Source organism: Microbacterium sp. NPDC080220 (genome assembly GCF_040686395.1).
Classification (GTDB): Bacteria; Actinomycetota; Actinomycetes; order Actinomycetales; family Microbacteriaceae; genus Microbacterium; species Microbacterium gawkjiense.
Genome location: NZ_JBFBOP010000001.1, coordinates 554,628 through 608,507 on the forward strand (window position 1 = coordinate 554,628; position 53,880 = coordinate 608,507).

Genomic DNA, 53,880 nt, shown 5'->3' on the forward strand with positions numbered 1-53,880 from the left:
GCCGGGCACGACCTCCGTCACCGTGTACGGCACATCGCCGAAGTGGGTGACGTCGCCCGACTTCACGTCGCGAGCACGGATCGAGGTCAGCGTGCGGGTCGGCGCGCTCACGATGCGTCCCCCGGCCAGATCCGTCGACCCGACTCGATGGCGTCGTAGGTCAGCGGGAACTCGTAGCCGTCGTTGTAGTGGAACTGGTCGCCGTGCACCTGCACCGCGCGCTCCTCGCCAACGTTTCGGGTCACGATGACCCACACCTCACCCGGCTTCGCGTCGTGCCAGGGCTTCGGCTCCGGGTGGAACTCGTCGTACGCGCGAGCCGCTCCGACATAGCTGTCCAGGTAGGTCGTCATCACCTCGCGGTCGTGCAAGGAGACGTTCAGCGAGGCACCGTCCGACTCCCGAACCACGCGCCGGCTCGTCCCGTCCGGGTAGACGACGTAGTCGGGGTTCTCCGGCCACCGCCACCGCCCGAGGCGTGCATCCTCTTCCGTCCGGAAGAACTCGCGGAGCGCGTCGACGTGCTCACCTGCGGCGACCGTGGCCGGGTAGGTGTGGTCACTGTTCTCCACGATCAGCCGGCCGTCGTCGGTCAGGGTCACCGGGACGCCGTTCGATGCCAGGACCTGCGTGCTCATGCCTTCACCGCCGCAACCGGCCAGGACTCTGTCGTCTCCGGCGCTGTGGGGCTCGCAGGCGGCTCGGCGTCAGGCTCGGGACCCGCGGGCTCAGCTGACCCGATAGCGGTGTCAGGCGACTGCGAGAGCTCGTGCTTGCGAATGTCCTTCGCCTCGATCAGCTCGGTCTCCTTGGCGAGGCCGGCCCGCTGAAGCTCCCCCCAGACCCTCTGCAGCTCGGGGAGGTTCCGGGCGGCCTGGATCGCAGCGACGGCGTCCTCAAGACCCGAGTCCGCGACGATCGCGGAATGCACCCGCTCCCCCACCCCCTGCGCGAGGCCGAGCATGTCCCAGAACCAGGGCAGCGAGAACTCGGGGACCAGGCGCGGCTCCGGCAGCGCGATGCGAGCGGAGCGCACACCGGTGAGGAGGAAGTGGCCCCGCTCCCGCATCTCCACCACCGCAGAGGCGTCGAAGGGCAACGTCTTGTGCCCCTGGACCTTCCACTCCTTCTCGTTCGTGGGCTGCCCGTTCCGCATCACCATGACGTTGTCGAGCCGTGCGGTGATCACGACAGGTCCCTGGTGACGGAGAAGCGGGTTGATGATCCCGGCCCACTGCGCGGCGGCCGCGTTCCACAGGTCGGGCGTGACGGAGTAGTCGCCCGTCATCGGGTCCTGCCTGCCCTTCGCCTTCCGGTTTGCGACGGCCTGCGCGTTGTCCACGATCAGGTTCCACGCTCGGGTGGCGGAATCGAAGATGATCAGCGTCGGCTTACCGTCGACGGTCGGTGCGGAAACCGCGTCCTCCACGGCGCCGCGGATGCCGGCGTAGGTTCCGTCGTGCAGCACGATCTCGAAGCTCGCGCCGGGGATAGCGGCGTACTCGTCGGGGTCGTCCTCACCGACACCGATGTAGAGGGTTCGGCCGACGAGCGGAGACGCGGACCCCTGCAGGGCAGTCCACGATTTGCCGGCCTTCTCGCGGCCAGCCAGCAGGGTGACTGGCCACGACGGGAGGCCGGTCGGCTTGCGGGTGTTCAGGGTCACAGGTCCGTCTCCAGACGATCGACGGCGGGCAGGTACCACGCCGGGGGTTCAAGTTCGGTGATGGGGCCTTCGTCGTCATCGGCGCCCGGCCAGTGGCCGAACTCGACGCATCGGGCGTACAGGTCGATCGCGGCACGCATCTTGCGGCTGCCGCCCTCGACCCAGTCGGGGTGGGAGAGGCGCACGACGCGGACCTCGTGGGGTGCTTCCTTCTCGACGAAGATCAGGTGCATCGGTCCCGGGTCTTCCCCTATGACCAGGCGGACGAGCTCGCGGTAGACCGCTGCCGACAGGTCGTAGTGAAAGTCCGTCACGGCGGCGCGCAGCTTCTGGGGGCGCACGTCCGTCGTCGTCTTCAGGTCGATGAGCGAGTCCGCGAGACGGTCGATCCGACCCCGGAGCTTCACCCCGGTCTGCTCGTCCTCAGCGAAGAGGGACACTTCGGTGTAGCCGGGGGTCTCGAGCAGTGCCCGCGCCTTCGGGTTCGCTAGGACCGCCTCAGACCCGCGCTTCACCGCAGCGAACACCAGCGGCTTGAGCGGCACCTGCCCCTCAGCACGAGCCGCGTCGACCCACGCCTTCGCATCGTTCGAACGGATGCCACCGTCGGCGGAAAGCTTCGATGCCGGAATCTCGACCATCGGCGCGCCGATACCAAGCACTCGGGCGTGCACAGCGTGACCGATGTCGAACTCCGCCTTCGCCTTGTTCAGCGACCGCGCCGCCCGGAAGTGCTTCGGCGAACGCAGCAGGTTCTTCATTCCCGACGCGGACAGCGCGGGGTGCGAGTGGTACTCCTCCTCCGGCATCCCGAGGATGAACTTTCCCGAGACCACCTCGGGCAGCGCGGGCGCGTTCATCAGGCGGCCTCGTACTTCCGGTAGAGGTCGGCGCGACGGATCGAGCCGGTCTTCCCCTTGCGGTGCGGGTGGGCGTCGTTGCGGCGGATCCGGAAGTTCACCGGGCTCGACAGCGTCGGCGCGCCGGTGATCTCGATGACCCGTTTCTGCGTGCGGACCTTCCCGTCTGTGCCGCGACGCTGGACGGTCTGCGTCCACTTGTCGCCGACCTTGATCGGCTGGTCGAGGACCGCGCCCATCAGTCGTCCACCTCGGGCAGGTCGAGCGCGTTCTCGCCGGTGCGCTTCTTGTACGCCGCGTCGCGCAGCTTCAGCACGGATGCCTCGGCCTTCTCCTCGCGGATCGGCTCGATGTGCTTGATCTTCACGATCGGGTACCGGTCGCCGGTCAGCTCCTTGTGCACGATGTCGTCGACCTCGAACGTGACGACAGCGATCACCTGCTTCGCCGGGTTGGCCATGAGGTCCTCTTCGAGCCCGAAGAGCCCGTTCGACTGCTCGGCCGGGACCCCGGCCTTCAGGGTGGTGGGCTTGGTGTCGGTCATGCGGGGATTCCTTCCATCACGGGCCACGCGACCTTCGCGTGAGCCTCGGTTTGAGCGGCCGAGTACTCGGCTCGCAGTCCAAGGGCGACGGCGCCGGCGTGAGCCAGCGCGACGGCGTCGCCGACGTTGTGGTCCGGGACGTTCGCGTCCGGGACGAGGAGGCGCACAGCGTTCAGGACGAACGCCTTCGCCTGAGCAGCGGTCTCGTTCTTCCGACGGCGGACGCCGCGGCCAGATCCGAGTACTGCGCGCGTCTGGGGGTCGATCTTCACGACCTCGCCTCGAGCGCAGAGCTGGTCGATGAGCATCCAGCGCAGGCCGGACCGCTCGTCCGCCTTGCCGCTGAACTTCCCACCGGGCGCGGGACCCTCGATGACGGCCAGGTCGAACCGCTCGGGGACGAGCGCGAGGATCTCGCGCAGCATCTGCCGGATCCGGCGACGCTCCCCCAGCACCGAGTCGTCCGTCGGCCGCGAGGCGCGAGCGCGCCACGTTTCCCAGTGCAGGGCCTCGACCTGACCGGACTCGCCGACGCCGAGGTCGACGCGGGCGCAGCCGGACACGGTGAGCGACGTGTCGAAGCCGAGGACGATCACGACATCACCGCCATGCCGAGGACGAGCACGGCGAACGTCACGATCGCGGCGAAAGCGGTAGCGGTCGAGAGAGCGAAGTCGAGCGCGTTCATGCCCACCGCCGCCCCACCGATGCGGTGTGCAGGCCGACGTGCCCCGGAGGGAGCTCGCACTGCTTGCCCGTGTCCGAGTTGACCGAGCGGCACACGGTGACCACGTACGGGCTCGCGGCGCCCAGCCGCACGGAGTCGCCGGCGACCTGCGCGTGTCCCGGCTCGATCCCGATCACGGTGAAGTCGAGGCGCTCGGAAGAGACTTGCGCCTTGATGAACGACCGGACCTCGTCCAGCCCCCACGAGGTGCGGGCGACCAGCTCGAAGCCGGCGGCGTACTCGGGGTACAGGCCACGCAGCTTCTCGAAGTTCTCGGCATCCGCCGCGGAGAGGAGCAGCATGAGGCGGCTCACGAAGTGCCCGGGCTGGACACCGACGTTGGTGTCCCCGAAGTGCCACAGGATGTGCTGGGCGACCTCGACGCCGATCTTGGCGCCGGCGAGCTTCTGACCGGTGAGGCTCATCGGTTCGTCTCCTTGGAAGTAGAACCCGCCGGGTGAGCGACGAGGGGGGAGGTCGTCGCAGCGGTGGGGGGAACGGTGTCCCCGGCGGGAGGCATGAGTCGCGGCCAGAGCAGCGCGACGAAAGTGATGGGGCCGGCCATGACGATCAGGTCGGCGGAGTTGATGCCCGGCGCGAGCATCGGCTCGACGCAGAGGATGGTGACGGCAGCGACCGCGACTGCAGCGGCGGTGCGGCGCACGCTCATCGCTGCTCCCGAGTGGTGACGCGGGAGGACTCGATCCAGCGCACGACGTCGTGCTGCGCGTAGAGAGTCACACGACCGCGGTCACCGGTCGGCTTGAAGTAGGCCGGTCCCTTGCCCGACGCGCGGAGGTCCTTGAGGTTCGCGACGGTCATCCCGGGGACGAGCTCGCACACCTGCTCAGGCGACAGGTAGACCGGCGCTGCCGATCCCCCAGCCCGAAGCGGAGTGACGGGTGCGCTCACGACGCCACCGCCATCGCAGCGGGTGCGCTGACCAGTGCGCCGACCTCGATCTTGAGGAACGCCGCGATCTTCGCGATCTCCTCGACCTCGAAAGAACGCTCTCCACGCAGACGTGCGTAGACGGCGTTCTTACCGATGCCGAGGACAGGAATGAGAGCTTCGCCCGGGAGGTTGTGGCGGGCCAGTTCGGCCCTCACAGCACCTGCCACGCGGAGCGAGAAGGGGGTGAGTTCGCTTGCCATGCGGGAGACAGTACCGATATCCGTACTCATTCACAACCGAAATCGGTACTTATTGCCCAAAGTACCGAAATTGGGTAGCCTCTCCCCCGTGACCAACCGCACATTCAACTGGCGCGTGATCGAACAGATCGAGAAGCTCATCGACGAAAGTGGACTCACCCGCGCAGAGGTGATCACCCGCTCAGGACTCCGTCGCAACACGTTCTTCGTGAAGATGCGCGGGGAGACAGCCCTCACCACCGACGACATCGCGAAGCTCGCCGACGCGCTCGGCGTCGAGCCGGAGGTCATCTTCACTCGCGCCGCTGGGGAGAGCACGGCCCCCGTCACGCAGCTGCGTCCGCGAGGCGATGTCGGAACCTCCCGTCAGGATCTCCCTGCCGCGGCCCGTCAGGCCGACCCGGATCGCGGCGAGGACCAATGACACCTGACCAACAGATCCACGACGCCCTCACCGCGCTGGGCGTGCGCATCGAGCACGTCCGCGACCTGCCCGCTGATCGCGACGGCGAGTACATTCACGAGCGACGCCTCATCCGGCTCCGCGCTGGCATGGCGACCCGACTGCACCGATCGGTCCTCGCACACGAGTGCGCGCACGCGATCTTCGCCGACGAGCCGAGCATGTTCGGTCCCGTCAACGCGAAGCAGGAGCGACGAGCCGATGAGTGGGCAGCACTCCGCCTGATCCGGCGGGAGGACTACGTCACCGCCGAGGCGATCCACCACGGGCACGCTGGCGCGATCGCGCACGACCTCGGCGTGGTGCGCAGCATCGTCGAGGCGTATCAGCGCGTCCTCCTCCGCATCGGCGACACCGTCTACGTGCAGCCGAAGATGGGCGCGGGCATGTGGACGCACCGGGAGAACGTGGCCTGATGGCCGGGTCCATTACCCCGTACCAGACAGCGCAGGGCAAGAGGTGGCGCGTCCGGTACCGGAAGCCCGACAAGTCGCAGACCGACAAGCGCGGGTTCAAGACGAAGCGCGACGCCGAGCTGTTCCTGGCATCCGTGACCGTCTCGAAGGCGAAGGGCGACTACCTCGACCCGAGCGCCGGCCGTCGCACCGTCTCATCCTTCGCGGAGCAGTGGAAGCGCGGACGCCTCGCTCGACTCAAGCCGTCCTCGCAGAACACGCTCGAGACGACCTGGCGGGTTCACGTCGAACCCCGCTGGGGCGACCGCGGCGTCGCGACCATCCGCCCCTCCGAGGTTGAGGACTGGATCTCCGAGCTCTGCGAACGGCTCGGCGCCCAGTCCGTGCGGCGCGCGGTGTTCGTCCTTTCGGGAGTCCTCGCGATCGCTGAGCGCGACGGCATCATCTCGAAGGTCCCGTCCCGGGGCCTCGAGATGCCCGCGAAGCCGAAGAAAGAGCCCCGATTCCTGAGCCACGCACAGGTCGAGCTACTGGTCGCCAGCACTGTCGAGCAGCACAGGACCCTGGCCTACACGCTCGCATACTGCGGCCCGCGTTGGGGTGAGGCCGTGGCGCTGCGCGTCAGGCACCTCAACATGCTCCGCCGGCGGATCCGGATCGTCGACAACGCGGTCCTGGTGAAGGGCCAGTACGTCGTCGGGACGACGAAGAGCGGCCAGGCGCGCGACACGGCGATCCCGGCGTTCCTCCTCCCCCACCTCGCGAAGGCGTGTGAAGGCAAGGGTCCGGACGATCTCGTATTCGGCGACGGGCGGACGCACGTCCTCTACCCGCACCGGACCTCGGGGTGGTTCGCTCGAGCGGTGCGCGCAGCCCAGGCCGCGGATCCGTCGTTCCCTCGGATCACCGAGCACGACCTTCGGCACACTGCCGCGTCTCTCGCGATCCAGTCCGGCGCCAACGTGAAGGTGGTCCAGCAGATGCTCGGCCACGCCTCCGCATCCGTCACGCTCGACGTCTACGGGCACCTGTTCGACATCGACCTCGACGTCATCGCTGACCGCATGGACAGCGCACGGAAGGCCGCACTGGCCTGAGCAGGTGTGGGCAAAGCGTGGGCAGACACGACAAAAGGCCCCCGGAAGCCGCTCAAGAGAGCAGCCGCCGGGGGCCTTGTATCTGTCAGGCGATACGCCGCTGACCAGGGATTATCAGAAGTCCCAGTCGTCGTCCTCGGTGGCGACCGCCTTGCCGATGACGTACGACGAGCCCGATCCGCTGAAGAAGTCGTGGTTCTCGTCGGCGTTCGGCGACAGGGCCGACAGGATCGCCGGGTTCACGTTCGTGACCGTGGCGGGGAACATCGCCTCGTAGCCGAGGTTCATGAGCGCCTTGTTGGCGTTGTAGTGCAGGAACTTTTTGACGTCCTCGGTCTGGCCGATGCCGTCGTAGAGGTCCTGCGTGTACTGCACCTCGTTGTCGTAGAGCTCGTAGAGCAGCGAGAACGTGTAGTCCTTGAGCTCGTCGCGCTCGGCCTGGCCGAGGGTCTCGAGCCCGCGCTGGAACTTGTAGCCGATGTAGTAGCCGTGCACGGCCTCATCGCGGATGATGAGGCGGATGATGTCGGCCGTGTTCGTCAGCTTCGCCTTCGACGACCAGTACAGCGGCAGGTAGAACCCGGAGTAGAAGAGGAACGACTCGAGCAGGGTCGAGGCGACCTTGCGCTTGAGCGGCTCGTCGCCCCGGTAGTAGTCCATGACGATGCGGGCCTTCTTCTGAAGGTTCTCGTTCTCGACCGACCAGCGGAACGCGTCGTCGATCTCGGGCGTCGACGCGAGCGTCGAGAAGATCGACGAGTAGCTCTTCGCGTGCACCGACTCCATGAACGCGATGTTCGTGTAGACGGCCTCCTCGTGCGGGGTGATCGCGTCAGGGATCAGCGAGACGGCGCCGACGGTGCCCTGGATCGTGTCGAGCAGCGTCAGGCCGGTGAACACGCGCATCGTGGTCTGCTGCTCCTCGGGGGTGAGCGTCGCCCACGACTGGATGTCGTTGGACAGCGGCACCTTCTCGGGCAGCCAGAAGTTGTTCACGAGGCGGTTCCACACCTCGAGGTCCTTGTCGTCCTGGATGCGGTTCCAGTTGATCGCCTGGACCGAGCCGAGGAGCTTCAGGGGTTCGGGGGTCATGTCTTCTTCCTCTATCGAATCTCGGCCGGTCAGAGCATGCAGGAGACGCACTCGGTCATGTCGGTGCCCTCGAGCGCCATCTGACGGAGACGGATGTAGTAGATCGTCTTGATGCCCTTGCGCCAGGCGTAGATCTGCGCCTTGTTGATGTCGCGCGTAGTGGCGGTGTCCTTGAAGAACAGCGTCAGCGACAGGCCCTGGTCGACGTGCTGGGTGGCGGCGGCGTAGGTGTCGATGACCTTCTCGTAGCCGATCTCGTACGCGTCCTCGTAGTACTCGAGGTTGTCGTTCGTCATGAACGGCGCCGGGTAGTAGACGCGGCCGATCTTGCCTTCCTTGCGGATCTCGATCTTCGACGCGATCGGGTGGATCGAGCTCGTCGAGTTGTTGATGTACGAGATCGAGCCCGTCGGCGGGACGGCCTGCAGGTTCTGGTTGTAGATGCCGTGCTTCTGGATGGATGCCTTCAGCTCGAGCCAGTCCTGCTGGGTCGGGATGTGGATGCCCTCGAAGAGCTCCTCGACCCGGGCCGTCGCAGGCTTCCACTCCTGCTCGGTGTACTTGTCGAAGAACTCGCCCGAGGCGTACTTCGAGTCCCAGAAGCCGTCGAAGACCTGACCGCGCTCGATGGCGATCTTGTTCGAGGCCTGCAGCGCGTGGAACAGCACCGTGTAGAAGTAGATGTTCGTGAAGTCGACACCCTCCTCCGAGCCGTAGTGGACGTGCTCGCGGGCGAGGTAGCCGTGCAGGTTCATCTGGCCGAGGCCGATGGCGTGCGACTTGTCGTTGCCGTCCTCGATGGAGCGGACCGAGCGGATGTGGCTCTGGTCGCTGACCGCGCTGAGGGCACGGATGCTGGTCTCCACCGTTCCGGCGAGGTCGCGGCCGTCCATCGCGAGGGCGATGTTCATCGAGCCGAGGTTGCAGGAGATGTCCTTGCCGATCTGGTCGTACGAGAGGTCCTCGTTGAACGTCGTCGGCGTGTTGACCTGCAGGATCTCCGAGCAGAGGTTGGACATGTTGATCCGACCCTTGATCGGGTTGGCCTTGTTCACCGTGTCCTCGAACATGATGTACGGGTAGCCCGACTCGAACTGGATCTCGGCGAGGGTCTGGAAGAACTCGCGCGCCTTGATCTTGGTCTTCTTGATGCGCGCGTCGTCGACCATCTCGCGGTACTTCTCAGTGACCGAGATGTCGCCGAAGGGCACGCCGTAGACCCGCTCGACGTCGTACGGCGAGAAGAGGTACATGTCCTCGTCGTTCTTCGCGAGCTCGAACGTGATGTCGGGGACGACGACACCCAGCGACAGCGTCTTGATGCGGATCTTCTCGTCCGCGTTCTCGCGCTTGGTGTCGAGGAACTTCATGATGTCGGGGTGGTGGGCCGAGAGGTACACGGCACCGGCGCCCTGACGCGCACCCAGCTGGTTGGCGTAGCTGAAGCTGTCTTCGAGAAGCTTCATGACGGGGATGATGCCCGACGACTGGTTCTCGATCTGCTTGATCGGGGCGCCCGCCTCGCGGATGTTCGAGAGGAGCAGGGCCACGCCGCCGCCGCGCTTGGAGAGCTGCAGCGCGGAGTTGATGCCGCGGGCGATCGACTCCATGTTGTCCTCGATGCGCAGGAGGAAGCAGGAGACGAGTTCGCCGCGCTGCGCCTTGCCGGCGTTGAGGAAGGTGGGGGTGGCGGGCTGGAAGCGGCCCGACAGGATCTCGTCGACGAGCTTCGTGGCGAGGTCCTGGTCACCGGCGGCGAGGGCGAGAGCGGTCATCACGACGCGGTCCTCGAAGCGCTCGAGGTAGCGCTTGCCGTCGAAGGTCTTGAGCGTGTAGCTCGTGTAGTACTTGAACGCGCCGAGGAACGTGTCGAAACGGAACTTCTGCGCGTAGGCGTGGTCGTTGAGCCACTGGATGAACTCGAACGGGTACGCGTCGATGACGGCGCCCTCGTAGTACTCCTTCTCGACCAGGTAGTCGAGCTTCTCCTTCAGCGAGTGGAAGAAGACGGTGTTCTGGTTCACGTGCTGCAGGAAGTACTCCCGCGCCGCGCGCTTGTCGGCGTCGAACTGGATCTTCCCGTCCTCGCCGTAGAGGTTCAGCATCGCGTTCAGGGCGTGGTAGTCCATGCCCTCGAAGCGCGCCTCCGTCTTGAAGGCCATATCGGTCACTGCAGCTTCCACCAGTCTTCCAATCCGCCGCTCACGCGGTCGACGTCCTCGGGCGTGCCGAATACTTCCAGCCGGTACAAGTGCGGCACCTGACACTTGCGGCTGATGATGTCCCCGGCGAGGCAGAACGACTCGCCGAAATTGCTGTTTCCTGCGGAGATGACTCCGCGGAGCAGGCTCCGATTGCCCTCGTCGTTGAGGAAGCGGATGACCTGCTTGGGAACCGCGCCCTTCTCTTCTCCTCGGCCCTGGCCGCCCCCGTACGTGGGGGTGACCAGGACGTAGGGCTCCTCGACGCGGAGCACGGGTTCGGAGGAGTGGAGCGGGATGCGGCGTGCCGGCATCCCGAGCTTCTCGATGAAACGTGCGGTGTTGCCCGACAGGCTCGAGAAGTAGACGAGCAGCGGCACGTTCGTCACGACGGCCGCGCTCATCGCTCAGACCAGGCGCGAGGCGAGCTCGTCGATCTTGTCGGGACGGAAGCCCGACCAGTGGTCCTCGTCGGTCACGACGACGGGGGCCTGCAGGTAGCCGAGCGACTTGACGTGCTCGAGCGCCGCCGGGTCCTCGGAGAGGTCGAGGACCTCGTAGTCGATGCCCTTGGAGTCCAGCGCGCGGTACGTCGCGTTGCACTGCACGCAGGACGGCTTCGTGTACACAGTGATCGCCATTCGTCGAACCTCTCTCGTCCTCCGGAACCCGTCGCGCGGGGTCCATCTCGTGTGAAATCTGGGGGTGAATCCATTGGCCGGAAGGCTGGGAGCCCGCCGGGAGCTCAATACTACATATGGGTACGGACACCGGAAAGCACCACAAGGGGTAGTAGTTACATCCGTGTAGTTTTTCCGCCGTCCTCCACAGGTACAACACAAGTTCTCCACCGTTTCATCCCCAAACCGGCAGGTCCGGAAGGGGGTCGAAAAGGCCAGGATTCCGGCCGAAACCCTCCCGGGACCGGACGGTTGTCCACAGGTCGCACGCTAGAGCGGGCCACCGACATCCCATTCCGGGACCGGTCGGCGTGTCGGGCGTGTCGCGGCGTGTCGCGCCGGCCCCGCACCCCCGTCGGACGTCGTCGGCGGTCGGTACGATCAAGGGGTGGCGGGATACTCGGAACTCCTGCGCGTCCCGGGCGTCGCGCGCATCATCGCGGCACAGTTGACGGCACGGTTCCCGAGCGGGATGACGAGCCTCGCCGTCCTCCTCCACGTCGAGCAGTCGACCGGGTCGTACGGCGCCGCCGGCATCGTCCTCGCCGCACTGTCGATCGGCCAGGCGATCTCCGGCCCGGTGACCAGCCGGTGGATGGGTGTCTGGGGGATGCGGCGCGTCCTCACCCTCACCGCCGTCGTCTGCGCCGCCGCCGTGTTCGCCCTCGCCCTCAATCCGTTCGGGATGCCGGGGTTCATCGTGTTCGGCTTCATCGCCGGCATCGCCAACCCGCCCGTGCAGCCGGCCGTCCGCACGATCTACCCGAAGATCGTCACCTCGCGGCAGCTGACGCCCCTCTTCTCGCTGGATGCGAGCCTGCAGGAGATCATCTGGATCTTCGCGCCCGTCGTCATCACCCTCGTCGCGACCCAGATCGGCACCGTCCCCGCGCTCCTGCTGATCGTCGCCATCCTCATCGGCGGATGCGCCTGGTTCATCGCCTCGCCCGAGGTGGGGCGCGTCCGCATCCCCCGCAGCCGCCGCGGCTTCGGTCGCGTCCTCGGCAAGCCCGTCGTGCTGCTCTCGACCGTGACCGGCTTCCTCCTCGTGGGCGCGTGCGCCGCGGTCGAGGCGGGCGTCGTCGCGACCTTCGGGCACGAGGGCATCGAGGCGGGTCTCGTCCTCGCCGTCTTCGCCGTCGGCAGCCTCGCGGGCGGCCTCGGGTTCGGGCACATCCCGATCGGCCGCTGGGCGATGGCCCGCCGCCTCACGATCGTGGCCGTCGGGGTCACCCTCGTCATCATCAGCCTGAACGCCTGGTGGATGGGCGCCTCGCTCTTCGTCGCGGGCCTCGGCATCGCCCCGGCCCTCGCCGTCATGTTCGCCATCACGAGCGCGAGCGTCCGCTTCAGCGAGACCGCCGAGGCCTACGGCTGGATCGGCACCGGCCAGCTCATCGGCGCCGCGGCCGGCTCGGCCGTCGCGGGGTTCCTCATCGACGGCATGGGGGCGGTCGGCGCCTTCTTCGCCGCGTCGGCGTTCGCCGTCGCGGGCGCGCTCGTGGCGGCGGTCTTCGTGCGCGGGTTCCCCGACCTCCGCGGCCGCGACGCGAGCCCGATCCCCGACACCGAGCCGGTCCCCCTCATCACCTGAGCGCGGTCAGCGGATCCGCCCGAGCAGGAACAGCAGGGCCTGACCGTAGGCGTCGGCGGGTTCGGGATGCCGGAACCGGTGGGGCGCGGCATCCACTTCGATCTCGACCTCGTGCGTGTCGGGCAGGCGCCGCAACGCGCGGAACGTCCCCCGCAGCAGCTCGCGCAGCTGCGCCTCGGAGGGCAGCCACAGGGCGTCCTCGAGCGCGACCGAGTCGAGCGCCCACTCGGTCGTGCCGTTGAAGGCGAGCAGGTCGCCGGTCGGATAGCTGCGCGCCTCGACGGTCATCTCGCTGACGGTGTAGACGTCCGCCTCGAACTCGGGCTCGTCGAGCTGGAACCGGTCGCCGGAGCGGGGACGCCAGGTCAGGCCGCTCGCGCGCAGCTCGCGTGCCAGGTCGGTGGAGATCATGCCCCCATCCTGGCCCGGCACCGGGGCGCGGGGCCCGTCCTAGGCTGAGAGCATGCCGTCACCCGTCACCCTCCCCCGCCTCGGTTGGGGCGACCCGCGCGCGCCGCGGCACGCCCTCCTCGTCCACGGTCTGGGCTCGAACGGCGCGCTCATGTGGCGCTACGCCGTCGCCCTCGCCGACGCCGGCTGGCACGTCGAGGCCGTCGACCTGCGCGGGCACGGCACCGCCCCGCGCGCGCTCGACTACTCGATCGCGGCGTACGCGACCGACCTCGTCCACACCCGTCCCGCCGGCGACGGGACGTGGGACCTCGTCCTCGGCCACTCCCTCGGCGGCGCCGCCGCGACCGTCGCTGCGGCCGACGCGCCGACGTGGACCCGCCATCTCGTGCTCGTCGACCCCGCCATCCACCTCTCCGACGAGGACCGTGAGAGCGTCCGCGCGAGCCAGGAGCAGGCGTTCGCCGACACCTCGATCGCCGCCGTCCGCGCCGCCCACCCCGGGTGGCTCGACGTTGACGTCGAGCTGAAGGCGATCGCCGCCGCGCAGGCGAGTCGCTCGGCGGTCGAGGCGACGGGCACGCAGAACACCCCGTGGGATGTGCGGGAGGCGGCATCCCGTCTCACCGTGCCGACCCACGTCATCGCCGGCGATCCCGCGGTGTACTCCATCTTCAGGGGGGCGCTCGCGGCCGAGGTGCAGCAGAACCCGCTCGTGTCGATGGCCGTCGTGCCGGGCACGGGGCACTCGCCCCACCGCGATGCTCCGGATGCCGCCGCGCGGGCCCTGCTCGACGCGGTCGCCGCCTGGGGGCTGGGCGCATGAGCTTCGACGTCGCCACACACCTGCCCGACGATCTGCTCGCGCGCATCCGCTCGCGCGCGGCCGCCGTCGACGCCGAGAACGTGTTCCCCGAGGAGGACCTCACCGACCTCCGGGCGGCGGGTTACCTCGCAATCCTCGTGCCGACGGAGCTCGGCGGTGCGGGACTCGGCCTGCGCGAGGCATCCGTCCTGCAGCAGCGGCTCGCGGGCGCGGCCCCCGCCACGGCGCTCGCGATCAACATGCACCTCGTCTGGACCGGTGTCGCGAAGGTGATGTCCGACCGGGGCGACGACGCCCTGCGCTTTCTGCAGGAGGGCGCCGCCCGCGGCGAGGTGTTCGCCTTCGGCATCAGCGAGGCGGGCAACGACCTCGTCCTGTTCGGCAGCGACACGGATGCCGCGCCTCAGCCCGACGGCTCGTACGCCTTCACGGGCACCAAGATCTTCACGTCGCTCGCGCCGGTGTGGACGCACCTCGGGCTCCACGGCCTGGACGCGTCCGACCCCGACGACCCGCGGCTCGTGTTCGGCTTCGTCCCGCGCAGCGACGCCGTCGTCACGCGCGACGATTGGGACACGCTCGGGATGCGGGGCACCCAGTCGCGCACGACCGAGCTGCACGGTGCGGTCGCCCCCGCCGACCGGATCATCCGTCGGCTGCCGGTCGGGCCGAGTCCCGACCCGCTCGTCTTCGGCATCTTCAGCGCGTTCGAGATCCTGCTCGCCTCGGTGTACACCGGCATCGCGCGCCGTGCCCTCGACCTCGCGGTCGAGACGGCGCGCGCCCGGACCTCGAAGAAGACGGGCCGTGCCTACAGCCAGGACCCCGACATCCGGTGGCGGGTCGCCGACATGGCCCTCGCCTACGACGCCCTGCCCGTGCAGGTCGAGACCCTCGCCGCCGACGTCGACGGCCTCGTCGACCACGGCGCGATGTGGTTCCCGAAGCTGTCGGCGATCAAGCACCGCGCGGCGGTGACGGCGAAGCAGGTCGTCGACGAGGCGATGCTCGTCGCCGGCGGCTCGTCGTTCTTCACCCGCAACGAACTGAGCCGGCTCTACCGCGACGTGCTGGCCGGTCTGTTCCACCCGTCCGACCCCGAGTCGGTGCACGGCGCGCTCGCGAACGCGTGGCTGGGTCCGCTCGAGCCGTGAGTCGCCCCGGCGCGTGAGGGGCGCCGTGGCAGGATGGCCGAATGGCCCGCATCCCGTACGGCTCGCTGAGCACCGCTGATCAGCAGCGGTATCGCGGGCTCCGCACCATGAAGGCGGTCGCGCTCGGCGCCCTGCTGTTCATGGCGATCGTCTTCGTCATCGCGTTCATCCTCGAGAAGGACCTCTCGGGCTGGGGGTACGTGCGCGCGGCGGCCGAGGGCGGCATGGTCGGCGCGCTCGCGGACTGGTTCGCGGTGACGGCGCTGTTCCGGCATCCGCTGGGCATCCCGATCCCGCACACGGCGATCATCCCGCGCCGGAAGGACGAGATCGGTCGCACGCTCGGCGAGTTCGTCGAGACCAACTTCCTCGAGGGCGGCGTCGTCCGCCACAAGCTCGAGTCCACGCACATCGCACGGACCGCGGGCACCTGGCTGCAGGACCCGGCCCACGCGAAGACCGTCGCGGCCGAGGCGTCGACGATGGCCAGCGGCATCCTGACCGCGCTGAGCGACGACGAGGTGCAGGACCTCATCAGCGACCTCGCGCACGAGCACCTGCTGAGCCCGTCGTGGGGTCCGTCGCTCGGGACGTGGCTCTCGCGGGTGGTGGATGCCGACGCCCACCGCGGCGCGGTCGACCTGGGCGTCGACAGCATCGCCCGCTGGCTCGACGCGAACCGCGAGGCGTTCGACGGTCTCGTCTCCCGCCGTCTGCCGTCCTGGGTGCCGTCGGTGGCGATGCGGCTCGTGGACGACACCGTGTACCACGAGGCGACGAAGTTTGTCGCGGCCGTGCAGCGCGACCCCGAGCACCCGGCGCGCAAGGCGCTCGACCAGTACCTCGAGCGCCTCGCCGACAACCTGCAGCACGACCCCGAGACCATCGGCCGACTCGAGGGCGCGAAGAGCGCCGTCTTCGACAGCCCGCGGGTGCGCGCCCTCGCCGCCGACGCGTGGAACACCGCGAAGGCCGGCCTGCTGCGCTCCCTCGCCGACGAGGACAGCCCGCTCCGCCGTCGCGTGACCGCCGCACTCGGCGACCTCGGCGACCGGCTCGCGACCGACACGGCGCTGCAGGAACGCGTCGACAAGCGCATCGCGGATGCCGCCGTCTTCCTCGTCGATCGCTACCGCCACGACATCGCGTCGATCATCACCGACACCGTGGAGCGCTGGGACGCCGACGAGACGAGCCAGAAGATCGAGCTGCAGGTCGGCCGCGACCTGCAGTACATCCGCCTCAACGGCACGATCGTGGGTGCCCTCGCCGGCCTCGTGATCTTCACCGTCGCCCACCTGCTGCTCCCCTGACCATGGCGCTCTCCGTCGATCCGCTCTGGCCGCGCGCCGGGGACTGGCCGGCTCCGGACGGGCGGGTGGATGCTGCGATCCTCGGCCTGCCCGCCTTCCGCACGTCGCTGTCCCCTACCGGGGCGCACGCGACACCCGCCGCCGTGCGCGAGGCGCTGCGCCGGTTCAGCCCGACCCTGCTCGGCCCTCCCCCCGTCGACCTGAACGAGGCGCTCCGGATCGCGGACGCCGGTGACGTCGCCGACCCCGACGGACCCGAGGGCGAGGCGCGCGTGCGCGAGCGCGTCCGCGGGCTGCGCGCGGCATCCGGTCTCGTGATCGCCGTCGGCGGCGACAACTCCGTCACCTACGCGACCGCACAGGGCGCGGGGGTGTCGGGGCTCATCACCCTCGACGCGCACTTTGACCTGCGCGACGGGGTGTCGAACGGCTCCCCCGTCCGCCGCCTCGTCGAGGACGGTCTCGACCCGCGGCGCATCGTGCAGATCGGCATCGCGGACTTCGCCAACTCGGTCGCCTACGCAGAGCGCGCCGCCGACCTCGGCATCACGGTCATCACCCTCGACGAGGTCCGGCGCCGTGGCGCCGAGGACGTCATGATCCAGGCGCTGTCGATCGCACGCGGCGCCGGCGACGTGCACCTCGACATCGACGTGGACGTCTGCGACCGCTCCGTCGCGCCGGGATGCCCGGCATCCGTCCCCGGCGGACTCGAGGCGTGGGAGCTGCGCGCCCTCGTCCGCGCGGCGGCCGGGGATCGTCGCGTCGTCAGCGCCGACGTCGTAGAGGTGGACGCGACGGCGGATGCCGCAGACGGCCGCACCGTCAGACTCGCGGCGCTCTGCGTCCTGGAACTGCTCGCCGGAAGGGCCCTCGCATGATCACCCTCATCCTCGTCCGTCACGCCAAGAGCGACTGGGGCACCGGACTCGACGACCACGAACGTCCGCTGAACGACCGCGGGCGGCGGGACGCCCCGGTCATGGCGCGACGGCTCGCCGCGACCGGCGTGCGACCGGCCCGCATCCTGTCGTCGACCGCCGTGCGTGCGCGGACGACGGCGCAAACGTTCGCCGACGCGCTCGGCGTTTCGGTCGAGACCGATGAGGGCCTGTACGGCGCCCCGGGCTCGCGGCTGCTCGCGACCGCCGCCGCGAGCGGCGTCACCGACGTCATGGTCGTCGCGCACGACCCGGGGATGACGGTGCTCGCCGAGCAGCTGTCGGACGGCGGGATCGGCGCGATGCCGACGTGCGCCGTCGCGACCTTCGTCTGGGACACCGACGATTGGGACGTCGCGACCGCCGTCCCGCCGGCGCGCTGGAATCTCGACACCCCGCGGGACGTCAGCGGGGACTGATCACCTCGCCGCCGCGGTACACGCGGTGGACGAGCGGCACCCCCGGCCGGTAGGCCAGGTGCCGCCGACTCGGTGCGTCGAGGACGACGAGGTCCGCGCGCGCACCCACGCCGAGGTGGCCGACGTCGCTGCGGCGCAGCGCCCGCGCACCCCCGGCGGTGGCCGCCCACACCCCCTCGCCGACGGTCATCCCCATCTCGCGCACGGCGAGGGCGATCATGAGCGGCATCGAGCTCGTGAACGACGAGCCCGGATTGCAGTCGCTCGCGAGCGCCACTGTGACGCCGGCGTCGATCAGCCGACGCGCGTCGGGGTACGGCTGGCGCGTCGAGAACTCGACGCCCGGCAGCAGGGTTGCGACGGTGTCCGATCCCGCGAGGGCCGCGATGTCGGCATCCGTCAGATGAGTGCAGTGGTCGACGGATGCCGCGCCCAGCCGCACCGCGAGCTGCACGCCCGGCCCTTCACCGAGCTGGTTGCCGTGCACGCGGACGCCGAGGCCCGCCGCCGCCCCGGCGCGCAGGATGCGCTCGCTTTCGGCCTCGGTGAACGCACCCCGCTCGCAGAACACGTCGACCCAGCGGACGTGCGGTCGGACCGCGGCGAGCATCCCGTCGCACACGAGGTCGACGTACGCCTCGCGGGCGGCTCCCTCGGGGACGACATGCGCCCCGAGGTACGTGACCTCGTCGGTCACCTCCGCGGCGAGCCGGGCGAGACGTTCCTCGCCGTCGAGGGTGAGGGCGTACCCCGTCTTCACCTCGACCGTCGTCGTCCCCTGCGCGTGCAGTTCGTCGACGAGCGCGGCGAGCCGCGCGCGCAGTTCGTCGTCCGTCGCCGCGCGGGTGGCGGCGACGGTACGGCGGATGCCGCCCGCGGCATACGGGACGCCCGTCATCCGCGCCTCGAATTCGTCGGCGCGATCCCCGGCGAACACGAGGTGCGTGTGGCTGTCCACGAAACCCGGGATGACCGCCCGACCGCCGAGGTCGACGCGCGTGACCTCGACCTCCGACTGCGAGACTGCAGCGGCAGGCCGAGACATCGGCGACAGACCGCTGTCTCGGGCTCTGACTGCAGTCTCGGCGTCGGAGGCGGCGCCCGCCCACGCGACCCGGCCGTCGGCAACGAGGAGGGCGGCGTCGGCGATGGTCGCGGTCGGGGCCGCGGCATCCGCGTTCGTCGTCAGCTCGGCGATGCCGGTGAAGAGGGTCGCCATCACGCGTCCAGCATGGGGACGGTCAGGCCGCGCTCGCGGGCGACCTCCTTCGCACGGTCGTACCCGGCGTCGACGTGACGCATGACACCCGTGCCGGGGTCGTTCACCAGCACGCGCGCGAGCTTCTCGGCCGCGAGCGGCGTGCCGTCGGCGACGGTGACCTGCCCGGCGTGGATCGAACGCCCGATGCCGACGCCGCCGCCGTGGTGGATCGACACCCAGGCCGCCCCCGACGCCGTGTTGAGGAGCGCGTTGAGCAGCGGCCAGTCGGCGATCGCGTCCGAGCCGTCGGCCATCGCCTCGGTCTCGCGGTACGGGCTCGCGACCGACCCCGCGTCGAGGTGGTCTCGGCCGATCACGATCGGCCCCGACAGCTCACCCGAGGCGACCATCTCGTTGAATTTCAGTCCCGCGAGGTGGCGCTCTTTGTAGCCGAGCCAGCAGATGCGCGCAGGAAGGCCCTCGAAATGCACTTTCTCACCGGCCTTCTCGAGCCAGCGGTGCAGCGCGGTGTCGTCGGGGAAGAGCTCTGCGACGGCGCGGTCGGTCTTCGCGATGTCCTCCGGGTCGCCCGACAGCGCGACCCAGCGGAACGGTCCCTTGCCCTCCGCGAACAGCGGCCGGATGTAGGCCGGGACGAACCCGGGGAACGCGAACGCGCGGTCGTAGCCGCCGAGCTCGGCTTCGCGGCGAATCGAGTTGCCGTAGTCGAAGACCGCGGCCCCGGCATCCTGGAACCCGACCATCGCCTCCACGTGCCGCGCCATCGACGCCCGCGACCGCTCCGTGAAACCGTCGGGATCGGCGGAGGCCTGCGCCCTCCACTCCTCGAACGCGACGCCCGAGGGCAGGTACGCGAGCGGGTCGTGCGCGCTCGTCTGGTCCGTCACGATGTCGATCGGGATGCCGCGGCGCAAGAGCTCGGGGAACACGTCCGCCGCGTTCCCCACGACGCCGATCGAGCGCGCCTCGCCCGCCGCCTTCGCCGCGAGCGCCCGCTCGACGGCCGCATCGAGATCGGCGGTGTGCTCGTCGAGGTAACCGTGCTCCACGCGGCGGCGCAGGCGCGACTCGTCGACGTCGACGACGAGGACCGCTCCCCCGTTCATCGTGACCGCGAGCGGCTGCGCGCCGCCCATGCCGCCCGCGCCGCCCGTGAGGGTGAGCGTCCCGGCGAGCGAGTCGCGGCCGAGCGAGCGCGCGACGGCGGCGAAGGTCTCGTACGTGCCCTGCAGGATGCCCTGCGTGCCGATGTAGATCCATGACCCTGCCGTCATCTGGCCGTACATCGTCAGGCCGAGGTGCTCGAGGCGGCGGAACTCGGGCCACGTCGCCCAGTCGCCGACGAGGTTCGAGTTCGCGATGAGGACCCGCGGCGCCCACTCGTGCGTGCGGAACACGCCGACCGGCTTGCCGGACTGCACGAGCAGCGTCTCGTCGGGCTCGAGCTCGTCGAGCGTGCGGACGATCGCGTCGTACGCCTCCCACGTGCGGGCCGCCTTGCCCGTGCCGCCGTAGACGACGAGATCCTCGGGGTGCTCGGCGACCTCGGGGTCGAGGTTGTTCATCAGCATCCGCTTGGCCGCCTCGGCGCCCCAGCTCTTCGCGGTGCGTTCGGCGCCTCGCGCCGCGCGGACGGTGCGGGTCGTGGTCGTGGCGGTCATGCCTGTTCTCCTTCGAACGGTGCGGCACTCGAGCGGAGATCTGCGCTCGAGCGGACGGTTTCGGGGGGATTCGTCCGCGCGACGGCGGATGTCCGCTCGACGGCTGGTCCGAATGCGGTGCGGGCGATCTCACCCGACACCACGAGCTGCGTCACGGCCTCGAGGTCGGGGGCGACGAAGCGGTCGGGTCCCGGTCCCTCGACGACCGTGCGGACGAGGTCGCGCACGGCGCCGGTGACCGGCGCGGGCTGCAACGGGGCGCGGAGGTCGAGGGCGCGGCATCCCGTCACCACCTCGATCGCGAGGACGCGCGCGAGCCCGTCGATCGCGCGGCGCAGCTTGCGGGCGGCGGCCCAGCCCATCGACACGTGGTCCTCCTGCATCGCCGACGACGGGATCGAGTCGACGGATGCCGGCACGGCGAGGCGCTTGAGCTCCGAGACGATCCCCGCCGCAGCGTATTGCGCGATCATCAGGCCGCTGTCGACGCCCACCTCGTCGGCGAGGAACGGCGGCAGGCCGTTGCCCCGCGAGCGGTCGAGCGCGCGATCAGTGCGGCGCTCCGAGATCGAGGCGACGTCGGCGACGGCGATCGCGAGGAAGTCGAGGACGTACGCGACCGGCGCGCCGTGGAAGTTGCCGTTCGACTCGACGCGCCCGTCGGGGGTCACGACCGGATTGTCGACGGCCGACGCCAGCTCGCGCTCCGCGACCGTGCGGGCGTGGTCGAGGGTGTCGCGGGCGGCGCCGTGGACCTGCGGCGAGCAGCGCAGCGAGTAGGCGTCCTGCACGCGGGTGCAGACGGCCGGATCGCGGTGGCTCGCGACGATCGGCGAGTCGGCGAGCGCGTGGCGCAGGTTCGCGGCCGACACGGCCTGCCCCGACTGCGGGCGGAGTGCCATGAGGTCGGCCGCGAAGACGGCGTCGGTGCCGAGCTGACTCTCGACCGACAGGGCGGCGGCGAGGTCGGCGGTCGCGAGCAGGGTGTCGAGGTCGGCGAGGGCGAGCGCCAGCATCCCGAGCATCCCGTCGGTGCCGTTGATGAGGGCGAGACCCTCCTTCTCCTCGAGGACGAGGGGACGGATGCCGCTGGTCGCCAGTGCCTCGGCGGCATCCGTCCGCGTGCCGTCCGCCGTGCGGACCGGTCCCTCGCCGAGCGCGGCGAGCGCGATGTGCGAGAGCGGGGCGAGGTCGCCCGAGCAGCCGAGCGAGCCGTACTCGTGCACGATCGGGGTGATGCCGGCGTTGAGCATCGCCGCGTACGTTTCGACGACGACCGGGCGGACGCCGGTGCGACCGGTCGCGAGGGTCTGCAGGCGCAGCAGCTGCAGGGCGCGGACGACCTCGCGCTCGACCTCGGGTCCCGTGCCCGCCGCGTGCGAGCGGATGAGGCTCGCCTGCAGCTGGCGGCGCCGGTCGGGGACGATGAACGTCGTGGCGAGCGCGCCGAAGCCGGTCGAGATGCCGTAGTGCGGCTGCGGGTCGTCGGCGAGGCGTTCGATGAGGGCGCGGGTCTCGGCCGTGCGGGCGAGCGCGGCGTCGGAGACCGCGACGCGCGCGTCGTGCCGGGCGACGGCGACGACCTCGGCGGGTGTGAGCGGGGCGTCGCCGAGGGTGACGGTGGTGAGGACGGGCATGGTCTGATTCCATCGGCTGCGCCGCCTCGGCGGGCGGCGCGCGTGGCATCCTGTGTCTGTGATCTCAGACAAGCCGCAGGCGCCGATCTCAGACAAGCCTCCGGCGCCGATCCCAGACATGCCGCGGGCGCCGATCCCAGACACACCGCCGACCCCGCACAAGCCGCAGGTCCCCGCCGCGGATCAGACGCTCCGCATCCTGAGCTTCCTGGCACACCAGCGCGGGCCGGTGGCGGCGCAGACGATCGCGAGCCATCTCGGCATCCCGCGGTCGAGCGTCTACCACCTACTCGCGGCGATGGCCGCGCACGGGTTCGTCGTGCACCTCGAGGGCGACCGACGCTGGGGACTCGGCACGGCCGCGTTCGAACTCGCCGGCGGGTACGCACGGCAGGAACCGCTCGCCCGTCTCGGCCGCCCGATCGTCGCGCAGCTCGCCGACCGCGCCGGTGAGAGCGCGCACCTCGCCGTCATGACGGGCCGCGACGTCCTCTACATCGTCGAGGAGCGCGCACCGCGACGGCCCGCGCTCATCACCGATGTGGGCGTCCGCCTCCCCGCGCATCTCACTGCGACGGGGCGCGCGATGCTCGCCGCCCTCCCCCGCGAGCAGGTGCGCGCATTGTTCCCCGACGCGGCATCCCTCTCCCCCCAGCGCACGGGTCGTGGACCCGGCCGCCCGGGCGAACTGCGCGAACTGCTGCGGCAGACCCGCGCCGCGGGGCACGCGAGCGAGGACGGCGAGGTCACGCTCGGATTCCGCTCGGTCGGTGTCGCGGTCCGCGACCACGCCGACTGGCCCGCCGCCGCGATCGCCGTGACCTGGCCCGACGACGCCCCCGCCGACCCCGAGCACCTCGCGACCCTCACCGCCGAGGCGGCCGCCGAGCTCTCCCGCCGGATCGGGCGGCGGTAACCGCCGCCGGCTCCCCCGCCCGGCCCGGCATCAACCGAGGAGAAATCCGCCTAACTGGCCGAACCCATCGCTATCCCCGCCCCCACAGACCGATCCTCCGCGGTAGGTGCCGCCACGTCCGTCTGATCACCGCCCCCGCCGGTGCCGCCCGTCCGGACTCCCTCACTTCTCTGCTCGGCTACAACCGCGGAGAAATCGGCGCGGGTGGGCCGAAACCGTCCGGAATCCGCTGCCGGTGGGCGGAAACTCCTCGGCTGGTGCCGGGCAAGCCGGTAGCGCGCCCGACCCGCCTCAGCGGACGACGAGGCGCGGCTGGACCAGCACGTGCCCCTCGCCGTCCCCGGCGGCGCGGCGCTCGATGCGGCCACCGCTGCCCATCAGCAGGTCGAGGGTGCCGGCGGCGACCAGTTCGGGCAGCTGCTCGACGCTCGACAGGCCCAGGGCCTCGACCGCGGGGGTGTTGTCGAACCCGATGATGAGCACGTCCGGCCGCTGCGCCGCGACGGCGGCGACGTGCGCGCCGACGGCGAGGGTGTCGCTCGCGCACACGATCGCGTCGACTGCCGTCGTCGCCAGCAGCCCGGCGACCTGCTCCCTCGCCTCGGCGACCCGCTCCTCAGCCGACAGGCGCAGGTCGGGGCGGGCACCGGCATCCGTCATCGCCTCGCGCCACCCCCGCTCCCGGTCATCACCCGTCGGCGACCCCGCGGGCCAGCCGAGGAACGCGACGCGCGGTCCAACGGTGAGGGCGTGCTCGGTCGCGGCGCGCGTGCCCGAGGCGCCGTCGACGTCGACCCAGAGGTGCGCGCTGTCCTCGGGCGAGGCGACGTCCCAGGGGCGGCCGAACGAGACGAACGGCACGCCGCGCTCGGTCAGCCACGCCAGCCGCCGGTCGCCGTACCGCGTGCCGGTGACGACGACGGCTTCGACGTCGCCGGCGTCGACGAGCTCCGACATCCGTCGGATCTCCTCGTCCTGATCGGATGCCGCGTACACGAGCACCCGCAGGCCGCGGTCGCCGGCGCGCTCGGTGAGCGCGTGCACGAAGCGGTCGAGCACGACGCCCGAGATACCGCCCGCATAGGGGTCGAGGTGGATGCCGATGGTCGCGCTGCGGCGCGTGCGGAGCCGGCGCGCGGAGGCGTGCGGCGAGTAGCCGAGGCGGGTGATGGCGTCCTGCACGCGCTCCCGTGTGGCGGTCTTGACGATCGCCGGAGTGTTGAGCACATTGCTCACCGTCTGTCGCGAGACACCCGCGAGGGCCGCGACGTCCTCGATCGTGATCGACTTCTCACTCACCGGCGCACCCCCTTGACATGGACGGACCCACCCTCTTACGTTGGGCATCATTCCACAATTTGATCGTTCAAAGTCGACCGAGATCAGCACGGTCGGAACGATCGACGGCACCGGGATCGAAGGAGATACGGACATGCGACACAGCAGATGGATGGCGCTCGGCGGCATCGGGATCGCGGCGACACTGGCCCTCGCCGGATGCGGCGGCTCGGGCTTCGACGACGGCCCCGCCGCCTCGGGAGAACCGACTGACGCGGGCGGGCTCACCTCGTCCGACGACGCGCTCACGATCATGATCGGCTCGTCCGGTGACGCCGAGACCACGGCCGTCAAGGACGCCGTCGCCGCCTGGTCGGAGGAGTCCGGCGTCGACGCCGAGGTGGTCGCGGCCACCGACCTCACGCAGCAGCTCTCGCAGGGCTTCGCCGGCGGCAACCCGCCGGACCTGTTCTACCTCGCGACCGAGCTCCTGGCGGGCTACGCCGACAACGGCTCGGTCATCGCCTACGGGGACATGCTCGAGAACAAGGACGACTTCTACCCGTCCCTCGTGCAGAACTTCACGTACAACGACCAGTTCTACTGCGCGCCGAAGGACTTCTCGACGCTGCAGCTGATCATCAACAGGAACCTGTGGGACCAGGCGGGACTGACGGATGCCGACGTCCCGACCGACTGGGATTCGCTCGCCGCCGCGGCGAAGAAGCTCACCTCGGGCGACACGACGGGCCTCGTCTTCAGCGGCGAGTACCAGCGGGTGGGCGCCTTCATGGCCGAAGCCGGCGGACGGCTCGTCTCGGAGGACGGCACGTCCGCCGTCGCCGACAGCCAGGAGAACATCGACGCGCTCACCTACGTGAAGGAGCACCTGGCCGACGGCACGTTCGCCTACGCCGCCGATGTGGGCGCGGGCTGGGGCGGTGAGGCGTTCGGCAAGCAGCTGGGCGCCATGACGATCGAGGGCAACTGGATCACCGGTGCGCTCGGCGACTACCCCGACGTCGACCCGCTCGTCGTCGAGCTGCCCGCCGGCCCCGCCGGCAAGGGCACCCTGCAGTTCACGAACTGCTGGGGCATGGCCGCCGACAGCCCCAACCAGCAGGCCGCGCTCGACCTCGTCGAGTACCTGACGAGCGCAGACCAGCAGCTCGCCTTCTCGAAGGCGTTCGGCCCGATGCCGTCCGTGCAGTCGGCCGCCGACCAGTGGACGACCGACAACCCGGACCTCGCTGCGTTCCTCGCCGGTGCGGACTACGCCCAGGGCGTGCCGACCAACGACGGCGTCTCGGACGTGTTCACGGACTTCAACGCGCAGCTCGCGACGCTGAAGGACGGGGACCCGGCGACGATCCTGCAGTCGGTCCAGTCCAACCTCGAGGCGATCGTCGGCTGACATGTCGACGCCCGTCGCCACCGAACGGGCACCCGAGAAGCTCCCTCGCCGCGACCACCGCTCCCGCGGTCTGCGTCGCGGCGAGGGAGTCGCCGGGTGGCTCTTCGTCTCTCCCGTCGTCGTGATCCTCGGGGTGTTCCTCTTCCTCCCCGTCCTCATGGCGCTCTGGGTGAGCGTCTCGGACTGGGGCGGCCGGGGCAGCCCCCTCTCCCCCAACGTCAACTTCGTCGGACTCGACAACTACGCCGAGCTGACCTCGGGCCAGGGGCTGCGCAGCCGCGACTTCGGCACGGCGCTGCGGAACAACGCCTGGTACGTCTTCCTCGTCGTGCCGCTGCAGACCGCGCTGTCGCTGTTCCTCGCGGTGCTGGTCAGCCGGCGGATGATGAAGGCGCGCGGCTTCTTCCGCACCGCCTTCTACTTCCCGTCGGTGACGAGCTCGGTCGCCATCACGGTGCTGTGGATCTTCCTCTTCAGCGCCGCCGGCCCCGTCAACGCCCTCATCGCCGCCGTCACCGGCGGCGAGGGGCCGAACTGGTTCAACGACCCCCGCGGCATCGTGCACCTGTTCCTCGGCCTCTTCGGCGTGGATGCCGCGCCCGCCGCGATCTCGCAGCCCGGCTTCCTCGGCCTGTCGGGGTGGGACTGGATCGCCGGACCCTCGGTCGCGATGAGCGCCTTCATCCTCATGGCCGTCTTCACGACGAGCGGCACGTTCATGCTGCTGTTCATCGCCGCCCTCCAGAACGTCGGCTTCGAGCTGACGGAGGCGGGGATGATGGACGGCGCGAACGCGTGGCAGCGGTTCTGGCGCATCACGCTGCCGCAGCTGCGACCCACCCTCTTCACCGTCATCACGCTGGGCCTCATCGGCTGCTGGCAGGTGTTCGACCAGATCTACACGGGCACGAAGGGGCAGCCGGGAAAGACGACGATCACCCCCGCCTACCTGTCGTACACGTCGGCCTTCAGCAACCAGGACTGGGGCATCGGCGCGGCGATCGCGTTCATCCTGTTCCTCATCATCATCGCGTTCACGCTCTTCCAGCGCTGGATCCTGAGGGAGCGGCCCGTCTCGAAGCGACGCATCCGTGCGTACACCCCGAAGGGAGCACGGTCGTGACCGACAGCCGGACCCTCGCCCGCACGAAGACGCTGACCGATGCGCCGATCGACGCCACACCGTCCCGACGCCGGCGCCTCACCCCTCGCTCGGTGACCGGTCAGGTGCTGCTGTACGCGGTACTCGCCGGGCTGGCGCTCGTGTACATCTACCCGTTCCTCGTTCAGGTGGCGACCTCGTTCAAGAGCGAGCAGGAGGCGGCATCCAATCCGATCTCGCTGATCCCGCAGACCTTCACGACCGCCGCCTACGAGCGACTGTTCCTGAACAGCGACTTCCCGCTCTGGTTCGCGAACTCGGCGGTCGTGACGATCCTCGTGACCCTCGGACGCGTGTTCTTCGTGTCGCTCGCCGGGTACGCCCTCGCACGGTTGACGTTCCGGGGCCGCGGCGTCATCTTCGCGCTCGTCGTCGCCGTGATGGCCGTGCCGGGGGTCGTGCTCCTCATCCCCCGCTTCCTCGTCCTGAACCAGCTCGGGATGTACGACTCGTACGCGGGCATGGTGCTGCCCCTCCTCGTCGACGCGGCGGGGGTGTTCATCATGAAGAACTTCTTCGAGTCGATCCCGCCGTCCGTCGAGGAACAGGCGCGCATCGACGGAGCCGGCACGTTCCGGGTGTACTGGTCGGTCGTCCTGCCGATGGCGCGCCCCGCGCTCATCACGATCGTGATCCTCTCGTTCCAGGGATCATGGAACGAGCTGACCCACTTCATCGTGTCGGTGCAGGACCCGGACCTGTTCACCCTCACCCGCGGGGTGGCGAGCCTGTCGTCCGGTCAGCTGAGCCAGGGCACGCAGTACCCGTTGAAGCTCGCGGCCGCGGCGCTCATGACGATCCCCGTCGCCGTCGTCTTCTTCATCTTCCAGAAGCGCATCATGAACACCTCCGAAGGAGCAGTCAAGGGATGACCGCAGGCCTCCAGCCCTTCCTGTCCGACGCCGTCGTGGCCCTCCGCGCCCCCACCCAGGTGTGGTCGCGGGCCGACGGCGAGCTCGGCAGCGGCGCGATCGACGGCGTCTTCCACGGCGACACCCGGTTCGTCCGCGCGACCCGGGTGCGCTACGGGACGGATGCCGCGACGCACGCGCCGGAATGGATCTCACGGTCGGCGGATGCGGCATCCGATCTGCGCTTCGAAGCGCTGCTGCGACGCCTGGACGACCGCACGCCCGACCCGAAGATCCGGCTGACGCGGCGCCGCACCGTCGCGGACGGCCGCGTGACGGAGGAGTTCACGCTCGTCTCGCACCTCGACGAGCGGGTGCCACTCGTCCTCGAGGTCGCCGTCACCCCCGACGCGACCTCGATGCAGGACGTCAAGTCGGGAGCCGCGCCGGCCGCGGCGGTCGACCGGGCCCTCGCGGGCGACGCCGTCGAGATCACGGCCGGGGACGCGTCGATGCGGCTGTCGGCTCCCGGAGCGGAGGTCGCGGCATCCGAGGACCCAATCGTCCTCACCTGGCACCTGGAGTGCCCGCCGCGGGCCCGGATGACCGTCTCGTGGCGCCTCGACCTCGACGACCCGTCGCTCGTCGTGCGCGGGACGTCGCGCGACGCCGGCTGGGCGGTGCCCGAGGCCCCGGGCGCCGATCCCCGCCTGCACCGCTGGCTGCGGCAGGCCCTCGACGACCTCGATGCCCTGCGGCTGACGCTGACCGGCAGCGCGGACGAGTTCTTCGCCGCCGGCGCACCCTGGTTCTTCACGCTCTTCGGGCGCGACTCGCTGTGGGCGGCGCGGCTGTTCCTGCCCGTGGACCCGGGCATGGCGGCATCCACTCTGCGCGTCCTCGGTCGACTGCAGGGCAGCACGGCCGACCCCGCGACGGCCGAGGAACCCGGCAAGATCGCGCACGAGCTGCGGGCCGGCACGCTCACGATGCCCGGCGAGGGCATCTCGCTGCCGCCGCTCTACTACGGCACGGTCGACGCGACCCCGCTGTGGGTGACGCTCCTCGCCGAGGCGCACGCCGCCGGGATGCCGGTGGCCGAGGTGCGCGACCTGCTCCCCACGATGCACGACGCGCTCGACTGGATGATCGCCGCAGCCAACGCCGACGGCTTCCTCGACTACGTCGACGAGACCGGTCACGGCCTCTCCAACCAGGGGTGGAAGGATTCCGGCGACTCGATCCAGTGGCGGGACGGTTCCCTCGCCGCCGGGCCGATCGCCCTCTCCGAGGTGCAGGGCTATGCGTACGAGGCAGCCGTGAAGGCCGCCGACCTGCTCGACGCGCTGGAGGAGGACGGGGCGGAACGCCTGCGCACCTGGGCGGCGGAGCTGCGCCGCAGGTTCCGCGAGCGCTTCTGGGTCGAGACCCCCGAGGGCCGCTACCCGGCGATCGCGCTCGACCGCGACGGCCGGGCGGTCGACACGCTGACCTCGAACGCGGGCCACCTGCTGGGCACCGGCATCCTCGACCCGGAAGAGGAACGCGCCGTCGCCGATCTGCTCGTCGGACCGTCGATGTCGTCCGGTTTCGGCCTGCGGACCATGTCGACGGATGCCGGTGGCTACTGGCCGCTCAGCTATCACGGCGGGAGTGTGTGGGCGCACGACACGGCCATCGTCGCGCGCGGCATGGCGCGGGCGGGGCTCCGGTCGCACGCGGACGTGCTCGTCGACGGAATGCTCGCGGCCGCCGAGGCGTTCGGCTACCGCATGCCGGAGCTGCACGCCGGCGACGCCGCGAGCGACGTCACCGTGCCGGCCCCGTATCCGGCGGCGTGCCGACCGCAGGCGTGGTCGGCGGCAGCGGCCGTGGTGTGTCACGAAATCGTCACGCGCACCGGCTGACAGCTCCCCCGGCTCGGGTGGAGACTGAGGTCCGACTCGATCCCCGGAGGATGCATGGCGCGCGAGCTCGCCTCGATCGCGGACCACATCGGCAGGATGGGACGCGCCCGGACGGGCGCACTGCTGCTGCTCATCGCGACGGCCGCCGCCATCGTGTGGGCCAACCTGTCGTCCGGGACCTACCACGGCTTCTGGGAGACGCACCTGTCGATCGGACTCGGTGACATCCGACTCGACTTCACGCTGCACGCGCTCGTGAACGACGCCCTGATGGCGATCTTCTTCTTCACGGTCGGCCTCGAGGTGCGGCGCGAGTTCGCGATCGGTGAGCTGACCAGCTGGTCGCGCGCCGTCGTGCCCGTCGTCGCCGCCGTCGCCGGCCTCGCCCTGCCCGCGCTGCTGTTCGTCCTCATCGCCGGCCCCACGGGGAACGCGGATGCCTGGGGCGTCGTCATCTCGACCGACACCGCGTTCCTGGTCGGCGCCCTCGCGCTCATCGGGCCGCGGGGCTCGGGGCGCCTGCGCGTGTTCCTGCTCGCCCTGGCCGTCGTCGACGACATCGGGGCGCTCAGCATCATCGCCCTCGTCTACACCGACACCTTCACCCCGATGCCGCTGCTCGTCGCCGCCGTCGGCCTCGTCGGCATCTACGTAGTCCGGTACCTCCGCGGCGGGCGCGGGCCGATCTACGCGACCCTCGCGATCGTCGTGTGGCTCGCCTTCCTCGCCTCGGGTGTGCACCCGACGCTCGCCGGTGTCGCCATCGCGCTGCTCGTCCCCGTCTACCGCCCCGACCGCCGCGACGTCGAGCACGCGCTCGAGCTCGCCCGCACCTTCCGGCAGTCGCCGAGCACCGAGTACGCCCGCGCGGCGGCGAACAGCCTCCGCGAGTCGATCTCGATCAACGAGCGACTGCAGACCGCGTACGCGCCGTACGTCGCCTACGTGATCCTGCCGCTGTTCGCGCTGGCGAACGCGGGCGTGACACTCAGCCCCGAGATCCTCGCGGCGGCCGCGAAGTCGCCGCTCACATGGGGTATCGTCGTCGGCCTCGTCGTCGGCAAGTTCGCCGGCATCTGGGGGTCGACCGCCGTCCTGAAGGCCCTTCGCATCGGCGACTTCGGTCCCGGGCTCTCGCTCGACCGCATCGCCGGAGGCGCGGCCCTCGCCGGCATCGGCTTCACCATCTCGCTGTTCATCATCGACCTCGCGATCGAGGACCCCGACGCGCAGAACGAGGCGCGCGTGGGGGTGCTCGCGGCATCCGTCCTGGCCTTCGCCCTCGGCGCACTGGTCTTCCGCGTCGCGGATGCGCGCCACCCCGAGGAGGAGGTGGGGCAGACCCTCGTCCGCCCGGTCGACCCGCGCCGCGATCACATCTTCGGCCCTCTCGACGCGCCCTACGAGATCGTCGAGTACGGCGACTTCCAGTGCGGTTTCTGCCTCAAGGCGTCGGGGTCGATCCAGGAGGTCATGGCCGAGCTCGGCCCGAACCTGCGCTACGTCTGGCGGCACGCGCCGCTCACCGAGCAGCACCCCAACGCCCTCGCGGGCGCCGAGGCGTCGGAGGCGGCGGCGAAGCAGGGCAAGTTCTTCGAGTTCGAGCGGGGCCTGTTCGCCGACCAGGACAACCAGCTGCCCTCCGACATCGTGCGGCTGGCTGCCACGCTGGGGCTCGACGTCCCGAGGTTCGAACGCGACCTGACCGCGCCGGACGTCGCGAGCCGCGTCCGCGACGACATGTTCGACGCCGAGGCGATGAACATCCGCTCGGTGCCGACCTTCTTCGTGAACGGCCGCCGGCACACCGGACCGTACGACGCGCAGTCGCTCATCCGCGCCGTGCAATCGAACGCCGACGAGCCGGTCGCACCGGCGGGTCGGTAGGTTGATCGGCATGGCCGAAGAAACCGCTCCCACCGCGATGGACGCCATGATGTCGCCCGACCTGTCGGACGCGCACTGGCACCGACTGATCGCGGCAGCCGTCCCGCAGGACGTCGAGGTCGGCGACTACGTCTTCCGCACCGGCGAGGCGGGATACGACCTGATCTTCGTCGAGAGCGGCGAGGTCGAGATCGTCCGCGACGCCCTCCGATGGGTCGGCGAAGCGGTGATCACGACGGTCGGTCCCGGTCGGTTCGCCGGCGAGCTCGGCATCCTCAACGGTCAGAGCGCGTTCCTGTCGGCGCGGGTGACGCAGGCGGGTCGCGTGCACCGGCTCTCGCGCGCCGCCCTGCGCGAGATCATGAGCGAGGACGACGAGCTCTGCGACGTGATCCTGCACGCGCTGTGGGCCCGGCGGGAATCCCTGCGCACGGGTCCGGCCGCGATGACCCTGAAGTTCGTCGGGACGACGACCTCGAACGACTTCCTGTCGCTCCGGCGCTTCGCCGAACGCCTCGACCTCGTCCACAAGGCGGTCACCCTGGCGCCCGACGAGCTGCCGACGCTCGACGGTCACGACGTGTCGCCCGACGACCTTCCGGTCGCCTACGTCCAGGGCGAGCCGATCCCCCGCGCCACCCCCGGCCTCGTCGCCGAGCGCCTCGGACTCAGCTACCAGGCCGAGTCCGACGAGATCGTGGACCTCGTCGTCGTGGGCGGCGGGCCCGCGGGACTGGCCGCCGCGATCTACGGCGCCTCCGAGGGCCTCAGCACGGTCCTCCTCGACGCCGTCGCCCCGGGCGGGCAGGCGGCATCCACGTCGCGCATCGAGAACTTCCTCGGGTTCCCCTTCGGCGTGAGCGGCGGCGACCTCATCGGGCAGGCGGTGCTGCAGGCGCTGAAGTTCGGCGTGCGGGTGTACGCACCGTGCGAGGCGGTCGCCCTCGACCAGGTCGGTGCGGATCTGCTCGATGTGACCCTCGCCGACGGCCGCGTGATCCGCGCGCGGAGCGCGATCGTCACCTCCGGCGCCGCGTACCGGCGACTGGCCCTCGACCGTTGGGAGGACTTCGAGCGCTCGGGCGTCTACTACGCCGCGACACCCCTCGAGCTCCGGCAGGTGCAGGGCAAGCCGGTGGTCGTGGTCGGCGGGGCGAACTCGGCGGGTCAGGCGGCGCTCTATCTCGCCGCGCACGGGTCGCCGGTGCACCTCGTCGTGCGCGGTGGCGACCTGCGCGCGCGCATGTCGAGCTACCTCGCCGACCGGCTGGCCGAGGATCCGCGCGTGCGGGTGCACACGGCATCCCACGTCACCGGGCTCGACGGCGACGGGACGCTCGAATCGGTCACAATCGACTCGGCCGGCGCGGTCGATGCCCGCGGCCTGTTCTGCTTCATCGGGGCGGACCCGGCCACCTCGTGGCTGCCGACGCTCGATCGCGACACCGACGGCTTCATCCGCACCGGGACCGACGTCGCCGTGCAGTCCATCGCGCAGTGGCGGGACCTCGGGCGGGAGCCGTTCCCGTTCGAGACGTCGGCACCGCGGGTGTTCGCGGCGGGCGACGTCCGCCGCGGATCCATGAAGCGCGTCGCCGCCGCGGTCGGCGAGGGGTCGAGCGCCGTCGCCTCCGTCCACCGCGCCCTCGCCTACTGACCGGAAGGAACCGGATGAGCTCCGACATCGACACCAACGCCGCCCCGTCGGGGAGCGGCTGCCGGGAGTGCGACGAGCATGAGGGCTTCTGGGTGCACCTGCGCCGCTGCGCATCGTGCGGGCACGTGGGATGCTGCGACACGTCGCCCGGGCAGCACGCGACGGCGCACTTCCGCGAGACCGGCCACCGGCTCGTGCAGAGCTTCGAGCCCGGCGAGGACTGGTACTGGGACTACGTCGACGAGGCGATGTTCGAGGGTCCCGAGTTGGCGCCGCCGACCAGCCACCCCGCCGATCAACCCTCCCCCGGGCCCCGCGGCCGCGTGCCGCTGAACTGGCGCGAGCTCATCCACACGTGAGGGTGACGGCCGGTCCTCAGACGACGGAGACGACCCGGCCGCCGGTGAGGCGCACGAGCTCGTCGAACGTCATCGGGAAGACCGTGTGCGGGGTGCCGCCGGCCGCCCAGATCTGCGGGTAGCCGGCGAGGTCCTCGTCGACGAGGGTCTCGAGCGGCGCGGGGTGCCCGGTGGGCGCGACGCCGCCGATGGCCTGGCCAGTCGCCTCGCGCACCTGGTCGGGCGTCGCCCGGCTGATCCTCCCTCGCCCGAGGCGCGCGGCGAGGGCGGCGGTGTCGACGCGGTGGGCGCCGCTGGTCATGACGAGCAGGGGCGCACCGTCGCACCGGAACACGAGGCTGTTGGCGATCGCGCCGACCTCGACCCCGAGGGCGGCGGCGGCGAGCGCCGCGGTGGAAGCGGCATCGGGCAGGACGACGATCTCCCCCGGGATGCCGGCGGCCCGCAGGGCGTCGTGCACGAGGCGGCTGCGCGCGCTGAGGTTCTCGGTCACGGGGTCAGCCTCTCGCCAGGATCTCGCCGTGGGGCATGAGCAGCCAGCCGTCCTCGGACGCGGCCCACTCGCGCCATCCCGCCGAGATGCGTTCGAGGTCGGCACGTTCGGCGATGCCCTGCTCGAGCGCGTGGTCGGCGTACGAGGAGTGCAGGGCGCGGTCGGCCCACGACCCGCCCCACCAGGCCCGCTGCTCGTCGGTCTCGAACAGCCAGGTCGACGCGCTCACGGCGACGTCGGCGAACCCGGCCGCGCGCGCCCACGCCTTGAGGCGTCGTCCCGCCGACGGCTCACCGCCGTTGGTGCGCCCCATCCGCAGCAGCAGGTCGAGCCAGTCGTCGAGCGCGGGGATGTGGGGGTGGATGATGATGCCCGCGTAGTCGACCTCGCGCGCGGCGACGAGCCCGTCCGGCCCCGCGACGCGACGGAACTCGCGCAGGGCGTCGACGGGACGTGCGAGGTGCTGCAGCAGCTGGTGCGTGTGCACGATGTCGAAGGATCCGTCTGCGGCGTCGAGGCGGTAGGCGTCGGCGGTCGCGAAGGTGACGTTCGTGACGCCCTCGGCCGCGGCATGGGCCTGCGCCTGGGCGACGACGTCGGCCGACGCGTCGACGCCGACGACCCGGCCGGGGGCGAGGCGACGCGCCAGGTCGACGGTGATCGTGCCCGGGCCCGCGCCGACGTCAAAGAGCGAGGCGCCGGGCCGCAGGTGCGGCAGCAGGTACCCGACCGAGTTCTCCGCCGTCCGCCAGGTGTGCGCCCGCAGCACGCTCTCGTGGTGGCCGTGGGAGTACCGCTCGGTCTGCATGGTCGACAGCCTAGGCGTCGAGCGATATGCGAGGCAGAATGATGACGGATGCCGCACATCGGCGGCATCCACACCGCAGCGCCCACAAGGCCCGCCGAGAAGGAATGCAATGACGCACACCCTGCCCCTGCCCGATCTCACCCACGAACGTGTGGAGGTGATCACGGGTCGGCGCAGCGGACTCGTCGTCACCGTCGCCCTGCACTCCTCGGCGCTCGGCCCCGCCCTCGGCGGCGCCCGCCTGTGGCGTTACCCGCACTGGTCCGATGCGATGGGCGACGCGCTGCGGCTGTCGGCCGCGATGACGCTCAAGAACGCGACTGCGGGGCTGGATGCCGGGGGCGGCAAGTCGGTCATCGCGCTGCGCGAGGGCGACACCCTCGACGCCGAGCGTCGACGCGCGGCCTTCCTCGACCTCGGCGACGCCGTCGAGTCGTTCGGCGGCCTGTACCGCACGGCGGAGGACGTGGGCTCGACGACGGAGGACATGCTCGTCGTCAGCGAGCGCACCGCGCACGTCGTGGGGCTGCCCGACTCGGTCGGCGGCTCGGGCGAGCCCGCCGGTCCCACGAGCCGCGGCGTGTACGCCGCCCTCCGTGCGACGCTCGAGCGCCTCGCGGGGTCCCCCGAGGTGGCCGGCCGCCGCATCACGATCTCGGGCCTCGGCCAGGTGGGCAGCCGGCTCGCCGTGCGCCTGTCGGGCGAGGGCGCGCTCCTCACGGTCACCGACGTGAACCCGGCGAAGATGTCGCTCGCGGCGGAGCTCGGCGCGACGTGGGTCGAGCCCGGCACCGAGCACCTCGTGCCGGCGGACGTGTTCGTCCCGGCCGGCATCGGCGGCGTCCTGGACGACGACGTCATCGACGCGCTCGCGGCGAAGGCCGTCTGCGGACCCGCGAACAACCCGCTCGCCGACCGCTCGGGCGCCGCACGCCTCGCGGACCGCGGCATCCTCTACGCCCCCGACTTCGTCGCGAACGCCGGCGGCGTCATCTACCTCGACGTCGAGGCGCGGACGCCCGGTCACCGCGACGAGATCGCGACCCGCATCGACGGCATCGGCGACACCCTGCGCCGGCTGTTCGACGACGCCGCCGCACGCGGGGTCACCCCGCTCGACGCGGCCGAGGCCTACGCGGCCGAGCGGCTGGCTGCCGGCAGGCGCGAGCCCGCGGCGGTCTGACGGCGGGCGGCGGCATCGCGACGATCGACTGGCAGTCGACCGCGTGCGGCGACCCCGCGGCCGACGTCGCGATGACGCGGCTGTTGTTCACCGAGGCCGAGCTCTTCCCCGGCGCCTCGCGTGCGCAGCTGCTCGTCTACGGGGCGGCGCGGGGGGCGATGGGGCGGATGTACCTCTCGGAGTACCTGTGCGTCACGGGGATGACGACGGCGCGGCTCGACCGCTCGGCGACGCTGCCGGACTGAAGACGTCAGAGACAGCGAAAGACCCCCGCGAGCGGGGGTCTTTCCGGTGGTGGACCTGAGGGGATTCGAACCCCTGACCTCTTCATTGCGAACGAAGCGCGCTACCAACTGCGCCACAGGCCCGGAAGCCTCAACATTACCACGACCGAACGGACCGCTCGAACGCGAGGCGGGGTCTCACTGCCCCGATGCGCGGCGAGCGAGCAGCTCCCGCACGTGCGCCTCGATGCGGTCGTCGTCGGCCGGTCCAGCGAAGGCGACCTCGGCCGCACGGGTGCGACGGGCGGTGTCGATCGACGGCGGCGCGGCCTGCGCGGCACGCTCGCGCATCGCCTCTTCGACGGCCGCCTGACGCAGCGCCTCGCGCGCCTCGGACGCGTCGAGCACGGCCGCGGCGCGGGAGCCCGCCGAGGCGGTGAGCGGTCGCGGAAGGGTGCGCGGCGTCCACTCCGCACGGTCGGAGTCGAGTGCGACGTCCTGCACGGCGCCCGGGGCACGCACGACCTCGGCGGGGAGGACGCGGGATGCCGCGCGTCGCGCGACGGTGTTCATGCGTGCGAGCACGAGCAGGCTCGACGCGGCGACGACGGCTCCGACCGCGAGCAGGGTCCACCCGGCGCCGATCGCGCCGAAGTAACCCCCGACACCGGCCGCGACGACGGCGAGGACACCGACGATGGTCGCGGTCAGCCGCACGCGACGCCGTGCGCGCGCACGCCGTGCCGCCGGCAGCGCTCGGGCCGCGGCGGCCTCCGCGATGGCACGCTCGCGGGCGATGGCGGCACCCGCTCGGGCTTTCTCGCGTGCCGCCTCGGCGTCGGCGACCGCACGACGACGGTCGGCCTTCGCGAGCTCGCGGTCGAGCGCGGCCTGCGCCTTCGCGGCAGCCAGTTCGGCGCGTGCGGCCTCGAGGCCGACGCTCTCCTGCTCGGCCTGCACACGACGCGCGAGGCGCTGCTGTGCGAGCGCGGTGCGCGCGTTGAGCTCGAGGCGCACCTCGCCGGGGGTCTCGCTCGTCTCGGCGAGGACACGGAGAGCCTGGTTCAGACGTACGGCATTCCGTTCGGCAGCCTGGTATTGGTGCCGGCTGTGCCACGAGGGCAGGAGGTACAACAGCCACAAGAGGACGGCAACGAGGACGATCACCCCGCCACCCATCACCTGCTCACCCATGCCGCTCACCGTATGTCGCCGGAGCGGTGGGGCCCGGCATCCGCTGGGCGTGTCTGAACTTCTGGTTGAGGGTTAACGGTCCGACGGAGGGATGGATGCCGCATCCTGCGGCGCGCGCCCCGCCAACCACCGGTTGAGGACGCCCTCCCGGACCTCTTCGCGCACGAGCGCGAACGCGTAGTGGTCGCGCCACTCGCCGTCGATGTGGATGTAGCGCCGCCGCAGCCCCTCGTAGCGGAAGCCGAGCTTCTGCACGACCCGCAGGCTCTTGGCGTTCTCGGGGCGGATGCAGATCTCCATCCGGTGCAGACGCAGGTCCTCGAAGCAGACGTCCGTCGCGAGCGCGACCGAGGTCGGCGTGATGCCCTTGCCGGCGAAGCGCTCACTCACCCAGTACCCGATCGTCGCCGACGAGAGCGACCCGCGGGCGATCCCCCACACATTCAGCTGCCCGGCGATCTCGCCGTCGTACTCCATGACGTAGGGCACACCGGTGCCGTCGCGGTACTGCTGCAGCAGCCGGCGCACCCCGCTGCGCATGTCGAGCGAGATCGGACCGTCGGGGCTCGTCGCCTCCCACTGCCGCAGCCACGACCGGTTCTGCACGAGCTCGGTCTGCAGCGTCTTCGCGTCACGCGGTCGCACGAGCCGGATCGAGATCGGGCCGTGCGCGCGCACGACCGGCCCGTCCATGCCCATCAGTGACGCGTCGGGTTCACAGACCCGATGCGAAGTCCTTGATCCACGGCCGAAGCTCGGCGCCCAGGTCCTCACGGTCGACCGCGAGCTGCACGATCGCCTTGATGTAGTCGGCGCGGTCACCCGTGTCGTAGCGGCGACCGCGGAAGACGACGCCGAGGACGCCGTCGGTCGAGGCGAGCTCCTCGAGCGCGTCGGTCAGCTGGATCTCGCCGCCCTTGCCGGGCTCGGTGCGCTCGAGCACATCGAAGACGCCGGGCGTCAGGACGTAGCGGCCGATGATGGCGTAGTTGGAGGGGGCATCCTCCTTCTTCGGCTTCTCGACAAGGCCCGTGACCTTGACCACGTCCTCCTCGTCGGTCGCCTCGACGGCGGCGGCACCGTACATGTGGATCTGGTCGGGCGAGACCTCCATGAGCGCGACGACGGTCAGGCCGGTCTTCTTGTTCTGCTCGAGCATCTTCTCGAGCAGCACGTCGCGCGCGTCGATCAGGTCGTCGCCGAGCAGCACCGCGAACGTGCTGTCGCCCACGTGCGCACGGGCACGCAGCACCGCGTGACCGAGACCCTTCGGCTCGCCCTGCCGGACGAAGTGGATGTCGGCCATGTCCGACGAGTCCTGCACCCGCTTGAGCTTCTCGTGGTCGCCCTTCTTCGAGAGGTTGGACTCGAGCTCGGGGACGGAGTCGAAGTGGTTGGAGATGTTGTTCTTGTTGCGCCCCAGGATGATGAGCACATCGTCGATGCCGGCTGAGACGGCCTCCTCGACGACGTACTGGATCGCGGGCTTGTCGACGACCGGCAGCATCTCCTTCGGCATGGCTTTCGTGGCGGGCAGGAATCGCGTACCCAGACCCGCGGCAGGGATGACGGCTTTGATGCGCTCGGCGGACATGACCTTCACCCTACAGATCCGTCGGGTCCGTGATGTGACACGACGGGGACGGCGGGCGTGTCCCTTTACAATCGGACCATGACCGGCCCCGTGGACAGCGAGAAGCGCGCGCTGCGCGCCGAGCTCCGCGAACGCCGTCAGCAGCGCTCGGCCGGCGCCCTCGAGGAGGCCGCCGCCGGCATCCGGACCCAGCTCGACGCGCTCGTCGCCGACCACGGCGTCCGATCCATGTCCTGCTTCCTCTCGACGACCACCGAGCCCGGCACGCGCGAGTTCATCGCCGCTGCGGTGGCGCGCGGCATCCGGGTCCTGCTGCCGGTGACGCGTGCCGACGGTCTGCTCGACTGGGCGGTCGCCGAGCACGAGGGCGACATCGCCGAGGGCATGTTCGGCCTGCCCGAACCCGTGGGCGAACTGCTCAGCCCCGTCGCCGTGAACGACGTCGACCTGCTCGTGATCCCCGCGGCCGCCGTCGACCGCAGCGGGATGCGGCTGGGCTGGGGGCGTGGCTACTTCGACAAGACCATCGGCTCGATGGAGAAGTGCCCGCCCGTCTACGCCGTCATCTTCGACTCCGAGCTGATCGACGAGGTCCCGCGCGAACTGCACGACCAGCCCGTCTCGGGGGCCGTCACCCCGACCCGCACCGTCCGCCTTCCCCTTCGCTGAGTCACCCGAGGTCCCATGCCCACCTACGCCTATGCCTGCACCGCGTGCGGTCACCGTTTCGACGCCGTCCAGTCGTTCTCCGACGCCGCGCTCACCGAGTGCCCCGAGTGCGGCGGTCTCGTCCGCAAGCAGTACGGCTCGATCGGCGTGACCTTCAACGGCTCGGGCTTCTACCGCACCGACTCGCGCAGCACCAGCTCCTCTGCATCCTCTGGCGAAAGCTCGGGTTCTTCGACATCATCGAAGAAATCCGAAGCGTCCGCTTCGCCCGCCCCCGCGGGTTCGTAGCCCCGGCTCCGTGCCGGCGGAGGAAGGAGGAGCCGTGATCCAGGGCTTCAAAGACTTCATTATGCGCGGCAACGTCATCGACCTGGCGGTCGCCGTGGTCATCGGCGGTGCGTTCACCGCGTTGGTCACCGCGATCGTGACCAGCATCATCAACCCGCTGATCGCGCTCTTCTACCTGCCCGACCCGAAGACGGGGTCGATCGGTCCCTCGTTCGTCGGAATCCACGGTGAACCGGTCACCTTCCCGCTCGGTGGTCTTCTCACCGCGATCATCAGCTTCCTCGCCGTCGCGCTTGTCGTCTACCTCGTGTTCGTCGTCCCGATGAACAAGTGGAAGGAGCGTCAGGCCGCCAAGGCCGGCGTCGTCGAGGAGGAGGCGAAGCTCCCCACCGAGGCCGAGCTGCTCGTCCAGATCCGCGACCTGCTCGAGAAGCAGGGCAGCGCGCCCGCACCGGCCACGCGCCGGTCGACCGAACCGCCGTCGCCGTCGATCTGACGCGTCAGTAGTGCGGCGGGACGTCGTTCCGCAGTCGTTCATCGTTCGGGCCGGATGCCGGGGGTTCCCCCGCGTCCGGCCCGTTCGGCGTCTCGGGGGCCGGGTCCGTGCCCGGCGCAGGGGTCAGCCGCGCACGACGGGACCCCGGCACCCGCTCCACGCGCTGGCGCTCAGTCGACATCGATCGGCTGGGTGGATCCGGGGGCGGACGGCGTCTCGGGCTGCACGCCGATGACCCCGGCGATGCGGAGAGCCACGGCGGCGGGATCGTTGTAGACGTCGAACGCGTGGACGCGCACGTAGTGCCAGCCGAGGCGGCGCAGCAGCTGCGGTCGCCGACGGAGCGTCTCGCGCAGGCTGTCGTGCGTGCTCTCGGGGTCGATGTCGGCCACGACGGCCTTGCCCTTGTACTGCGCGACGAGCGGGAGTTGACCGCCGCGGTAGTGCACGTCGACGGAGACACCGAGGCTCCGCAGGTGCTGCGCGAGGGTCAGGGTGAGCGGATCGGCGAGGTCCTCCAGTCGCGCGTCGCGCCCGCGGGCAGCGATCCGACCGAGGATGGCCATGAGGGTGGCGGCGCCGAAGGTCAGGCGTCCCTCGTCGAAGGCCGAGGGCCGGATCGACGAGACGATCACCATCGACCGGCGGGCGCGGGTCATGCCGACCGTCAGAAGCCGCTCGCCGTCGGCGGTGGACAGGTCGCCGAAGTCGCTGAGGACGCGGCCGTGCTTGGTCAGACCGAACCCGAGCGAGAAGATGACGCGGTCGCGGCTCTCGGCGACCGATTCCTCGAGGCCGAGGACGGCGAACGGCTCGGCGGTCTCGCGGCCGACGAAGTCGGCGACGTCCGAACGCCCCGCGAACGCGCTCGCGACCGCCGCGCGCACGCGCTCGGCGTGGCGCGCCGACGCGGTGACGACCATGAGCGACTCGGCGGGACGGTTGATCGCGTGCTCGACGACGAGCGTGACGACGCGGGCGACCTCGGCATCCGGGCTCTCCACGGCCCCCGTGTCGGGGTTCGGCGCGCCCGTGCCGCCCTCGACGTAGTCGACGCTGAGGCTGCCGCGACCGAGGTACGACCCCGCCCAGGGAAGCGAGCCGATCGCACCGCCGTAGAACGCGTCGTTGACGAGCTCGGCGAGGTCCTCTCCCCCGGCGCGGTAGCTGCGGGTCAGGGTCTCGACGGGGATCAGTTCGCTCAGTCGCTCGAAGACGCTCGTGTCGTCGAACGGCACCTCGGACGCCTCGGGGTCGTCGCCGCGTCCCGACCAGAGCCGGAACGGTGTCGGCTTCTGCGTCACCGGGTCGCCGAAGACGACGATCTGCCGGGCGCGGCGCAGCGCGGGCGTCGCTTCGGCGAGGCACAGCGCGGCCGCGTCGGCGATGATGACGACGTCGAACTCGGGGTGATCCGGCACGTGCGGCACCTCGTAGGGCGACGCGAGCCAGACCGGCGCGAGCACCCGCATGAGGGTCGGCGCCGAGGCGACGAGCTCCGACGCCGACGCGGTGCCGCCGCGCAGCGCCGACTTCAGCGAGGCCGCCTCGCGCGGCTCGTCGACGATCGCGATGCGCCACCGCTTGGCGAGTTCCGAGGCCAGCAGGGGCCCGGACGACGAGGCGTGCGCTTCGTCGACGAGACGGAAGTCGCGCTCGAGGCGGTCGAGCACCGTGGTGTTCGCGCCGAGCAGGGCGCGATCCGAGCGCAGCATGGCTTCGAGCGCGGAGCGCCACCATGCGTACTCGAACTCCGCGGCCACCTCGGACTCGGGGACGTGGCGGGTCGAGAGCTCCATGAGGAGGGGCTCGAGACCGAGCTGCGCGAGTTCGCTGCGCAGCGCTGCACGCTCGACGAGGTTGTCGAAGACGTCGGATGCCGCGGCGAGGCCCGCGAGCGTCCGCAGCAGCTGCGGGATCGGCAGGCTCGCCAGCGGCTCGGTGCGACCGAGCGCGCGGTCGAGGTCGGCGAGGTCGGCGTTCGCCCGCTGCCATGCGGCCGCGACGTCGTCGAGACCGATCGGGATCTCGGGCGTGACGCCGGCATCGACGAGCTGCTGCCACTGCGTGCGCTGGTTCTGCACCCGCAGGAGCGCTTCGTGCATGTCGGTGACGTGCATGCCGGGCCGCACGTACTCCTTCGACAGGCGGCGCAGCCGCCTGCGGTTGGCCGTCGTCATCTGCGCCGAGTCGCGACGCGACGAGTGCGCGGCGATCAGGTCGGTGAGGGGGCGCTCGAACACGGTGGGGCTGAAGCGGTCGAGCGACGCGCGGATGCCCTGCAGCAGTTGCACGTACGAGCCCATCTCGGCGATGGTCGTGAACGGCCGCATCCGCGTCTGGCCGATCAGCTCGTAGCCGCGCTCGAGGAGCGCGGGCACCTCGGCGCGGTGCAATCGGCCGGCGAGCGCGTGCGCGGCGCGGGCCTCGTCGGTCGTCGAGAACGCGACGCCGTACCAGGGCGAGTCGTCGGGTCCGATGCGGAACTCGCCGAGGCGAGCGGATGCCGCGAGTGCCTCCGCGGCCTCGACGCGGCGTGTCGCGAGGCGCTGCACCGTCGCGAGGTCGAAGCGTGTGGTGGCGCTCGGCTGCGGCTCGTGGTCGGCGATGCGGGTGAGTTCGCGCAGGGCCTCGAGCGGGGAGACACCGACCGAGGCGTGACGCTGGGTCAGCGCGGCACGGTAGTCGCGCAGCACGGTGCGCAGGCGCACGAGGGCGTCGTCCACCTCGGCGACCTTGGGCTGTTCGGCCTTCTCGTTGCGGGCGATCGCGCGGATGAGGTCGCGGTGCAGCCGGGTCGGCGACACCGCGAGGCCGGGCAGGCCGATGCCGGCCAACCGGTGGCGGACGCCGTCGAGGGTCGACCGGCGGGCGCTCACGACGAGCACCCGCTTTCCCGAGCGGACGAGCTCGCCGACGGCGTTGATGACCGTCTGCGTGCCGCCCGTTCCGGGAAGGGTGTGGACGGCCAGCGACTGCCCCTCGGTGATACGGGCGAGCACCGCCTCCTGCTCCGCATCCGCGTCGAGGATCAGGCGGTCCGAGGCGGGCGTGCGGTCGTCGGGGCCGACGGCGTCGGGCTGCGGGCGCACGAACGAGAGGCGCTCGCGATCGGCGGGGTGACCCGCGAGCGCGTTGAGCACGGGGTGGTCGAGGTCGACGGCGTCCCGCTCCATGTCGGAGGCGACGTCGGCGAAGGTCGAGACCACGAGCCGCGGCTGCACCGTGAAGGTGGGGACGTGCGCCGTCAGGGCGCGCAGCCGGTCGATGACGGGCTGCGGCTGGAACACGCCGCCGTCGTAGGCGAGGGTGGCGAGCGCGTCGCCGTCGAGGTCGACGCCGAAGTGGATGCGGGCCGCGGTGACCAGTTCGCGGTTGACGTGGAAGGGCCCGTGCAACCGCAGGTCGAAGTCGGTGTGGTGACGGCGGATCGTCAGCGGACGCAGCAGGACGGGCGCGGTGCAGCTGACCCCGCCGATGCGCCACGACGCCATGCCGATGGCCAGGTGCACGGTGTCGAGGCCGCGCGCCGTGCGCAGTTCGACGTCCTTCGACGTGATGCGCTCGGCGGCCAGACGCGCGGTGCGGAGGGCCACCTCGTCGCGGAACATGTTCGACAGCAGGGTGGGACGACCCGTGATGAACTGCGGCAGGCTGCCCGGGTGGGCCTTGGTGATGTCGATGCCGGCGTCGCCGTCGTCGCGATAGTGGAGGAGCGTCGAGGCGCCGCCCAGCTGGGCGGCCTCCTCGCGCAGTCGTTTGCGCTCGGGGACGGCCGCGTGCATGACGAGGACCTCGGGGTCGGACAGCGTCACGTCCGCCGGGGTCACCGCGGACATCTGCTCGGCACTCTCGCCGCGCACAGCACCGCTCTCTGCTCGCCACACACCGAAAACACTAGGCGCGTCGAGCCCGGAAAGCGGGATCGACGGCCGAGTTTCGCGGATCGACCCTCACTCGGGCGCCGATTCCTCCACATCCGGGTCGGGATGCCGCTTCTCCCCCGCCCGCTCCTCCCCCGTTCTCGGCGTCTCGGCCTCGCAGCCATGATGAGGACATGACGATCGCAACCTACTCGGTGCACCCGACACCGATCGGCGAGGCCCTCCTGGTGACGACCGAGGAGGGTCTCGTCGCGCTGTCGGTGCTGGACGGCCCGGCCTACGCCGAGGTCTCCCGGCTCAGCCTGCTGCTGCACAGCGTGCCGGTGCCCGACGACGGTCCGGCGCGGGAGGCAGCCGGCGAGCTCGACGAGTACTTCGCCGGCACACGGCGGGCCTTCTCGGTGCCGCTCGACTGGCGACTCACGGCGGGCTTCACGCGGCAGGCACTCGAGGCCATCGCCGGGATCCCGTACGGCGAGACGGCGTCGTACGCCGAGATCGCCATCGCCGCGGGGTCCCCGCGGGCGCATCGCGCGGTGGGGACCGCGTGCGCCCGCACCCCCTGGTCGATCGTGCTGCCCGCTCACCGTGTGATCCGCAGCGACGGCTCACTCGGCGAGTACGGCGGCCGGCCCGAGCACAAGCGGTTCCTTCTCGACCTCGAGGAGCGGGTCGCGGGCGCGACGGGCCGCGCATGACGGAGGCGGGCAGGGACGTGTAGGCCGTCCCTGCCCGCCTCGTCGCGGCATCCGCTCTTAGTGGTCGACCGCCTTCTCGGCGCCGTACCCGGTCAGCGAGCGGACCTCCATCTCGGCGGCCTTCGTGGCGTCCTCGGCCTTGCGGGAGGTCACCGACCCCAGCCAGCCGAGGAGGAAGCCCACCGGGATCGAGACGATGCCCGGGTTGTTGAGCGGCCAGATCGCCGTGCCGACGTTCTTGAACACACTCGTCTCGGTGCCCCAGAAGACGGGCGACAGAACGATGAGCACGATCGCGGTCGCGAGTCCCCCGTACATGCTCCACACGGCGCCGCGCGTCGTGAACTTGCGCCAGAACAGCGAGTACAGGATCGTCGGCAGGTTGGCCGAGGCGGCGACCGCGAAGGCCAGCGCGACGAGGAACGCCACGTTCTGCCCCTGCACGCCGATGCCACCCAGGATCGCGAGCACACCGATCACGATGACCGTGCGACGGGCGACCTTGACCTCGCCGTCCGGCGGCACGTTCCCCTTCTTCACGACGTTCGCGTAGATGTCGTGCGCGAAGGATGCCGCGGCCGTGATCGTGAGCCCGGCGACGACCGCGAGGATCGTGGCGAACGCGACCGCCGAGATGAACCCGAGCAGCACCGGTCCGCCGAGGGCCTCGGCGAGCAGCGGCGCGGCGGAGTTGACGCCACCGGGCGCCGCCTTGATCGTCTCGGAGCCGACGATGGCGCCGGCGCCGTAGCCCAGGACGAGCGTCAGCAGGTAGAAGAGGCCGATCAGCCAGATCGCCCAGACCACGGACCGGCGCGCCTCCTTGGCAGTCGGCACCGTGTAGAAGCGCATGAGCACGTGCGGCAGCCCCGCGGTGCCGAGCACGAGCGCGATCGCGAGGGAGATGAAGTCCCACGGGTTGGCGCCGTACTGCAGGCCAGGGCCGAGAATCGCGTCCTGCGGGTCAGTCGTCGACTTCTGCACGGCCGCCTCGAGGAGCGTGTCGAGGCTGAACCCGTTCATCGCGAGCACCCAGATCGTCATGACGATGGCGCCGCCGATGAGCAGGAACGCCTTGACGATCTGCACCCACGTCGTGCCCTTCATGCCACCGATGAGGACGTAGACGATCATCAGCACGCCGACGACGGCGACGACGATCGACTGCCCGATCTGCTCGGTGATCCCCAGCAGCAGCGAGACGAGACCACCCGCACCGGCCATCTGGGCGAGCAGGTAGAAGAAGCAGACCGCGAGCGTCGTGATCGCCGCGGCGAGCCGCACCGGGCGCTGCTTCAGACGGAACGACAGGACGTCGGCCATCGTGAACTTGCCCGTGTTGCGCATGAGCTCGGCGACCAGCAGCAGCGCGACGAGCCACGCGACGAGGAAGCCGATCGAGTAGAGGAACCCGTCGTAGCCGTTGATCGCGATCGCGCCGACGATGCCGAGGAAGGATGCCGCCGACAGGTAGTCGCCGGCGATGGCGAACCCGTTCTGCGGACCCGTGAAGGAGCGGCCTGCGGCGTAGTAGTCGGCGGCCGTCTTGTTGTTGCGACTGGCGCGGATGACGATGAACAGCGTCACCGCGACAAATGCGCCGAAGATCGAGATGTTGAGGACGGGGTTGTTCGTCGCGGCGCCGGCGGGGGCCGCGGCGAGGAGCACGGGGGTCATCGGGCCTCCTGCCGTTCGAGGTCTGCCCGGATTTCGGAGGAGATCGGGTCGAGCTTGCGGTTCGCGAAGGCGACGTAGCCCATCGTGATGGCGAACGTGGTGACGAACTGTCCGAGGCCCAGGAGCAGGCCGATCGTGATGTGACCGAACACCTCCTGCGCCATGAAGTCCGGAGCGAAGGACGAGAGCAGGACGTAGACGAAGTACCAGATGAGGAAGAGCACGGCCAGCGGGAAGACGACGCTGCGGTGCTTCTTCTTCAGCTCGACGAACCGCGGCGATCGTTCGACCGCGACGTAGTCGATGGCACTCCCTTCCACGCCTCCGTGGGGTGACTGGGACGACATGTGGCCTCCTTGCCTCATGGGGTGAGCGACGGTGCTCGCACGAGCCGTTCCTGGGAATCGGCCGCGTGGTAGGTTCGACCGTACGAAGGCGGCAGAGGTGCCGTCACCCCCGGAAGTAGGTACGCGTGGGATCGTCGGTCGAGAGCGACGCGGACACGCGGCTCGTCTCCCGAGCCGTGTCCGATCTGGCCCGTCAGACGCGTTTTCCCGTCGTCTTCGGCGGTCTCGAACGCGGCGGCGCCGTCCACGTCACCGCGATCTCGGGCACCCGCACCCGCAGCATCGAGGGACTCGTCGTCGAAGCCGGTCGCGGTCTGGGCGGTGCCGCGATGATCGAGAAGCGACCCCGCCTCGCCCTGGACTACCGCACCGCGCGCACGATCACGCACGACTACGACCGCGCCATCCTCGGCGAAGGCATCTCGACCCTGCTGGCCGTGCCCGTCGTCGTCACCGGCCGCCCGCGCGGCATCGTCTACTGCGGGTCGTGGACCCCCGGCCCCGTCGGAGATCTCGTCAGCCGGCCCGCCTTCCGCGCCGCCGACATGCTCGCGACCGAGCTGCGCGTCCGCGAGGAGGTCGACCGTCGCGTCGCCGCGCTGACGCCCGCCGAACCCGCCCTGCCCGCCTCCGCGCAGGAGGATCTGCGCGAAAGCTACGCCGAGCTGCGGAGCATCGCCGCATCCGTCACCGACCCCGACCTGCGGGAGCGGATCGCGGCGGTCGAGAAACGCCTCGCGGGGATGTCGCGACCGGCGGCGGCCGAGGCATCGCTCGACGTCGCCCTCTCGCCGCGCGAGCTCGACGTGCTCGCCTGCTGCGCGCTCGGCGCCACCAATGCGGAGATCGCCGCGTCGCTGTCGCTGCGCGAGGGGACGGTCAAGTCGTACCTGCAGGCGGCGATGGCGAAACTGGATGCTTCGACCCGCCACGCCGCCGTCGCCAAGGCGCGCCGGGCCGGACTTCTGCCGTAGCGAGCACGCGCGCCACTAGGGTGAGCGCATGGCCCGCAAAATCGTGCATCAGCTCGTCGACGACCTGGACGGCACCGTCCTCGAGGTCGGCGACGGAGAGACCGTGCTCTTCTCCCTCGACGGCACCGCCTACGAGATCGACCTCACCCACGACAACGCGAACGCCCTGCGCGACGTCCTGGCGCCGTACATCGACGCCGCGCGTCGTGTCTCGTCGCGCGGGACGACCTCACGCGCGGTCACCTCGTCGAACGGCGGCGGCCGCAAGCAGAAGCGAGCCGGGCAGCGCGACTACGCGCCGATCCGCGAGTGGGCCGCGAAGAACGGCTACCAGGTCTCGGAGCGCGGTCGCGTGCCGGCGCAGGTGCTCGACGCGTACGACGCCGCGCACTGACGGTCGCCGCGCCGCGGCATCCCCGCCCGATCAGCCGAGGACGAGGCTGACGGCGATGACGAGCATGATGACGGCGATGCCGGCGTCGAGGATGCGCCACGCGCGTGCCGTGCGCAGGAGCGGCGCGAGGTAGCGCGCGCCGTAGCCGAACACCACGAACCAGAGGGTGCTGCCGACGATGCCGCCGGCGAGGAAGAACCAACGCGCGTCACCGTGCGTCGCCGCCACCGACCCCAGCACGACGGTCGTTTCGACGATCGCGTGGGGGTTCAACCAGGTGACGGCGAGGATGGTCAGGAGCGTCGCGGTCCTCGTCGCCGCGCGCGGCCGGACGAGGACGGTGCCGGGGGTCGCGGCATCCGTCGGGGTCTCCGGCTCAGCGGCTTCGAGGCTGCCGCCGCCACGCCAGGCTCGACGCGCACTGACGAACGCGAACCCCACGATGAAGGCCGCACCCGCCCACCGCGCGATCGTCTCGAGCCACGGGTGGGCGGTGACGAGGGTCGCGACGCCGGCGACGCCGAGGGTCTGCAGGATCGCGTCGCTGACGACGCAGACGAGCACGACGATCCCCACGTGTTCGCGCCGCAGACCCTGGCGCAGCACGATCGCGTTCTGCGCGCCGATCGAGACGATGAGACCGAGGCAGAGTCCGAGGCCCGAGAGGAAGGCGGCGAGTTCGGGAGTCACAGGTCCCACGGTAGGCAGGTCGCCTCCTGCAGTACAGCGAAGGATTCTGCATCATCTGAAGCATCGCTTCACTACGCTGATCGCATGGACATCCCGTTCGAACACCTGCGCACGCTGGCCGCCGCCGTCGACGCCGGCACGCTGGATCGCGCGGCCGCACGGCTCGGGATCACCCCGAGCGCGGTCAGCCAGCGCATCCGCGTCATCGAACAGCGGGTCGGACGGGTCGTGCTGCGACGGACCAAACCGGTGACCGCGACGGAGGCGGGCGAGCCGCTCGTGCGTCTCGCGCGTCAGCTCGACCTGCTCGAGCACGACGCCCGCGCCGCCCTGGGCGACGATGCGGGCTCGGCAGTGGTGCCGCTCGCCGTCAACGCCGACTCGCTCATCACCTGGTTCCTCCCGGCACTCACCGCCGTCACCGCCGCGCACCCGGTCACGTTCGACCTGCACCGCGAGGACCAGGAACGCACGGCGCAGCTGCTCGCGGCGGGCACGGTCATGGCGGCCGTCACCTCGCAGCGCGACGCGGTGGCCGGATGCGTCTCCTCACCCCTGGGGCGGATGCGGTACACCGCCATCGCGACGCGGGGCTTCGCAGATCGGTGGTTCCCGCAGGGGCTCGGGCGGGCCGCGCTCGAAGCCGCACCTCGCGTCGACTTCGACCGTCACGACACGCTGCAGAGCGCGTTCGCACGCCGACACGGCGCCCGGCGGGACGCCCCCCGCCACATCATCAGCGCGTCGGCCGAGTTCGCGCAGGCGATCACGATCGGCCTGGGGTGGGGGATGCTGCTGCCCGGCCAATTCGAGGCGGGTGTCGCCGACGGCTCGCTCGTCATTCTGGCCGACGACACGGTCGAGGTCCCCCTGTTCTGGCAGCGCTGGAACCTCTCGTCGCCGCTCCTCGAGACGGTCACGACGGCCGTCCGCGAGGCCGCGGAACGCTCGCCCGCCGTCGGGTAGCGCGCGCCCCGAGTCGCGTCAATCCCCTCCGCCGCGCGGGTGCGCGGGGCGATGGTGATCACCTGGGATACGTGTCGACGGGGTGAGCGGAACGAGGTGCAGAACATGTTCGTGGATTCGGAGACGCTGCGCGCACTGCCGACGCGTCGACCGGCGGATGCCGCACCCCGAGCGTCGCGTATCCAGTGGGACCTGATCGCGGAGGACCGCTACGAGGTCCGGATCGCCGGCGAGGTCGCCGGCTACATCGACGTCGTCGGCGCGGTCTACGTGGTCCTCACGGGGCCGCGGTACGACCGGGCCGAGGAGGTCGCGCAGACCCTCGTCTGGTCGACCGCCACGACCGCACTCGACCAGCACCGCGCGCGCGGCTGATCAGTCGGCCGCACGGTCGGCCGCGGACCGTGCCTTCGTCGCGGCGGTACGGGCTCGGCGGCGCTGCTCGGCAAGGTCCTCGACCTCGGCGCGTGCCCGCTCGGCATCGTCCTCGAGACGGGCGCGCTCACGGTCGAGTTCCGCCAGGCGGTCCTCGAGCGACGACGCCCTCTCCTGCGCCGCCTGCCAGCGGTCCTCGATGCGATCGAGGTCGCGCTCGAGACTCTCGGCGTGACGTCGCGCCTCGGCCGCCGCCCGCGCGGCCTCGCGGGCCGCGCGACGCTCGGCGAGGTCGTCGGTCGGCTCGGGCCGGGCTGAGGCGACGTCGAAGGGTCCCGAGACCGCGTCGGAGAGGTCGGGCGCGTCCATTCCGGTCGCCTCGATGGGGCGTAGCAACCGGGCGCTCGCGACGGCAGCCGCGGCATCCGGATCCCGCAGCGCGGCGTCGAGGGTCTGCTCGACTGCGGTGCGGATGGTGCCGCCTACCTCGACACCGCGCTCGCCCGCACGCCGCACGGCGCGATCGACGAGGTCACGGAGGATGCTGCGACGGCGCCGGGTGAGATCGGCGAGAGCGCGAGCATCGCCGACATCCACTGCTTCGCGGAACTCGTCGGCGAGCTCGGCGGCCGAGGTGAGCGCGTCGGGGTCATCTGAGGCGAGCAGGTTGACGACCCAGGCGGCGAGGACCGGTTTGCGGAGCTTCTTGATCGCGGCCGCGAGATCCTTGTCGGATGCCTCCGCCGCGGCTGCGGTGCGCAACGCGACGAAATCACCGGCGGGAGCCACGCTCAGCCGCGTGGCGACCTCGATCAGCCGCGTGGCGTCCGTCTCACCGGTCATTTCCCCATCCTCCCCCAGGGGCGGTGCGGTCAGCCCGCCCAGAAGACCGCAAGGCCGTACACGACGAGGCAGACGGCGAGCGGCGCGATCGCGGCCGGCCGACGTCGCCGCATCCCGAGGATCGCGACGCACGCCGACAGCGCACCGACCACGGCGAAGCCGATCGTCCGCAGCCATCCCGTCTGCGTCACGACGACGCCGTCGCCCGAAGCCGCCTGCCACTCGCAGCGGCGCCCGACCGGCCATGCCGTCGCCTCGGCGGAGATCAGCGCCACTTCCGACACGGCGACGCCGGCAGGGATCTCAGCCGCGAGGCAGCGGGCGTCGGCGCTCTCGCGGGTGTCGAGCCAGAGTCCCCCCAGGAGGATCGCTCCGGTCAGCACCGCGACGACCAGCATCACCGCCGTCGCGAGACGCACGACTCGGACGCCGGCTCAGAGGCCGTTCGCGACGGCGGCGGCGGCGCGCATCCAGGCGTCCTTCGTGCGCGACTGCAGGGCGTCGTACCGGATGCGGCCGGCCTTGAGCGCGTCGTCGAACGGGATGATCTCGACCGCGCGGACGTGACCCTCGAAGCCGGCGGCGATGCGCTGCGCGGCGCCGATGCCGGCACGCTCGGACTGCCCGACGACGACCACGGCGCCGTCGGCGAGGCGGCGCGAGTGCTCGTCGCGCTTGCGCAGCGCGTCGAGGAGGAGGGCGGCGGATTCGGCCGACTCGGGGGCGGCGAGGGTCGGGACGACGAGCTGATGCGCCGAATCGATCATGCGCAGCCAGCGGTCGGCCGACTCATCGTTGCCCGAGTCGAAGATGACCATGCGGTAGTACCGCGCCGCGACCTGTGCGAGCAGGTCGAAGTCGGCGGTCGTGATGCGCTGGTCGGCCGCGAGCAGTTCGGGGTTCGAGCGCAGCACGTCGTAGCGGTCGACGGACTGGTGATGAACGAATCGTGCGATGTCGGAGACGGATGCGGTCGCCTCGAGCAGCCGCGATGCTTCGGGGAGCAGGTCGCGGATCGTCGTGTCGTAGTCGCCCTGCTCGGTGCGCCACCCCAGGGTGCCGCGGGTGTCGTTGTTGTCCCACGCGAGGACGTTGCCGCCGCCGTGGCGCGCGAACACCGCCGACAGCACCGCGGTCGTCATGGTCTTGCCGACGCCGCCCTTGCCGTTGGCGACGGCGATGGCGCGGCATCCGGCCCACTGACGCGAGACCGCCTTCTCGCGCTCCGCACGCGCGAGTTCCGCCTTCGACGGCTTGATCGGGATGCCGATCCGCACGAAGAACGATCGCCAGCCCGAAACGGTGGCGGGGTGAACCTCGGGAGGCTCGATGAACGAGGGACGGGACCCGTTCGAGGCGGATGCCTCGAACGCGGTCTCGGGCGCGGGTGCGCCGTCGGTGGGGGCCGGCGCCTCGGGCGTGGCGGTCGCTGTGCTGTGCGGTTCGGCTGCGGGCTCCGGTTCGTCCGCGGGCTCCGGCTCGGCTGCGGGCTCCGGCTCGTCCGCGGGCGCGACGTCGACGGGGTCGGTTCCCGTCGCCGGGGCGGCTGCGGGGATCTCGGTCACGCGGGCGGGCGCCCATTCGGCCGGCGCCGCGTCGTCCTCGTCGAGGTCGTCGTCGTCCCCGCTGTCGAAGACGGGGGGCCGCTCGGCGGACTCAGGGACAGGGTTCGACGACGGCGGGAAGAACGCCGGCACCTCGGCGACGAGCTCGGGCTCCGCGCCATCCACCTCGGGCTCAGCCTCCGCGGCGGGAGCGTCGTCCTCGTCAGCCTCGGCCTCGTGCACCGGCTCGGGGTCCGTGGTCCACCACGCCTGCTGGCGCAGCTCCGCACGGGTGACGGTGCGGTCATCCACCTCGACGTCGATCTCACCCGAAGGTCCGATGATCAGGCGATGCTCACCGCGGTCGCCGCTTGTGCGCAGTTCGATCGCCGCGCCGGCGGCCGCGGCATCCGCTCTCACCCGGTCGACGATGAGGCGGCGCACGCCATCGGCGTCAGGAGCGTCGAGGGTCTGTTCGGCGCCGTCGACCGTCGTGAACCGTGCCGACCCACCGGTGACGTGCGCGGAGGCGTGTGTCGGTTCACTGCCAGTGCTCATGGATTCCTCTCGGTGCGCGACGGACGCGCTCCCACGCTATCGCGCGCGACGCCGAAATCCCCGGTGGACGGTCAGAGTCGCCGCGTCAGCCGCCCGGCCACCCGAGGCCGCGGCGGCTTTCCGGACCAGCACCGCGTTCCGCGTACGGATCAGCCGCTGCATGTACGGGCGCAGCAGGAGCGGTTCGACGATCACCCCGAGCAGCGGCGAGCGCAGGGTCACGGTGTCGGTCATGACCGTGACGTCCCCGTCCCGCTCGAACCGGTGCTCGTGACGGAAGACCCGGAACGGTCCGCGCACCTGCTCGTCGACGAACCGACGCGGCCGCTCGAGCGCGGTGATCTGCGAGGTCATCGTCCACATCACGCCGAAGTGGCGGGCGCGCCAGGTGACGCTCTCCCCCAGCCCGATCGTCCCGCTCGTCACCCCGGCGACAGCGCGCTCGCGCGACCGCCGCATGGAGTCGAGGTGC

The 53,880-nt window shown here is 70.9% G+C and carries 60 protein-coding genes and 1 tRNA gene (2 of these 61 running past the window's edge); 27 read left to right on the plus strand and 34 right to left on the minus strand.

The window, feature by feature from the left end:
* From AB0P29_RS02990 to AB0P29_RS03040, 11 genes are all read right to left on the minus strand, one after another.
* Positions 1-111: the 5' portion of a hypothetical protein gene (locus AB0P29_RS02990; RefSeq protein WP_363378349.1), read on the minus strand. It extends 96 nt beyond the left edge of the window; only the first 111 of its 207 coding nucleotides appear in the window; it begins with the start codon at positions 109-111; its stop codon lies off the left edge, out of view.
* A complete protein-coding gene (locus AB0P29_RS02995; protein ID WP_363378351.1) occupies positions 108-638 on the minus strand; it encodes a hypothetical protein in 531 nt (176 codons plus the stop codon). Before AB0P29_RS02995 ends, AB0P29_RS02990 begins: the two co-directional genes overlap by 4 nt.
* Positions 635-1,666 (minus strand): hypothetical protein, encoded by a 1,032-nt coding sequence (locus tag AB0P29_RS03000; protein WP_363378353.1) that lies wholly within the window; start codon positions 1,664-1,666, stop codon positions 635-637. The genes AB0P29_RS02995 and AB0P29_RS03000 overlap by 4 nt, the downstream gene beginning before the upstream one ends.
* Positions 1,663-2,526 (minus strand): PD-(D/E)XK nuclease-like domain-containing protein, encoded by an 864-nt coding sequence (locus AB0P29_RS03005; protein ID WP_363378355.1) that lies wholly within the window; start codon positions 2,524-2,526, stop codon positions 1,663-1,665. The genes AB0P29_RS03000 and AB0P29_RS03005 overlap by 4 nt, the downstream gene beginning before the upstream one ends.
* On the minus strand, positions 2,526-2,765 hold the full coding sequence (locus AB0P29_RS03010) for a hypothetical protein (protein WP_363378356.1): 240 nt from the start codon (positions 2,763-2,765) through the stop codon (positions 2,526-2,528). The genes AB0P29_RS03005 and AB0P29_RS03010 overlap by 1 nt, the downstream gene beginning before the upstream one ends.
* Positions 2,765-3,070: a hypothetical protein gene (locus AB0P29_RS03015; protein ID WP_363378357.1), complete on the minus strand. Its 306-nt coding sequence runs from the start codon at positions 3,068-3,070 to the stop codon at positions 2,765-2,767. Before AB0P29_RS03015 ends, AB0P29_RS03010 begins: the two co-directional genes overlap by 1 nt.
* Positions 3,067-3,666 carry a hypothetical protein gene (locus tag AB0P29_RS03020; protein ID WP_363378359.1) on the minus strand — a complete coding sequence of 200 codons (600 nt, stop codon included), beginning with the start codon at positions 3,664-3,666 and terminating at the stop codon, positions 3,067-3,069. Before AB0P29_RS03020 ends, AB0P29_RS03015 begins: the two co-directional genes overlap by 4 nt.
* An 88-nt stretch (positions 3,667-3,754) precedes the next feature.
* On the minus strand, positions 3,755-4,222 hold the full coding sequence (locus AB0P29_RS03025; protein ID WP_363378361.1) for a hypothetical protein: 468 nt from the start codon (positions 4,220-4,222) through the stop codon (positions 3,755-3,757).
* The gene (locus AB0P29_RS03030) at positions 4,219-4,467 is read right to left on the minus strand and encodes a hypothetical protein (RefSeq protein ID WP_363378363.1); all 249 of its coding nucleotides are present in this window, start codon (positions 4,465-4,467) and stop codon (positions 4,219-4,221) included. The genes AB0P29_RS03025 and AB0P29_RS03030 overlap by 4 nt, the downstream gene beginning before the upstream one ends.
* The gene (locus tag AB0P29_RS03035) at positions 4,464-4,709 is read right to left on the minus strand and encodes a hypothetical protein (RefSeq protein WP_363378365.1); all 246 of its coding nucleotides are present in this window, start codon (positions 4,707-4,709) and stop codon (positions 4,464-4,466) included. Before AB0P29_RS03035 ends, AB0P29_RS03030 begins: the two co-directional genes overlap by 4 nt.
* On the minus strand, positions 4,706-4,951 hold the full coding sequence (locus AB0P29_RS03040; RefSeq protein ID WP_363378367.1) for a hypothetical protein: 246 nt from the start codon (positions 4,949-4,951) through the stop codon (positions 4,706-4,708). The genes AB0P29_RS03035 and AB0P29_RS03040 overlap by 4 nt, the downstream gene beginning before the upstream one ends.
* A gap of 88 nt (positions 4,952-5,039) precedes the next feature.
* On the opposite strand from AB0P29_RS03040, the gene AB0P29_RS03045 reads away from it, so the two are divergent.
* The 3 genes from AB0P29_RS03045 to AB0P29_RS03055 are packed head-to-tail and all read left to right on the plus strand — an operon-like array spanning position 5,040 to position 6,927.
* Positions 5,040-5,375 (plus strand): helix-turn-helix transcriptional regulator, encoded by a 336-nt coding sequence (locus tag AB0P29_RS03045; RefSeq protein ID WP_363378369.1) that lies wholly within the window; start codon positions 5,040-5,042, stop codon positions 5,373-5,375.
* Complete coding sequence (locus AB0P29_RS03050) at positions 5,372-5,830, plus strand: ImmA/IrrE family metallo-endopeptidase (protein ID WP_363378372.1); 459 nt, start codon at positions 5,372-5,374, stop codon at positions 5,828-5,830. Before AB0P29_RS03045 ends, AB0P29_RS03050 begins: the two co-directional genes overlap by 4 nt.
* Positions 5,830-6,927, plus strand: a complete 1,098-nt coding sequence (locus AB0P29_RS03055; protein WP_363378374.1) for a tyrosine-type recombinase/integrase — start codon at positions 5,830-5,832, stop codon at positions 6,925-6,927. The genes AB0P29_RS03050 and AB0P29_RS03055 overlap by 1 nt, the downstream gene beginning before the upstream one ends.
* Positions 6,928-7,041: 114 nt before the next feature.
* Here AB0P29_RS03055 and nrdF read toward each other — a convergent pair whose 3' ends face one another.
* Genes nrdF through nrdH form a run of 4 tightly spaced genes read right to left on the minus strand, consistent with a single transcriptional unit; the run spans position 7,042 to position 10,861 of the window.
* Entirely contained in the window at positions 7,042-8,019 is a 978-nt protein-coding gene (nrdF, locus tag AB0P29_RS03060; protein ID WP_064001665.1) for a class 1b ribonucleoside-diphosphate reductase subunit beta, read from the minus strand.
* 29 nt (positions 8,020-8,048) lie between these two features.
* Positions 8,049-10,181, minus strand: coding sequence for a class 1b ribonucleoside-diphosphate reductase subunit alpha (gene nrdE, locus AB0P29_RS03065; RefSeq protein ID WP_217532303.1), 2,133 nt, complete (start codon positions 10,179-10,181; stop codon positions 8,049-8,051).
* Between the two features lie 5 nt (positions 10,182-10,186).
* Positions 10,187-10,624: a class Ib ribonucleoside-diphosphate reductase assembly flavoprotein NrdI gene (nrdI, locus tag AB0P29_RS03070; protein WP_363378378.1), complete on the minus strand. Its 438-nt coding sequence runs from the start codon at positions 10,622-10,624 to the stop codon at positions 10,187-10,189.
* A 3-nt stretch (positions 10,625-10,627) separates the two neighbouring features.
* Positions 10,628-10,861, minus strand: a complete 234-nt coding sequence (gene nrdH, locus AB0P29_RS03075) for a glutaredoxin-like protein NrdH (RefSeq protein WP_018188439.1) — start codon at positions 10,859-10,861, stop codon at positions 10,628-10,630.
* A 427-nt stretch (positions 10,862-11,288) separates the two neighbouring features.
* On the opposite strand from nrdH, the gene AB0P29_RS03080 reads away from it, so the two are divergent.
* Positions 11,289-12,494, plus strand: coding sequence for an MFS transporter (locus tag AB0P29_RS03080; RefSeq protein ID WP_363378381.1), 1,206 nt, complete (start codon positions 11,289-11,291; stop codon positions 12,492-12,494).
* 6 nt (positions 12,495-12,500) lie between these two features.
* Here the strand turns inward: AB0P29_RS03080 and AB0P29_RS03085 are convergent, their stop codons facing one another.
* Positions 12,501-12,905 (minus strand): hypothetical protein, encoded by a 405-nt coding sequence (locus AB0P29_RS03085; RefSeq protein WP_064001661.1) that lies wholly within the window; start codon positions 12,903-12,905, stop codon positions 12,501-12,503.
* A 52-nt stretch (positions 12,906-12,957) separates the two neighbouring features.
* On the opposite strand from AB0P29_RS03085, the gene AB0P29_RS03090 reads away from it, so the two are divergent.
* The 5 genes from AB0P29_RS03090 to AB0P29_RS03110 are packed head-to-tail and all read left to right on the plus strand — an operon-like array spanning position 12,958 to position 17,558.
* A complete protein-coding gene (locus AB0P29_RS03090; protein ID WP_363378383.1) occupies positions 12,958-13,731 on the plus strand; it encodes an alpha/beta hydrolase in 774 nt (257 codons plus the stop codon).
* Positions 13,728-14,885 (plus strand): acyl-CoA dehydrogenase family protein, encoded by a 1,158-nt coding sequence (locus AB0P29_RS03095; RefSeq protein WP_363378385.1) that lies wholly within the window; start codon positions 13,728-13,730, stop codon positions 14,883-14,885. Before AB0P29_RS03090 ends, AB0P29_RS03095 begins: the two co-directional genes overlap by 4 nt.
* Before the next feature lie 41 nt (positions 14,886-14,926).
* Positions 14,927-16,198: a DUF445 domain-containing protein gene (locus AB0P29_RS03100; protein WP_363378387.1), complete on the plus strand. Its 1,272-nt coding sequence runs from the start codon at positions 14,927-14,929 to the stop codon at positions 16,196-16,198.
* A 2-nt stretch (positions 16,199-16,200) separates the two neighbouring features.
* Positions 16,201-17,079: an agmatinase family protein gene (locus AB0P29_RS03105; protein WP_363378389.1), complete on the plus strand. Its 879-nt coding sequence runs from the start codon at positions 16,201-16,203 to the stop codon at positions 17,077-17,079.
* Positions 17,076-17,558 carry a histidine phosphatase family protein gene (locus tag AB0P29_RS03110; protein WP_064001656.1) on the plus strand — a complete coding sequence of 161 codons (483 nt, stop codon included), beginning with the start codon at positions 17,076-17,078 and terminating at the stop codon, positions 17,556-17,558. The genes AB0P29_RS03105 and AB0P29_RS03110 overlap by 4 nt, the downstream gene beginning before the upstream one ends.
* Here AB0P29_RS03110 and hutI read toward each other — a convergent pair.
* From hutI to hutH, 3 genes are read right to left on the minus strand one after another with little or no spacing between them, the layout of a single operon-like run.
* Positions 17,545-18,777, minus strand: a complete 1,233-nt coding sequence (hutI, locus tag AB0P29_RS03115) for an imidazolonepropionase (protein ID WP_363378538.1) — start codon at positions 18,775-18,777, stop codon at positions 17,545-17,547. The genes AB0P29_RS03110 and hutI overlap by 14 nt on opposite strands.
* Positions 18,777-20,441: a urocanate hydratase gene (hutU, locus tag AB0P29_RS03120; RefSeq protein ID WP_363378391.1), complete on the minus strand. Its 1,665-nt coding sequence runs from the start codon at positions 20,439-20,441 to the stop codon at positions 18,777-18,779. Before hutU ends, hutI begins: the two co-directional genes overlap by 1 nt.
* Complete coding sequence (hutH, locus tag AB0P29_RS03125) at positions 20,438-22,078, minus strand: histidine ammonia-lyase (RefSeq protein ID WP_363378393.1); 1,641 nt, start codon at positions 22,076-22,078, stop codon at positions 20,438-20,440. Before hutH ends, hutU begins: the two co-directional genes overlap by 4 nt.
* Positions 22,079-22,196: 118 nt before the next feature.
* Between hutH and AB0P29_RS03130 the strand changes: the two genes are divergently transcribed.
* Positions 22,197-22,994 carry an IclR family transcriptional regulator gene (locus tag AB0P29_RS03130; RefSeq protein WP_363378540.1) on the plus strand — a complete coding sequence of 266 codons (798 nt, stop codon included), beginning with the start codon at positions 22,197-22,199 and terminating at the stop codon, positions 22,992-22,994.
* A 291-nt stretch (positions 22,995-23,285) separates the two neighbouring features.
* Here AB0P29_RS03130 and AB0P29_RS03135 read toward each other — a convergent pair whose 3' ends face one another.
* Positions 23,286-24,293: a LacI family DNA-binding transcriptional regulator gene (locus tag AB0P29_RS03135; protein WP_363378395.1), complete on the minus strand. Its 1,008-nt coding sequence runs from the start codon at positions 24,291-24,293 to the stop codon at positions 23,286-23,288.
* A gap of 133 nt (positions 24,294-24,426) precedes the next feature.
* On the opposite strand from AB0P29_RS03135, the gene AB0P29_RS03140 reads away from it, so the two are divergent.
* From AB0P29_RS03140 to AB0P29_RS03170, 7 genes are read left to right on the plus strand one after another with little or no spacing between them, the layout of a single operon-like run.
* A complete protein-coding gene (locus AB0P29_RS03140) occupies positions 24,427-25,686 on the plus strand; it encodes an extracellular solute-binding protein (RefSeq protein ID WP_363378397.1) in 1,260 nt (419 codons plus the stop codon).
* 1 nt (position 25,687) lies between these two features.
* The gene (locus AB0P29_RS03145) at positions 25,688-26,809 is read left to right on the plus strand and encodes a sugar ABC transporter permease (protein WP_217532288.1); all 1,122 of its coding nucleotides are present in this window, start codon (positions 25,688-25,690) and stop codon (positions 26,807-26,809) included.
* The gene (locus AB0P29_RS03150) at positions 26,806-27,720 is read left to right on the plus strand and encodes a carbohydrate ABC transporter permease (RefSeq protein WP_363378400.1); all 915 of its coding nucleotides are present in this window, start codon (positions 26,806-26,808) and stop codon (positions 27,718-27,720) included. Before AB0P29_RS03145 ends, AB0P29_RS03150 begins: the two co-directional genes overlap by 4 nt.
* The gene (locus AB0P29_RS03155; RefSeq protein ID WP_363378402.1) at positions 27,717-29,606 is read left to right on the plus strand and encodes a glycogen debranching N-terminal domain-containing protein; all 1,890 of its coding nucleotides are present in this window, start codon (positions 27,717-27,719) and stop codon (positions 29,604-29,606) included. Before AB0P29_RS03150 ends, AB0P29_RS03155 begins: the two co-directional genes overlap by 4 nt.
* A gap of 54 nt (positions 29,607-29,660) precedes the next feature.
* Positions 29,661-31,493, plus strand: coding sequence for a Na+/H+ antiporter NhaA (nhaA, locus tag AB0P29_RS03160; protein WP_363378407.1), 1,833 nt, complete (start codon positions 29,661-29,663; stop codon positions 31,491-31,493).
* Between the two features lie 10 nt (positions 31,494-31,503).
* A complete protein-coding gene (locus AB0P29_RS03165; protein WP_363378409.1) occupies positions 31,504-33,150 on the plus strand; it encodes an FAD-dependent oxidoreductase in 1,647 nt (548 codons plus the stop codon).
* Positions 33,151-33,164: 14 nt separating this feature from the next.
* Entirely contained in the window at positions 33,165-33,509 is a 345-nt protein-coding gene (locus AB0P29_RS03170; RefSeq protein WP_064001646.1) for a UBP-type zinc finger domain-containing protein, read from the plus strand.
* Positions 33,510-33,525: 16 nt separating this feature from the next.
* Here AB0P29_RS03170 and AB0P29_RS03175 read toward each other — a convergent pair whose 3' ends face one another.
* Entirely contained in the window at positions 33,526-34,002 is a 477-nt protein-coding gene (locus tag AB0P29_RS03175; protein ID WP_363378412.1) for a YbaK/EbsC family protein, read from the minus strand.
* A 4-nt stretch (positions 34,003-34,006) separates the two neighbouring features.
* The gene (locus AB0P29_RS03180) at positions 34,007-34,810 is read right to left on the minus strand and encodes a methyltransferase domain-containing protein (RefSeq protein WP_363378414.1); all 804 of its coding nucleotides are present in this window, start codon (positions 34,808-34,810) and stop codon (positions 34,007-34,009) included.
* Between the two features lie 109 nt (positions 34,811-34,919).
* On the opposite strand from AB0P29_RS03180, the gene AB0P29_RS03185 reads away from it, so the two are divergent.
* Together AB0P29_RS03185 and AB0P29_RS03190 are read left to right on the plus strand one after the other, a co-directional pair.
* On the plus strand, positions 34,920-35,993 hold the full coding sequence (locus AB0P29_RS03185) for a Glu/Leu/Phe/Val dehydrogenase dimerization domain-containing protein (protein WP_363378416.1): 1,074 nt from the start codon (positions 34,920-34,922) through the stop codon (positions 35,991-35,993).
* Between the two features lie 71 nt (positions 35,994-36,064).
* Positions 36,065-36,238 (plus strand): hypothetical protein, encoded by a 174-nt coding sequence (locus AB0P29_RS03190; RefSeq protein WP_363378418.1) that lies wholly within the window; start codon positions 36,065-36,067, stop codon positions 36,236-36,238.
* A gap of 47 nt (positions 36,239-36,285) precedes the next feature.
* On the opposite strand, the gene AB0P29_RS03195 is transcribed toward AB0P29_RS03190, so the two are convergent.
* The 4 genes from AB0P29_RS03195 to galU all read right to left on the minus strand — a co-directional run bounded on the left by AB0P29_RS03195 (position 36,286) and on the right by galU (position 39,005).
* Positions 36,286-36,361: transfer RNA gene (locus AB0P29_RS03195), tRNA-Ala, on the minus strand.
* Positions 36,362-36,415: 54 nt separating this feature from the next.
* Positions 36,416-37,411, minus strand: coding sequence for a large exoprotein (locus AB0P29_RS03200; protein ID WP_217532273.1), 996 nt, complete (start codon positions 37,409-37,411; stop codon positions 36,416-36,418).
* Between the two features lie 72 nt (positions 37,412-37,483).
* A complete protein-coding gene (locus tag AB0P29_RS03205) occupies positions 37,484-38,104 on the minus strand; it encodes a GNAT family protein (protein WP_217532312.1) in 621 nt (206 codons plus the stop codon).
* A gap of 22 nt (positions 38,105-38,126) precedes the next feature.
* Positions 38,127-39,005: a UTP--glucose-1-phosphate uridylyltransferase GalU gene (gene galU / locus AB0P29_RS03210; protein WP_217532270.1), complete on the minus strand. Its 879-nt coding sequence runs from the start codon at positions 39,003-39,005 to the stop codon at positions 38,127-38,129.
* A 78-nt stretch (positions 39,006-39,083) separates the two neighbouring features.
* Here galU and AB0P29_RS03215 point away from each other — a divergent pair, with 78 nt between their 5' ends.
* The 3 genes from AB0P29_RS03215 to mscL are packed head-to-tail and all read left to right on the plus strand — an operon-like array spanning position 39,084 to position 40,458.
* Complete coding sequence (locus AB0P29_RS03215) at positions 39,084-39,674, plus strand: 5-formyltetrahydrofolate cyclo-ligase (protein WP_363378421.1); 591 nt, start codon at positions 39,084-39,086, stop codon at positions 39,672-39,674.
* Between the two features lie 15 nt (positions 39,675-39,689).
* Positions 39,690-39,962: an FmdB family zinc ribbon protein gene (locus tag AB0P29_RS03220; protein ID WP_363378423.1), complete on the plus strand. Its 273-nt coding sequence runs from the start codon at positions 39,690-39,692 to the stop codon at positions 39,960-39,962.
* 34 nt (positions 39,963-39,996) lie between these two features.
* On the plus strand, positions 39,997-40,458 hold the full coding sequence (mscL, locus tag AB0P29_RS03225) for a large conductance mechanosensitive channel protein MscL (protein WP_363378425.1): 462 nt from the start codon (positions 39,997-39,999) through the stop codon (positions 40,456-40,458).
* Between the two features lie 170 nt (positions 40,459-40,628).
* On the opposite strand, the gene AB0P29_RS03230 is transcribed toward mscL, so the two are convergent.
* Entirely contained in the window at positions 40,629-44,297 is a 3,669-nt protein-coding gene (locus AB0P29_RS03230) for an AAA family ATPase (RefSeq protein WP_363378427.1), read from the minus strand.
* A gap of 218 nt (positions 44,298-44,515) precedes the next feature.
* Here AB0P29_RS03230 and AB0P29_RS03235 point away from each other — a divergent pair, with 218 nt between their 5' ends.
* Positions 44,516-45,040: a methylated-DNA--[protein]-cysteine S-methyltransferase gene (locus AB0P29_RS03235; RefSeq protein WP_363378429.1), complete on the plus strand. Its 525-nt coding sequence runs from the start codon at positions 44,516-44,518 to the stop codon at positions 45,038-45,040.
* A 57-nt stretch (positions 45,041-45,097) separates the two neighbouring features.
* Here AB0P29_RS03235 and AB0P29_RS03240 read toward each other — a convergent pair whose 3' ends face one another.
* Both AB0P29_RS03240 and AB0P29_RS03245 read right to left on the minus strand, forming a co-directional pair.
* Complete coding sequence (locus AB0P29_RS03240) at positions 45,098-46,717, minus strand: sodium/solute symporter (protein ID WP_363378431.1); 1,620 nt, start codon at positions 46,715-46,717, stop codon at positions 45,098-45,100.
* Positions 46,714-47,064: a DUF485 domain-containing protein gene (locus tag AB0P29_RS03245; protein ID WP_197471567.1), complete on the minus strand. Its 351-nt coding sequence runs from the start codon at positions 47,062-47,064 to the stop codon at positions 46,714-46,716. The genes AB0P29_RS03240 and AB0P29_RS03245 overlap by 4 nt, the downstream gene beginning before the upstream one ends.
* A gap of 125 nt (positions 47,065-47,189) precedes the next feature.
* On the opposite strand from AB0P29_RS03245, the gene AB0P29_RS03250 reads away from it, so the two are divergent.
* Positions 47,190-48,038, plus strand: a complete 849-nt coding sequence (locus AB0P29_RS03250) for a LuxR C-terminal-related transcriptional regulator (protein WP_311284092.1) — start codon at positions 47,190-47,192, stop codon at positions 48,036-48,038.
* 28 nt (positions 48,039-48,066) lie between these two features.
* The gene (locus AB0P29_RS03255; RefSeq protein WP_217532244.1) at positions 48,067-48,432 is read left to right on the plus strand and encodes an Lsr2 family protein; all 366 of its coding nucleotides are present in this window, start codon (positions 48,067-48,069) and stop codon (positions 48,430-48,432) included.
* Positions 48,433-48,462: 30 nt separating this feature from the next.
* Here AB0P29_RS03255 and AB0P29_RS03260 read toward each other — a convergent pair whose 3' ends face one another.
* Positions 48,463-49,131: a LysE/ArgO family amino acid transporter gene (locus AB0P29_RS03260; protein ID WP_363378433.1), complete on the minus strand. Its 669-nt coding sequence runs from the start codon at positions 49,129-49,131 to the stop codon at positions 48,463-48,465.
* Between the two features lie 75 nt (positions 49,132-49,206).
* Here AB0P29_RS03260 and AB0P29_RS03265 point away from each other — a divergent pair, with 75 nt between their 5' ends.
* Entirely contained in the window at positions 49,207-50,088 is an 882-nt protein-coding gene (locus AB0P29_RS03265) for a LysR family transcriptional regulator ArgP (RefSeq protein ID WP_363378435.1), read from the plus strand.
* Between the two features lie 105 nt (positions 50,089-50,193).
* Positions 50,194-50,463: a hypothetical protein gene (locus AB0P29_RS03270; RefSeq protein ID WP_217532311.1), complete on the plus strand. Its 270-nt coding sequence runs from the start codon at positions 50,194-50,196 to the stop codon at positions 50,461-50,463.
* On the opposite strand, the gene AB0P29_RS03275 is transcribed toward AB0P29_RS03270, so the two are convergent.
* The 4 genes in view from AB0P29_RS03275 to AB0P29_RS03290 are tightly spaced (at most 36 nt apart) and all read right to left on the minus strand, a layout consistent with a single transcriptional unit that may run on beyond the window.
* Complete coding sequence (locus tag AB0P29_RS03275) at positions 50,464-51,306, minus strand: hypothetical protein (protein WP_311284094.1); 843 nt, start codon at positions 51,304-51,306, stop codon at positions 50,464-50,466.
* Positions 51,307-51,335: 29 nt separating this feature from the next.
* Positions 51,336-51,725 (minus strand): hypothetical protein, encoded by a 390-nt coding sequence (locus AB0P29_RS03280; RefSeq protein WP_363378438.1) that lies wholly within the window; start codon positions 51,723-51,725, stop codon positions 51,336-51,338.
* Between the two features lie 15 nt (positions 51,726-51,740).
* A complete protein-coding gene (locus tag AB0P29_RS03285) occupies positions 51,741-53,408 on the minus strand; it encodes an AAA family ATPase (RefSeq protein WP_363378440.1) in 1,668 nt (555 codons plus the stop codon).
* 36 nt (positions 53,409-53,444) lie between these two features.
* Positions 53,445-53,880, minus strand: the 3' portion of a protein-coding gene (locus AB0P29_RS03290; protein WP_253034093.1) for an SRPBCC family protein. The gene runs 80 nt beyond the window's last position; the window shows 436 of its 516 coding nt (coding positions 81-516); the start codon falls outside the window, past its right edge — the gene reads right to left on this strand; its stop codon occupies positions 53,445-53,447.

What these genes read in the sequence shown, in the direction of transcription:
- AB0P29_RS03220 (WP_363378423.1), top strand. Translation starts at nt 39,690, where the DNA reads ATGCCCACCTACGCCTATGCCTGCACCGCGTGCGGTCACCGTTTCGAC.
- nrdE (WP_217532303.1), bottom strand. Translation starts at nt 10,181, where the DNA reads ATGGCCTTCAAGACGGAGGCGCGCTTCGAGGGCATGGACTACCACGCC.
- hutH (WP_363378393.1), bottom strand. Translation starts at nt 22,078, where the DNA reads ATGCCCGTCCTCACCACCGTCACCCTCGGCGACGCCCCGCTCACACCC.
- galU (WP_217532270.1), bottom strand. Translation starts at nt 39,005, where the DNA reads ATGTCCGCCGAGCGCATCAAAGCCGTCATCCCTGCCGCGGGTCTGGGT.
- hutI (WP_363378538.1), bottom strand. Translation starts at nt 18,777, where the DNA reads ATGGCGACCCTCTTCACCGGCATCGCCGAGCTGACGACGAACGCGGAT.
- AB0P29_RS03255 (WP_217532244.1), top strand. Translation starts at nt 48,067, where the DNA reads ATGGCCCGCAAAATCGTGCATCAGCTCGTCGACGACCTGGACGGCACC.
- AB0P29_RS03215 (WP_363378421.1), top strand. Translation starts at nt 39,084, where the DNA reads ATGACCGGCCCCGTGGACAGCGAGAAGCGCGCGCTGCGCGCCGAGCTC.
- AB0P29_RS03140 (WP_363378397.1), top strand. Translation starts at nt 24,427, where the DNA reads ATGCGACACAGCAGATGGATGGCGCTCGGCGGCATCGGGATCGCGGCG.
- nrdI (WP_363378378.1), bottom strand. Translation starts at nt 10,624, where the DNA reads ATGAGCGCGGCCGTCGTGACGAACGTGCCGCTGCTCGTCTACTTCTCG.
- AB0P29_RS03275 (WP_311284094.1), bottom strand. Translation starts at nt 51,306, where the DNA reads ATGACCGGTGAGACGGACGCCACGCGGCTGATCGAGGTCGCCACGCGG.
- nrdF (WP_064001665.1), bottom strand. Translation starts at nt 8,019, where the DNA reads ATGACCCCCGAACCCCTGAAGCTCCTCGGCTCGGTCCAGGCGATCAAC.
- AB0P29_RS03085 (WP_064001661.1), bottom strand. Translation starts at nt 12,905, where the DNA reads ATGATCTCCACCGACCTGGCACGCGAGCTGCGCGCGAGCGGCCTGACC.
- AB0P29_RS03050 (WP_363378372.1), top strand. Translation starts at nt 5,372, where the DNA reads ATGACACCTGACCAACAGATCCACGACGCCCTCACCGCGCTGGGCGTG.
- AB0P29_RS03170 (WP_064001646.1), top strand. Translation starts at nt 33,165, where the DNA reads ATGAGCTCCGACATCGACACCAACGCCGCCCCGTCGGGGAGCGGCTGC.
- AB0P29_RS03105 (WP_363378389.1), top strand. Translation starts at nt 16,201, where the DNA reads ATGGCGCTCTCCGTCGATCCGCTCTGGCCGCGCGCCGGGGACTGGCCG.
- AB0P29_RS03010 (WP_363378356.1), bottom strand. Translation starts at nt 2,765, where the DNA reads ATGGGCGCGGTCCTCGACCAGCCGATCAAGGTCGGCGACAAGTGGACG.
- AB0P29_RS03200 (WP_217532273.1), bottom strand. Translation starts at nt 37,411, where the DNA reads ATGGGTGAGCAGGTGATGGGTGGCGGGGTGATCGTCCTCGTTGCCGTC.
- nrdH (WP_018188439.1), bottom strand. Translation starts at nt 10,861, where the DNA reads ATGGCGATCACTGTGTACACGAAGCCGTCCTGCGTGCAGTGCAACGCG.
- AB0P29_RS03015 (WP_363378357.1), bottom strand. Translation starts at nt 3,070, where the DNA reads ATGACCGACACCAAGCCCACCACCCTGAAGGCCGGGGTCCCGGCCGAG.
- AB0P29_RS03165 (WP_363378409.1), top strand. Translation starts at nt 31,504, where the DNA reads ATGGCCGAAGAAACCGCTCCCACCGCGATGGACGCCATGATGTCGCCC.
- nhaA (WP_363378407.1), top strand. Translation starts at nt 29,661, where the DNA reads ATGGCGCGCGAGCTCGCCTCGATCGCGGACCACATCGGCAGGATGGGA.
- AB0P29_RS03185 (WP_363378416.1), top strand. Translation starts at nt 34,920, where the DNA reads ATGACGCACACCCTGCCCCTGCCCGATCTCACCCACGAACGTGTGGAG.
- AB0P29_RS03095 (WP_363378385.1), top strand. Translation starts at nt 13,728, where the DNA reads ATGAGCTTCGACGTCGCCACACACCTGCCCGACGATCTGCTCGCGCGC.
- hutU (WP_363378391.1), bottom strand. Translation starts at nt 20,441, where the DNA reads ATGACCGCCACGACCACGACCCGCACCGTCCGCGCGGCGCGAGGCGCC.
- AB0P29_RS03265 (WP_363378435.1), top strand. Translation starts at nt 49,207, where the DNA reads ATGGACATCCCGTTCGAACACCTGCGCACGCTGGCCGCCGCCGTCGAC.
- AB0P29_RS03245 (WP_197471567.1), bottom strand. Translation starts at nt 47,064, where the DNA reads ATGTCGTCCCAGTCACCCCACGGAGGCGTGGAAGGGAGTGCCATCGAC.
- AB0P29_RS03155 (WP_363378402.1), top strand. Translation starts at nt 27,717, where the DNA reads ATGACCGCAGGCCTCCAGCCCTTCCTGTCCGACGCCGTCGTGGCCCTC.
- AB0P29_RS03025 (WP_363378361.1), bottom strand. Translation starts at nt 4,222, where the DNA reads ATGAGCCTCACCGGTCAGAAGCTCGCCGGCGCCAAGATCGGCGTCGAG.
- AB0P29_RS03190 (WP_363378418.1), top strand. Translation starts at nt 36,065, where the DNA reads ATGACGCGGCTGTTGTTCACCGAGGCCGAGCTCTTCCCCGGCGCCTCG.
- AB0P29_RS03270 (WP_217532311.1), top strand. Translation starts at nt 50,194, where the DNA reads ATGTTCGTGGATTCGGAGACGCTGCGCGCACTGCCGACGCGTCGACCG.
- AB0P29_RS03130 (WP_363378540.1), top strand. Translation starts at nt 22,197, where the DNA reads ATGCCGCGGGCGCCGATCCCAGACACACCGCCGACCCCGCACAAGCCG.
- AB0P29_RS03285 (WP_363378440.1), bottom strand. Translation starts at nt 53,408, where the DNA reads ATGAGCACTGGCAGTGAACCGACACACGCCTCCGCGCACGTCACCGGT.
- AB0P29_RS03145 (WP_217532288.1), top strand. Translation starts at nt 25,688, where the DNA reads ATGTCGACGCCCGTCGCCACCGAACGGGCACCCGAGAAGCTCCCTCGC.
- AB0P29_RS03110 (WP_064001656.1), top strand. Translation starts at nt 17,076, where the DNA reads ATGATCACCCTCATCCTCGTCCGTCACGCCAAGAGCGACTGGGGCACC.
- AB0P29_RS03040 (WP_363378367.1), bottom strand. Translation starts at nt 4,951, where the DNA reads ATGGCAAGCGAACTCACCCCCTTCTCGCTCCGCGTGGCAGGTGCTGTG.
- AB0P29_RS03030 (WP_363378363.1), bottom strand. Translation starts at nt 4,467, where the DNA reads ATGAGCGTGCGCCGCACCGCCGCTGCAGTCGCGGTCGCTGCCGTCACC.
- AB0P29_RS03005 (WP_363378355.1), bottom strand. Translation starts at nt 2,526, where the DNA reads ATGAACGCGCCCGCGCTGCCCGAGGTGGTCTCGGGAAAGTTCATCCTC.
- AB0P29_RS03230 (WP_363378427.1), bottom strand. Translation starts at nt 44,297, where the DNA reads ATGTCCGCGGTGACCCCGGCGGACGTGACGCTGTCCGACCCCGAGGTC.
- AB0P29_RS02995 (WP_363378351.1), bottom strand. Translation starts at nt 638, where the DNA reads ATGAGCACGCAGGTCCTGGCATCGAACGGCGTCCCGGTGACCCTGACC.
- AB0P29_RS03100 (WP_363378387.1), top strand. Translation starts at nt 14,927, where the DNA reads ATGGCCCGCATCCCGTACGGCTCGCTGAGCACCGCTGATCAGCAGCGG.
- AB0P29_RS03235 (WP_363378429.1), top strand. Translation starts at nt 44,516, where the DNA reads ATGACGATCGCAACCTACTCGGTGCACCCGACACCGATCGGCGAGGCC.
- AB0P29_RS03240 (WP_363378431.1), bottom strand. Translation starts at nt 46,717, where the DNA reads ATGACCCCCGTGCTCCTCGCCGCGGCCCCCGCCGGCGCCGCGACGAAC.
- AB0P29_RS03090 (WP_363378383.1), top strand. Translation starts at nt 12,958, where the DNA reads ATGCCGTCACCCGTCACCCTCCCCCGCCTCGGTTGGGGCGACCCGCGC.
- AB0P29_RS03205 (WP_217532312.1), bottom strand. Translation starts at nt 38,104, where the DNA reads ATGGACGGGCCGGTCGTGCGCGCGCACGGCCCGATCTCGATCCGGCTC.
- AB0P29_RS03055 (WP_363378374.1), top strand. Translation starts at nt 5,830, where the DNA reads ATGGCCGGGTCCATTACCCCGTACCAGACAGCGCAGGGCAAGAGGTGG.
- AB0P29_RS03180 (WP_363378414.1), bottom strand. Translation starts at nt 34,810, where the DNA reads ATGCAGACCGAGCGGTACTCCCACGGCCACCACGAGAGCGTGCTGCGG.